At 62.2% G+C, this 55,334-nt stretch carries 53 protein-coding genes, 1 tRNA gene and 6 pseudogenes (3 of these 60 only partly in view); 42 read left to right on the top strand and 18 right to left on the bottom strand.

From position 1 onward, the window contains the following. Positions 1-28, top strand: partial view of a hypothetical protein gene (locus tag ACFQJB_RS03165; protein WP_379723866.1) — the end only. Its footprint begins 464 nt before the window's first position; the window shows 28 of its 492 coding nt (coding positions 465-492); its start codon lies off the left edge, out of view; the stop codon is at positions 26-28. Further along, positions 1-794: the 3' portion of a glycosyltransferase gene (locus ACFQJB_RS03160; RefSeq protein ID WP_379727940.1), read on the top strand. The gene continues 46 nt to the left of window position 1, outside the view; the window shows 794 of its 840 coding nt (coding positions 47-840); the start codon falls outside the window, past its left edge; it ends in the stop codon at positions 792-794. Before ACFQJB_RS03165 ends, ACFQJB_RS03160 begins: the two co-directional genes overlap by 74 nt. 4 nt (positions 795-798) lie before the next feature. Here the strand turns inward: ACFQJB_RS03160 and ACFQJB_RS03155 are convergent, their stop codons facing one another. Next, positions 799-1,062, bottom strand: coding sequence for a YgaP family membrane protein (locus ACFQJB_RS03155; protein ID WP_379723864.1), 264 nt, complete (start codon positions 1,060-1,062; stop codon positions 799-801). Between the two features lie 265 nt (positions 1,063-1,327). Here ACFQJB_RS03155 and ACFQJB_RS03150 point away from each other — a divergent pair, with 265 nt between their 5' ends. From ACFQJB_RS03150 to leuD, 7 genes and pseudogenes are all read left to right on the top strand, one after another. After that, the gene (locus ACFQJB_RS03150; protein ID WP_379723861.1) at positions 1,328-3,628 is read left to right on the top strand and encodes a PAS domain S-box protein; all 2,301 of its coding nucleotides are present in this window, start codon (positions 1,328-1,330) and stop codon (positions 3,626-3,628) included. A gap of 251 nt (positions 3,629-3,879) precedes the next feature. Further along, positions 3,880-5,078, top strand: a pseudogene (locus ACFQJB_RS03145) (LeuA family protein). A gap of 357 nt (positions 5,079-5,435) precedes the next feature. Continuing rightward, positions 5,436-7,225 (top strand): annotated as a pseudogene (ilvB, locus tag ACFQJB_RS03140) (biosynthetic-type acetolactate synthase large subunit). Further along, positions 7,222-7,938, top strand: coding sequence for an acetolactate synthase small subunit (gene ilvN / locus ACFQJB_RS03135; RefSeq protein ID WP_379723858.1), 717 nt, complete (start codon positions 7,222-7,224; stop codon positions 7,936-7,938). Before ilvB ends, ilvN begins: the two are co-directional and overlap by 4 nt. A 24-nt stretch (positions 7,939-7,962) precedes the next feature. Then, complete coding sequence (ilvC, locus tag ACFQJB_RS03130; protein ID WP_379723854.1) at positions 7,963-8,967, top strand: ketol-acid reductoisomerase; 1,005 nt, start codon at positions 7,963-7,965, stop codon at positions 8,965-8,967. 41 nt (positions 8,968-9,008) lie between these two features. Continuing rightward, positions 9,009-10,469: a 3-isopropylmalate dehydratase large subunit gene (gene leuC, locus ACFQJB_RS03125; RefSeq protein ID WP_379723851.1), complete on the top strand. Its 1,461-nt coding sequence runs from the start codon at positions 9,009-9,011 to the stop codon at positions 10,467-10,469. After that, positions 10,469-11,071, top strand: coding sequence for a 3-isopropylmalate dehydratase small subunit (gene leuD, locus ACFQJB_RS03120; protein WP_379723848.1), 603 nt, complete (start codon positions 10,469-10,471; stop codon positions 11,069-11,071). The genes leuC and leuD overlap by 1 nt, the downstream gene beginning before the upstream one ends. Positions 11,072-11,131: 60 nt before the next feature. Here the strand turns inward: leuD and ACFQJB_RS03115 are convergent, their stop codons facing one another. After that, positions 11,132-11,605 (bottom strand): DUF7351 domain-containing protein, encoded by a 474-nt coding sequence (locus tag ACFQJB_RS03115; RefSeq protein ID WP_379723845.1) that lies wholly within the window; start codon positions 11,603-11,605, stop codon positions 11,132-11,134. 562 nt (positions 11,606-12,167) lie between these two features. Between ACFQJB_RS03115 and ACFQJB_RS03110 the strand changes: the two genes are divergently transcribed. Then, a complete protein-coding gene (locus ACFQJB_RS03110) occupies positions 12,168-12,740 on the top strand; it encodes an NADPH-dependent FMN reductase (RefSeq protein ID WP_379723842.1) in 573 nt (190 codons plus the stop codon). Positions 12,741-12,902: 162 nt separating this feature from the next. Here ACFQJB_RS03110 and ACFQJB_RS03105 read toward each other — a convergent pair whose 3' ends face one another. From ACFQJB_RS03105 to ACFQJB_RS03095, 3 genes are all read right to left on the bottom strand, one after another. Next, positions 12,903-13,310: a DoxX family protein gene (locus tag ACFQJB_RS03105; RefSeq protein WP_379723839.1), complete on the bottom strand. Its 408-nt coding sequence runs from the start codon at positions 13,308-13,310 to the stop codon at positions 12,903-12,905. Positions 13,311-13,539: 229 nt separating this feature from the next. Continuing rightward, the gene (locus ACFQJB_RS03100; protein ID WP_379723836.1) at positions 13,540-13,728 is read right to left on the bottom strand and encodes a hypothetical protein; all 189 of its coding nucleotides are present in this window, start codon (positions 13,726-13,728) and stop codon (positions 13,540-13,542) included. Then, positions 13,725-14,090 (bottom strand): MarR family transcriptional regulator, encoded by a 366-nt coding sequence (locus ACFQJB_RS03095; RefSeq protein WP_379723833.1) that lies wholly within the window; start codon positions 14,088-14,090, stop codon positions 13,725-13,727. Before ACFQJB_RS03095 ends, ACFQJB_RS03100 begins: the two co-directional genes overlap by 4 nt. 109 nt (positions 14,091-14,199) lie before the next feature. Here ACFQJB_RS03095 and leuB point away from each other — a divergent pair, with 109 nt between their 5' ends. Continuing rightward, entirely contained in the window at positions 14,200-15,174 is a 975-nt protein-coding gene (leuB, locus tag ACFQJB_RS03090) for a 3-isopropylmalate dehydrogenase (protein WP_379723830.1), read from the top strand. Positions 15,175-15,219: 45 nt separating this feature from the next. Here the strand turns inward: leuB and ACFQJB_RS03085 are convergent, their stop codons facing one another. The 3 genes and pseudogenes from ACFQJB_RS03085 to ACFQJB_RS03075 all read right to left on the bottom strand — a co-directional run bounded on the left by ACFQJB_RS03085 (position 15,220) and on the right by ACFQJB_RS03075 (position 18,274). After that, positions 15,220-15,954 carry a bacteriorhodopsin gene (locus ACFQJB_RS03085; protein ID WP_379723827.1) on the bottom strand — a complete coding sequence of 245 codons (735 nt, stop codon included), beginning with the start codon at positions 15,952-15,954 and terminating at the stop codon, positions 15,220-15,222. Next, positions 15,866-17,641 (bottom strand): methyl-accepting chemotaxis protein, encoded by a 1,776-nt coding sequence (locus ACFQJB_RS03080; RefSeq protein WP_379723824.1) that lies wholly within the window; start codon positions 17,639-17,641, stop codon positions 15,866-15,868. Before ACFQJB_RS03080 ends, ACFQJB_RS03085 begins: the two co-directional genes overlap by 89 nt. A gap of 175 nt (positions 17,642-17,816) precedes the next feature. Then, positions 17,817-18,274 (bottom strand): annotated as a pseudogene (locus ACFQJB_RS03075) (DUF5799 family protein). A gap of 126 nt (positions 18,275-18,400) precedes the next feature. Between ACFQJB_RS03075 and ACFQJB_RS03070 the strand changes: the two are divergent. Then, positions 18,401-18,835, top strand: coding sequence for a halocyanin domain-containing protein (locus ACFQJB_RS03070; RefSeq protein WP_379723821.1), 435 nt, complete (start codon positions 18,401-18,403; stop codon positions 18,833-18,835). A gap of 25 nt (positions 18,836-18,860) precedes the next feature. Here ACFQJB_RS03070 and menC read toward each other — a convergent pair whose 3' ends face one another. After that, positions 18,861-19,904 (bottom strand): o-succinylbenzoate synthase, encoded by a 1,044-nt coding sequence (gene menC / locus ACFQJB_RS03065; RefSeq protein WP_379723818.1) that lies wholly within the window; start codon positions 19,902-19,904, stop codon positions 18,861-18,863. Next, a complete protein-coding gene (locus ACFQJB_RS03060) occupies positions 19,904-20,839 on the bottom strand; it encodes a 1,4-dihydroxy-2-naphthoate polyprenyltransferase (protein ID WP_120100680.1) in 936 nt (311 codons plus the stop codon). Before ACFQJB_RS03060 ends, menC begins: the two co-directional genes overlap by 1 nt. 87 nt (positions 20,840-20,926) lie before the next feature. Between ACFQJB_RS03060 and ACFQJB_RS03055 the strand changes: the two genes are divergently transcribed. The 4 genes from ACFQJB_RS03055 (at position 20,927) to ACFQJB_RS03040 (ending at position 24,180) form a co-directional block, all read left to right on the top strand. Further along, a complete protein-coding gene (locus tag ACFQJB_RS03055; protein WP_379723814.1) occupies positions 20,927-22,156 on the top strand; it encodes a mandelate racemase/muconate lactonizing enzyme family protein in 1,230 nt (409 codons plus the stop codon). A gap of 209 nt (positions 22,157-22,365) precedes the next feature. Beyond that, positions 22,366-22,734, top strand: a complete 369-nt coding sequence (locus ACFQJB_RS03050) for a response regulator (RefSeq protein WP_379723811.1) — start codon at positions 22,366-22,368, stop codon at positions 22,732-22,734. Then, positions 22,686-23,954: a DUF7504 family protein gene (locus ACFQJB_RS03045; RefSeq protein WP_379723808.1), complete on the top strand. Its 1,269-nt coding sequence runs from the start codon at positions 22,686-22,688 to the stop codon at positions 23,952-23,954. The genes ACFQJB_RS03050 and ACFQJB_RS03045 overlap by 49 nt, the downstream gene beginning before the upstream one ends. A 151-nt stretch (positions 23,955-24,105) precedes the next feature. Next, positions 24,106-24,180: transfer RNA gene (locus tag ACFQJB_RS03040), tRNA-Met, on the top strand. 114 nt (positions 24,181-24,294) lie between these two features. Here ACFQJB_RS03040 and ACFQJB_RS03035 read toward each other — a convergent pair. Further along, the gene (locus tag ACFQJB_RS03035) at positions 24,295-24,495 is read right to left on the bottom strand and encodes a hypothetical protein (RefSeq protein WP_379723805.1); all 201 of its coding nucleotides are present in this window, start codon (positions 24,493-24,495) and stop codon (positions 24,295-24,297) included. A gap of 241 nt (positions 24,496-24,736) precedes the next feature. On the opposite strand from ACFQJB_RS03035, the gene ACFQJB_RS03030 reads away from it, so the two are divergent. Next, entirely contained in the window at positions 24,737-25,120 is a 384-nt protein-coding gene (locus ACFQJB_RS03030) for a DoxX family protein (RefSeq protein WP_379723802.1), read from the top strand. 113 nt (positions 25,121-25,233) lie between these two features. Further along, positions 25,234-26,103 carry a CheF family chemotaxis protein gene (locus tag ACFQJB_RS03025; protein WP_379723799.1) on the top strand — a complete coding sequence of 290 codons (870 nt, stop codon included), beginning with the start codon at positions 25,234-25,236 and terminating at the stop codon, positions 26,101-26,103. Positions 26,104-26,127: 24 nt separating this feature from the next. On the opposite strand, the gene ACFQJB_RS03020 is transcribed toward ACFQJB_RS03025, so the two are convergent. The 3 genes from ACFQJB_RS03020 to ACFQJB_RS03010 form a co-directional block, all read right to left on the bottom strand. After that, complete coding sequence (locus ACFQJB_RS03020) at positions 26,128-26,412, bottom strand: DUF357 domain-containing protein (protein WP_379723796.1); 285 nt, start codon at positions 26,410-26,412, stop codon at positions 26,128-26,130. A gap of 51 nt (positions 26,413-26,463) precedes the next feature. After that, positions 26,464-26,634, bottom strand: a complete 171-nt coding sequence (locus ACFQJB_RS03015; RefSeq protein ID WP_379723793.1) for a hypothetical protein — start codon at positions 26,632-26,634, stop codon at positions 26,464-26,466. A 77-nt stretch (positions 26,635-26,711) separates the two neighbouring features. Next, on the bottom strand, positions 26,712-28,823 hold the full coding sequence (locus ACFQJB_RS03010; RefSeq protein ID WP_379723790.1) for a DEAD/DEAH box helicase: 2,112 nt from the start codon (positions 28,821-28,823) through the stop codon (positions 26,712-26,714). Between the two features lie 105 nt (positions 28,824-28,928). Between ACFQJB_RS03010 and ACFQJB_RS03005 the strand changes: the two genes are divergently transcribed. From ACFQJB_RS03005 to ACFQJB_RS02990, 4 genes are read left to right on the top strand one after another with little or no spacing between them, the layout of a single operon-like run. After that, positions 28,929-30,113, top strand: a complete 1,185-nt coding sequence (locus tag ACFQJB_RS03005; RefSeq protein ID WP_379723787.1) for a CBS domain-containing protein — start codon at positions 28,929-28,931, stop codon at positions 30,111-30,113. 54 nt (positions 30,114-30,167) lie between these two features. Next, positions 30,168-30,677 (top strand): metallophosphoesterase, encoded by a 510-nt coding sequence (locus ACFQJB_RS03000; RefSeq protein WP_379723784.1) that lies wholly within the window; start codon positions 30,168-30,170, stop codon positions 30,675-30,677. Between the two features lie 45 nt (positions 30,678-30,722). Further along, positions 30,723-30,869, top strand: a complete 147-nt coding sequence (locus ACFQJB_RS02995) for a hypothetical protein (RefSeq protein WP_379723781.1) — start codon at positions 30,723-30,725, stop codon at positions 30,867-30,869. 33 nt (positions 30,870-30,902) lie between these two features. Next, positions 30,903-32,084 carry an inorganic phosphate transporter gene (locus ACFQJB_RS02990; RefSeq protein WP_379727938.1) on the top strand — a complete coding sequence of 394 codons (1,182 nt, stop codon included), beginning with the start codon at positions 30,903-30,905 and terminating at the stop codon, positions 32,082-32,084. Between the two features lie 43 nt (positions 32,085-32,127). Here the strand turns inward: ACFQJB_RS02990 and ACFQJB_RS02985 are convergent, their stop codons facing one another. After that, positions 32,128-33,489, bottom strand: coding sequence for a hemolysin family protein (locus ACFQJB_RS02985; RefSeq protein ID WP_379723778.1), 1,362 nt, complete (start codon positions 33,487-33,489; stop codon positions 32,128-32,130). A gap of 111 nt (positions 33,490-33,600) precedes the next feature. Between ACFQJB_RS02985 and ACFQJB_RS02980 the strand changes: the two genes are divergently transcribed. Both ACFQJB_RS02980 and ACFQJB_RS02975 read left to right on the top strand, forming a co-directional pair. Then, positions 33,601-33,846, top strand: a complete 246-nt coding sequence (locus ACFQJB_RS02980; protein WP_379723775.1) for a DUF7561 family protein — start codon at positions 33,601-33,603, stop codon at positions 33,844-33,846. Positions 33,847-33,941: 95 nt separating this feature from the next. Continuing rightward, positions 33,942-35,744, top strand: coding sequence for a helicase C-terminal domain-containing protein (locus tag ACFQJB_RS02975; protein ID WP_379723772.1), 1,803 nt, complete (start codon positions 33,942-33,944; stop codon positions 35,742-35,744). On the opposite strand, the gene ACFQJB_RS02970 is transcribed toward ACFQJB_RS02975, so the two are convergent. Next, complete coding sequence (locus ACFQJB_RS02970) at positions 35,741-35,824, bottom strand: surface glycoprotein (protein WP_379727936.1); 84 nt, start codon at positions 35,822-35,824, stop codon at positions 35,741-35,743. The genes ACFQJB_RS02975 and ACFQJB_RS02970 overlap by 4 nt on opposite strands. Before the next feature lie 224 nt (positions 35,825-36,048). Between ACFQJB_RS02970 and ACFQJB_RS02965 the strand changes: the two genes are divergently transcribed. After that, on the top strand, positions 36,049-36,231 hold the full coding sequence (locus ACFQJB_RS02965; RefSeq protein WP_379723769.1) for a hypothetical protein: 183 nt from the start codon (positions 36,049-36,051) through the stop codon (positions 36,229-36,231). A gap of 125 nt (positions 36,232-36,356) precedes the next feature. Further along, the gene (locus ACFQJB_RS02960; protein WP_120084099.1) at positions 36,357-36,674 is read left to right on the top strand and encodes a hypothetical protein; all 318 of its coding nucleotides are present in this window, start codon (positions 36,357-36,359) and stop codon (positions 36,672-36,674) included. 27 nt (positions 36,675-36,701) lie between these two features. Here ACFQJB_RS02960 and ACFQJB_RS02955 read toward each other — a convergent pair whose 3' ends face one another. Then, the gene (locus ACFQJB_RS02955; RefSeq protein WP_379723766.1) at positions 36,702-40,373 is read right to left on the bottom strand and encodes an LAGLIDADG family homing endonuclease; all 3,672 of its coding nucleotides are present in this window, start codon (positions 40,371-40,373) and stop codon (positions 36,702-36,704) included. A gap of 110 nt (positions 40,374-40,483) precedes the next feature. Between ACFQJB_RS02955 and ACFQJB_RS02950 the strand changes: the two genes are divergently transcribed. The 15 genes and pseudogenes from ACFQJB_RS02950 (at position 40,484) to ACFQJB_RS02880 (ending at position 54,048) form a co-directional block, all read left to right on the top strand. Continuing rightward, complete coding sequence (locus tag ACFQJB_RS02950; RefSeq protein ID WP_379723763.1) at positions 40,484-41,335, top strand: NAD(P)/FAD-dependent oxidoreductase; 852 nt, start codon at positions 40,484-40,486, stop codon at positions 41,333-41,335. A 170-nt stretch (positions 41,336-41,505) separates the two neighbouring features. Then, positions 41,506-41,979, top strand: a complete 474-nt coding sequence (locus ACFQJB_RS02945; protein ID WP_379723760.1) for a hypothetical protein — start codon at positions 41,506-41,508, stop codon at positions 41,977-41,979. A 77-nt stretch (positions 41,980-42,056) separates the two neighbouring features. Beyond that, positions 42,057-43,229, top strand: coding sequence for a bifunctional phosphopantothenoylcysteine decarboxylase/phosphopantothenate--cysteine ligase CoaBC (gene coaBC / locus ACFQJB_RS02940; protein WP_379723757.1), 1,173 nt, complete (start codon positions 42,057-42,059; stop codon positions 43,227-43,229). Between the two features lie 211 nt (positions 43,230-43,440). Further along, positions 43,441-44,586, top strand: coding sequence for a monovalent cation/H+ antiporter subunit E (locus tag ACFQJB_RS02935; protein ID WP_379723754.1), 1,146 nt, complete (start codon positions 43,441-43,443; stop codon positions 44,584-44,586). Then, positions 44,583-44,888, top strand: coding sequence for a cation:proton antiporter (locus ACFQJB_RS02930; protein ID WP_379723751.1), 306 nt, complete (start codon positions 44,583-44,585; stop codon positions 44,886-44,888). The genes ACFQJB_RS02935 and ACFQJB_RS02930 overlap by 4 nt, the downstream gene beginning before the upstream one ends. Then, positions 44,885-45,205 (top strand): monovalent cation/H(+) antiporter subunit G, encoded by a 321-nt coding sequence (mnhG, locus tag ACFQJB_RS02925; RefSeq protein WP_379723748.1) that lies wholly within the window; start codon positions 44,885-44,887, stop codon positions 45,203-45,205. The genes ACFQJB_RS02930 and mnhG overlap by 4 nt, the downstream gene beginning before the upstream one ends. Continuing rightward, the gene (locus ACFQJB_RS02920; protein ID WP_379723745.1) at positions 45,202-45,795 is read left to right on the top strand and encodes a DUF4040 domain-containing protein; all 594 of its coding nucleotides are present in this window, start codon (positions 45,202-45,204) and stop codon (positions 45,793-45,795) included. Before mnhG ends, ACFQJB_RS02920 begins: the two co-directional genes overlap by 4 nt. Next, positions 45,792-46,436 carry an MnhB domain-containing protein gene (locus ACFQJB_RS02915; protein ID WP_379723742.1) on the top strand — a complete coding sequence of 215 codons (645 nt, stop codon included), beginning with the start codon at positions 45,792-45,794 and terminating at the stop codon, positions 46,434-46,436. Before ACFQJB_RS02920 ends, ACFQJB_RS02915 begins: the two co-directional genes overlap by 4 nt. Next, entirely contained in the window at positions 46,433-46,801 is a 369-nt protein-coding gene (locus ACFQJB_RS02910) for a cation:proton antiporter subunit C (protein ID WP_379723739.1), read from the top strand. The genes ACFQJB_RS02915 and ACFQJB_RS02910 overlap by 4 nt, the downstream gene beginning before the upstream one ends. Then, positions 46,794-48,356, top strand: coding sequence for a proton-conducting transporter membrane subunit (locus ACFQJB_RS02905; RefSeq protein ID WP_379723736.1), 1,563 nt, complete (start codon positions 46,794-46,796; stop codon positions 48,354-48,356). The genes ACFQJB_RS02910 and ACFQJB_RS02905 overlap by 8 nt, the downstream gene beginning before the upstream one ends. After that, positions 48,353-50,061, top strand: a pseudogene (locus ACFQJB_RS02900) (proton-conducting transporter membrane subunit). The gene ACFQJB_RS02905 and the pseudogene ACFQJB_RS02900 overlap by 4 nt, the downstream one beginning before the upstream one ends. Beyond that, positions 50,061-51,747 (top strand): annotated as a pseudogene (locus ACFQJB_RS02895) (Na(+)/H(+) antiporter subunit D); the annotation flags it as partial. The pseudogenes ACFQJB_RS02900 and ACFQJB_RS02895, both read left to right, overlap by 1 nt. Before the next feature lie 207 nt (positions 51,748-51,954). Continuing rightward, positions 51,955-53,222: pseudogene (gene hisD / locus ACFQJB_RS02890) on the top strand (histidinol dehydrogenase). A 58-nt stretch (positions 53,223-53,280) separates the two neighbouring features. Further along, complete coding sequence (locus tag ACFQJB_RS02885) at positions 53,281-53,646, top strand: HesB/IscA family protein (protein ID WP_120100748.1); 366 nt, start codon at positions 53,281-53,283, stop codon at positions 53,644-53,646. 75 nt (positions 53,647-53,721) lie between these two features. After that, positions 53,722-54,048: a hypothetical protein gene (locus tag ACFQJB_RS02880; RefSeq protein WP_379723732.1), complete on the top strand. Its 327-nt coding sequence runs from the start codon at positions 53,722-53,724 to the stop codon at positions 54,046-54,048. Here ACFQJB_RS02880 and aglJ read toward each other — a convergent pair. After that, positions 54,037-55,047 carry an S-layer glycoprotein N-glycosyltransferase AglJ gene (gene aglJ, locus ACFQJB_RS02875; protein ID WP_379723729.1) on the bottom strand — a complete coding sequence of 337 codons (1,011 nt, stop codon included), beginning with the start codon at positions 55,045-55,047 and terminating at the stop codon, positions 54,037-54,039. The genes ACFQJB_RS02880 and aglJ overlap by 12 nt on opposite strands. Before the next feature lie 146 nt (positions 55,048-55,193). Here aglJ and ACFQJB_RS02870 point away from each other — a divergent pair, with 146 nt between their 5' ends. Beyond that, positions 55,194-55,334, top strand: the 5' portion of a protein-coding gene (locus ACFQJB_RS02870; protein ID WP_120084282.1) for a 50S ribosomal protein L39e. It continues 12 nt past the right edge of the window; the window shows 141 of its 153 coding nt (coding positions 1-141); its start codon is at positions 55,194-55,196; its stop codon lies off the right edge, out of view.

Raw genomic sequence — 55,334 nt, 5'->3', positions numbered from 1 at the left:
CCGGCTCGTGGTGGGTCTACCTCTGTGAGGTGTTCCGGGTCGGCTATCAGCGCGAACAGCGTGCGTTCCACCGGATGGCGTATCCGCTCTATGCATGGGGTGGAGCCGTCGCCGTCCGGCACGAACTCGAAAACGAGGTCACGTGGGACGTGCCGACGATCACCGAGGATACAACCTACATCTGGCGGGCCGCGAAGTACGTCGACCAGCAGGGCGGCAAGTTCGAATACCGCCTGCTCAACAGGCGGTTCCGGAATCAAGCCCCGCCGTCGATCCGAGAGATGTTCAATCAGCGGCGGCGCTGGATGTCGGGGACGCTACGGGATATGTACCGCCTCCCGAAGCGGTATCTCCCCTTGCAGTTCACGCGGATCATCACGTGGACACTATCGCCGGTGATCCCGCTGCTGTCCGTGTTGGCGTTTCTGTACCCGCAGTTCGTTCCCCAACACGGTCTCTACCAGATCGCCTCGATTGCCCTGTTCAGCATGTTGTTCGTCTATATGATCGCTGGCTTGGTCGAATACCGAAAATATCCCGAGGTGTGGCCGGTGTATCTGCTGATGACGCCGTTGGTCGTCACCCTGCATGCAGTCGGTGCGTTCTGGGGCTTGTTGCGACCAGCGACAGATTTCAAGATCACCGAGAAAACGCCGGGGCGTGTGACGGCGGAGCAGCCGGATCGTGCAAGCGCGGCGACACTCGCAGACCTGAATCCAGACCTCGATGCAAAGATTATGGAACCGAACGAACCAGAGGAAGAAGACGAGGCGACCGCCTCAGCGAACGATTAACGCCTTAGCCCCACGTGTTGCCGCTGGCGTATTCGGCTTCGCAACTGCAGGTGTCGATCCCGAGGGCGGCGTAGACGCCGCACGTTCCGGTAAGGGCCCCTGAGCCAAGAATGAGCGCGATGAATCCGAGCGCGCCCATAGCCGCCAGCGTCAGTGATGACTGCGGAACGGAGGTATAGAGCCATACGATGACTGCGAGCGCAACCGGCGTCAGGAGGGCTCGGACGATTCGATCACGGCGACCAACGTTTGTTTTTCGACCGCTCATACCAGCTAGTATGTCGTTTAGATAGATAAAGCAACCGTATAGAGACACTTCTATTATCTCTTTGAGCAGATCTACGAGTGTTATACTTACCAACCTCTACGATCTGCTCACTGCTCAAATTCACTGCTTAGACGGTGCTAGATGATCTGACACTGTGTTGATCTCATAAAAATCATTAAGACGTTTCAACTGATATCAAAGTGTACGTTACCAATACACAGAATGGTTCAGAAACACAGTCGGTTAGATGCGAGGGTTGAGTTCAGTGTCTGAATCAGCCGATGCTCCACGAAAATATCGTGATCGACTTTACGAGGTTGTTCGGGAAGAAATCCCGTTTGAGGAAAAAGCACGGCGAGCCCTTGAGCTTGGCACAGAGTACCTGGGCGCTGACAACGGCTATCTAACACGGATCGATCAAGAGAGCGATCACTGGGAAGCCCTTGTGAGTACGGATTCGGAAGATGGCCCAGTGCCTGCAGGTCTTGAGCTGGATCTTGGTACGACATACTGTGAGCGAACCGTTGAATCAAACTCACAAGTCGTTTTAGACGATGCTGAAAAGCAGGGCTGGAGTGAAGAGATTGCGTATGCGACCTACGGCCTCAGCTGTTATCTCGGTACGACACTGGTGGTTGGCGGTGAGGACTATGGGACAGTCTGTTTTGCGGCGGATGAACCCCGAGAGGAGCCATTCACCGAAGACGAGACCATGTTTGCGGAGCTTATCACACGGCTCCTCGAACGGGAACTCGAACGTGACCAACACGAGGCTGCATTCCGTCGACAAGTAAACCTTTCAACCGTTCTCAATCGAGTGCTTCGACACAACCTCCGGAATGATATGGCCGTTATTCGGGGCCGAACACAACTGATGGCCGAGCAGTTAGAAGATGACACGGACGGCGAAGTCGCGCTCAGAAATATTGATAAGCTGATTGGGTTAGGTGAGAAAGCCCGAGAGTTAGAACAGGTGATTGGCGAAACATCCGAGCGGAAATCAGTTACTCTCGCTACACTGCTCGATAGTGTAACGAAGCAGGTTCAGAAATCCTACCCTGAGGCGTCCATTACCGTCGAATGCGAGGAGACACTATCTGTCTCCGTGTTCGATAGTTTCGAGCACGCGCTGCGGGAATTAATTGAAAATGCTGCCAAACATAGTGGGGAAGCACCGACAGTTCAAGTAACTGCTGTTGAGGATGATGAGGGAATCACAATAGAAGTCGCAGATGATGGCCCTGGTCTCTCTAGTCAGGAGCAGGATGTCCTCCATGATGGCGCCGAAAAACCGCTCGTTCACGGGAGTGGGTTGGGCCTTTGGCTTGTCAACTGGGTGGTCACCGGTCATGAAGGAACCATCGCTGCAACAGTCACTGAGGAAGGGACAACCATGACAGTATCACTTCCACGGGTGCCAAACTCAAACCAAGCCGCCGCGGAACCGGAAGTGACACGATCTATTGATCAGTATCAAGCGGCGTTTGAGAAGGCGAACGATGCGATGGTGATCACGGATGATACTGGGCGGATCTTGGATGCGAATACGGCAGCTGCCGAGATATACGCACTCAACAGAAAAGCGATACTCGGCCGCTCGATACAGGAGTTTTTCCCGGACAATTTCGAGTTTGAGGCGGAGTGGAATGAATTTCAAACAGGAACCAAATTGCGTGATACGGTCACAATCCAGGATGCAGTCGGACACGAACACAGTATTGAATACGCTGGTACACCCGATGTTGTTCCAGGCCAACACCTCTTCATCGCACGCGATATCACGGCCAGAGAAGAACAAGAAGCCGAACTCCGCATGAAAACCGAGGCCATCGATGCCGCCCCAATCGGGATCACGATCACCGATCCAACACAGGAGGACAATCCGATGATCTATGTTAACGACAAATTCTGTGAACTCTCGGGGTATGATCGAGACGAAATTCTGGGTCGGAACTGTCGGTTCATGCAAGCCGGATTGTCTCAGAAAGAATCGATTGATGCGATCCGGAACGCGATTGATGCTAACGAACCGGTCTCGACAACGGTTCGAAATGTGAAAAAAGACGGAACCGAGTTTTGGAATCTAGTCACTATCGCACCGGTGAAAGACAAAACCGGGGACGTGCAAAACTGGATCGGCTTCCAGCAGGATGTCACCGAGCAACGACAGCGGAAAGAGGAACTCAAACAGACCACGGAACGACTCGAATCGATTGTGGCTGCGGCCCCCAATCCAATCCTTGCTGTGGATACCGATGGACGCATCACCCATTGGAACGAGGCAACGGAGGAGGTATTCGGCTACGCCGCTTCCGAAGTCGTCGGGAAATCAGTCAGTGAGTTAGAGTTACACAGTAGTGAGCAACAGAAAGCATTCAAAGAGCATCTCCGACGCGCGCTCAATGGTGAACAGATCGATGATCTGGGAGCCCAAGGACACACAAAAAGTGGGGACATAGTTCATCTCAAACTCGTACCGATTCTGCTTCGAGATAGTACCGGTGCCCCAACTGGACTGCTGGTTGTTGCGACCGAACAGCCCGATTCGGAGCCAGTTAACGCCTAAGACAGATTTTCATTTTATTCCACAGAAGCGGTAAATGATGGTGTTGCCGGTGTCTGCCGATAGCCACCTGAGGACTGCTCAGCCAATAGCCCAAACTCCCACATGCTTGTGACTTGGTAACGTTCAACAATTCTAGGCCCACTCTAATTGGACAGTTGACCGATTCAACCCCACCCAGAGCGATGGGTTTATTATACAGGTAGCCACTTAGTGCAGGTACATGTCTCACCACGACACGGAGGACACGTCGGATTCCCCGGCGGATCGAGTTCTTCGAGGGCACATTGACTAACACTGACGAAATAGAGTCAGTACGAATTTTCGACACGACGCTGCGTGATGGCGAACAGTCACCACGCACCTCGTTTGATTACAACGACAAACGCGCCATCGCCGAGCTGCTGGACGAGATGGGCACCCACGTCATCGAGGCTGGGTTCCCCGTCAACTCCGACCCCGAGTTCGAGGCGGTCTCGGACATCGCGGCGGCGACCGATGCGACGACCTGCGGGCTCGCCCGCGTCGTCGAGAAGGACGTCCAAGCGGCGATCGACGCTGGCGTCGACATGGTGCACATCTTCGTTTCGACGAGCGATGTGCAACTCCAAGACTCGATGCACGCAAGCCGCGAGGAGGCGGTCAACCGCGCGGTCAAAAGCGTCGAGCAGGTCGCGATGCGGGCCTGGAGGTCATGTTCTCGCCGATGGATGCGACTCGCACCAACGAGTCGTTCCTCGTCGAGGTCGTCGAGGCGGTCAGCGAGGCCGGCGTCGACTGGATCAACATCCCCGACACCTGTGGCGTCGCAACCCCCTCACGGTTTGCGAAGCTCATCAGGCTCGTCGGCGAACACACCGACGCCCGAATCGACGTCCACACCCACGACGACTTCGGGCTGGCAACCGCCAACGCGATGTCCGGCTTCGAGGCCGGTGCCCACCAAGCACAGGTTTCGGTCAACGGCATCGGCGAGCGCGCGGGCAACGCGGCCTTCGAGGAGGTCGTGATGTCCGCCGAGAGCCTCTACAACGTTGACACCGGCATCGACACGACCCGGATCACCGAGTTGGCGCGACTCGTCGAGGAGAAATCGACGATCCCGATCCCGGTCAACAAGGCGGTCGTCGGCGACAACGCCTTCGCCCACGAGAGCGGCATTCACGCCGCGGGCGTCATGGAGAACACCGACACCTTCGAGCCCGGCGTGATGACCCCCGAGATGGTCGGGGCCTCCCGGGAGTTCGTCCTCGGGAAACACACCGGCACCCACTCGGTTCGGAAACGCTTGGAGGAGCTCAACTACGAGCCAAGCGATTCCGAGGTGCGGGCGGTCACCAAACTCGTCAAGGAGTTCGGTGCCGAGAAGGAGCAGGTCACCGACAGCGTGATCGCACGCTTCGCCGAGGAGGTCGGTGTCAGCGAGGTCGACTCAGAGGAGGTACGGGTCTGATGCCCGTCCCCTGCTCGTTTGCACCCGCTGAGCGACAGCCCCAGCCAGCCGAGCGGGCAGCGGGGGTTTGGTGGTCAGTCGCACACCGAACACCGGAAACGCGTAACTATTATTATGAACCGTGTCATTTCTTCGGGTACGATGCCACAGCAACTCCCTCTCGGCGCGGCGGTCGACCGAGTCAGTGCTGTCGGCGTACGCGGTATTGTAGGGGTCTAACCCCGACTCCACTTTTATCCCCAACTCCGGCGTTCGATCCACACTCGCAGTAGGTGTCGAACTCACACAAACCCGACAGCAAACCATGCATTCACCATCACACACAGCACGCGACCGACCGACCACAGGAGCAGGCCAATGAGCGAAACAGCGAAATCACATCCCGACGCCGACGAGGAATCGACAGCCGAGGACACACCCGCCGAAGAAGCGACGACCGATGCCGACGACGGCGCGACGCCCGTCACCGACGGCTCGACGGCCATCGTTCGCGCACTCGAAAACGGCGGCGTCGAACACGCCTTCGGCGTCCAGGGCGGGGCGATCATGCCCGTCTACGACGCGCTGTGGGACTCCGATATCGAACACATCACGATGGCCCACGAGCAGGGCGCGGCCCACGCGGCTGACGCCTACGGCGTCGTCGCCAACGAGCCCGGGATCGCGCTGGCCACCTCAGGCCCCGGCGCGACCAACCTCGTCACCGGCATTGCCGACGCCAACATGGATTCTGACGCGATGGTCGCCCTCACCGGCCAAGTCCCCAGCGACATGGTCGGTTCCGACGCTTTTCAGGAGACAGACACCACCGGCGTGACGATGCCGATCACGAAACACAACTGGTTCGCCGCCTCCGCCGACAGCATCGGCGACACCGTCGGCGAGGCCTTCGCCCTCTCTGAATCCGGCCGTCCTGGCCCGACGCTGGTCGACCTCCCGAAGGACGTGAGCTTCGAGGAGACCGACGTTGACCCCGGCGAACCCGAACTTCCACCGGGCCAGGAGCCGCCAACCGAAGCCGATCAGGAGAACGTCGAGGACGCCGCCCGCGCGATCGAACGCGCTGAAAAGCCGCTGCTGCTGCTCGGCGGCGGCGTCATCAAAGCTGAAGCGAGCGAGACTGCCCGCGAGTTCGCGCGCGAACACGGCATCCCGGTCGTGACGACGATGCCCGGCATCGGCAGCTACCCCGAGGACGACGAACTCTGTCTCTCGTGGGCCGGCATGCACGGCACCGGGTACGCCAACATGGCGATCACCCACACCGACTGCCTGATCGGCGTCGGTACGCGCTTCGACGACCGCCTGACCGGCGGCATCGACACCTTTGCGCCGGAAGCTGAAGTCGTCCACGTCGATATCGACCCTGCCGAAATCTCGAAAAATATCCACGCCGACTACCCCTGTATCGGCGACGCGGGGACGGTGCTCGACCAACTCACCGAGGAGATGGAGCACGAACCCGATGCCCGCGAGTGGCGCGAGCAGTGTCAGACGTGGAAAAACGAGTATCCGATGGATTACTCGATCGACAAGGATGCCCCGCTGCGACCGGAGTTCGTCGTCGAGGCCTTCGACGAGGCGACCGACGACAACACCATCGTCACCAGCGGTGTCGGCCAACACCAGATGTGGGCCTCCCAGTACTGGGAGTTCACCGAGCCCCGCACGTGGGTCTCCTCCCACGGCCTCGGCACGATGGGCTACGGGCTGCCGGCGACCATCGGCGCGCGCTTCGCCGCTGACGACGACCAGGACGTGGTCTGTTTCGACGGCGACGGCTCCTTTTTGATGACGATCCAGGAGCTGTCGGTCGCTGTCCGCGAAAACCTCGATATCACGGTCGCCGTCCTCAACAACGAGTACGTCGGGATGGTTCGGCAGTGGCAGGACGCCTTCTTCGAGGGTCGCCACATGGCCTCGGAGTACAACTGGATGCCCGAGTTCGACAAACTCGCCGAAGCCTTCGGCGCGAAGGGCTGGCGCGTCAACGATTACGACGAGGTTGCCGACACCGTCGAAGCCGCCCTCGAATACGACGGTCCTCGGTCATCGACTTCCACATCGATCCCGACGCCAACGTCTACCCAATGGTTGCAAGCGGTGCACCAAATGGCAAATTCGCGCTCTCGGAGGAACAACTATGACGGAGAACCAACAGGGCCTGCAGGGGCCACCGCCGGAGGAACGCCCACACCCGGACGGCCGGCGCAACAGCCAAGGGATTCGGATCGACCCCGAAGTCGAGGCCGAACCCGACAGCCGCACGGCGATGATCTCCGCGCTCGTCGAACACGAGCCCGGCGTGCTGGCGCGGATCGCGGGGCTGTTCTCCCGCCGACAGTTCAACATCGAGAGCCTGACGGTCGGCCCGACGACCGTCGAGGGCAACGCCAGACTCACCCTCATCGTCGAGGAGCCCGAACCCGGCATCGATCAGGCGAAAAAACAACTCGCCAAACTCAAGCCGGTCATCTCGGTCGGCGAACTCGAAGACCGACCGATCCGCTCGGAGCTCGTCCTCCTGAAGGTCAACGGCGACGAGCCTGACAAGGTGCAAGCTGTCACCGAGATGTACGACGGCACAACGCTGGATGCCGGCCCCGAAACGATTACCGTCCAACTGACCGGCGAGTACGACGAGATCGAGGACGCCCTCGACGCCTACCGGCAGTTCGGCATCATCGAGATCGCCCGGACGGGCCCGACCGCCCTCGCCCGCGGGAGTACGCCGACGACACCGGGCGAGAAGCCCGCTGCGGAGGCAACCGCCGTTGGCGTCGAAACCGACGGCGGTAGCGACGCTGGCGGCGAAACAGGTGGCGATCCGGCTGAAAGCCAAGCCGAAACCACCAACTAAGAGGGGCGTCTTTCCGGAGACACAATGGCAGACGAACTCGACGCCACGATCTACTACGACGACGACGCGGACACCAGCTATCTGGACGACGCCACGGTGGCGATCATCGGCTACGGCAGCCAAGGCCACGCCCACGCCCAGAACCTCAACGACAGCGGGATCGACGTGGTCGTCGGCCTCCGCGAGGGCTCGTCCTCGCGGGACGCCGCGAAAAGCGACGGCCTCGACGTGGCGACGCCACCCGAGGCCGCCGCACAAGCCGATGTCGTCTCGATTCTGGTTCCCGATACAGTCCAGCCCGCGGTCTACGACCAGATCAAAGACGAACTGGAAGCCGGCGACACGCTGCAGTTCGCCCACGGGTTCAACATCCACTACAACCAGATCCAGCCCAACGACGACATTGACGTGACGCTCGTCGCCCCGAAATCGCCGGGCCATCTCGTCCGCCGGAACTACGAGGCCGACGAGGGGACGCCCGGACTCGTCGCGGTCTATCAGGACGTGACCGGCGACGCCAAAGAGCAGGCACTGGCCTACGCGAAAGGCATCGGTTGTACGCGGGCGGGCACCATCGAGACGACGTTCCGCGAGGAGACCGAAACCGACCTGTTCGGCGAGCAGGCCGTCCTCTGTGGCGGCGTCACCAGCCTCGTCAAACAGGGCTATGAGACGCTCGTCGAGGCCGGCTACAGCGAGGAGATGGCCTACTTCGAGTGTATGAACGAACTCAAGCTGATTGTCGACCTCATGTACGAGGGCGGCCTCGGCGAGATGTGGGAGTCGGTCTCCGACACCGCCGAATACGGCGGGCTGACCCGCGGCGACCGCGTCGTCGACGACCACGCCCGCGAGCAGATGGAGGAAGTCCTCGAAGAGGTACAGGACGGCACCTTCGCCCGGCAGTGGATCCTGGAGAACCAGGCCGGTCGGCCGAACTACGACCAGCTGAAGACCGCAGAAGAAAACCACGAGATCGAGGGCGTCGGCGAGGAACTGCGCGGCCTCTTCTCGTGGGCCGACGAGTAAATACGGATGGAACACGCAACCTACACTAACGGAGTTATCAAATGAGCAACGGAACGCTGTACGACAAGGTATGGGAGAAGCACAAGGTAGCCGAACTGCCGAGCGGACAGGATCAACTGTTCATCGGCCTGCACCTCGTCCACGAAGTGACGAGCCCGCAAGCGTTCGGCATGCTCCGGGAGCGCGATCTCAACGTCGCCTACCCGAATCAGACCTTCGCCACGACCGACCACATCGCGCCCACTGAGGCCGAAAAGCGGGAGCGACCGCTAACCGACGAGCAAAGCGAGGAGATGCTGAGCGCGTTGGAACGCAACACCAGCGAGAACGGCATCACGTTCTTCGGATTTGAATCCGGCAAGCAGGGCATCACCCACGTGGTCGCCCCCGAACTCGGCCTGTCGCAGCCGGGGATGACCGTCGCCTGCGGTGACAGCCACACGGCGACCCACGGCGCGTTCGGCTCCATCGGTGTCGGCATCGGCACCAGCCAGATCCGCGACGTGCTGGCGACGGGCTGTATCGCGGCCGACAAACAGAAAGTCCGCCGGATCAACGTCGAGGGCGAACTCGGCGAGGGCGTCTACGCCAAGGACATCATCCTGAAGATCATTCAGGACCTCGGCGTCGACGGCGGCGTCGGTCACGTCTACGAGTACGGCGGCCCGGCCATCGAGGCCCTCGATATGGAGGGCCGGCTGGCGGTCTGTAACATGTCCATCGAGGGTGGTGCTCGCGCGGGCTATATCAACCCCGACGAGACCACCTACGAGTACCTGCAGGGCCGCGAGTACGTCCCCGAGGGCGAGGCCTTCGAGGAGCGCAAGGAGTACTGGGAGTCGGTCAAATCGGACGCTGACGCCGAGTACGACGATGTCGTCACCGTCGACGCCGACGACATCGACCCGCTGCTCACGTGGGGGATCAACCCCGGCCAGGTCATCGAGATCACCGACAGCGTCCCGCACCCCGAGGACTTCGAGGCCCGAACGGATCGGGAGGCCGCCGAGCAGGCCCTCGACCACATGGACATCGAGCCGGGCCAGTCGATGCTGGGCTACGATGTCGATGTCGCCTTCCTCGGCACCTGTACGAACGGCCGCGTCTCGGACTTCGAGGAAGCCGCGAAGATCCTGGAGGGCAACACCGTCGACGACGACGTGCGCGCGCTGGCCGTCCCCGGCTCCGAGACCGTCCGCGAGGAGTGTGAGGCTCGCGGCATCGACGAGACGTTCATCAACGCCGGCTTCCAGTGGCGTCGTGCCGGCTGTTCGATGTGTCTGGCGATGAACGACGATTCGCTGGAGGGCGACGAGGTGTGTGCTTCGTCGTCGAACCGGAACTTCATCGGCCGGCAGGGCTCCAAGGAGGGCCGCACCGTCCTGATGAGTCCCGCGATGGTCGCCGCAGCGGCCGTCGAGGGCGAAGTCGCCGACGCACGCGAGTACCTGAGCGACGATCCGGCTGGCAGTGCCAGCGGTGTTGGGGAGGCAGCTGACTAATGGCTCCTGAGAATCATATCACCGAGGTCGGCGGCACCGGCGTCCCGATCCCCGGCGACGACATCGACACCGACCAGATCCTGCCGGCGCGCTTCATGAAGGAGGTCACCTTTGACAACATGGCCGACTACCTCTTCTACGACGCGCGGCGGGACGACGACGGGTTCAACGACCACCCGCTGAACCGCTTCGAGGGCGCATCCATCGCGGTGGTCAACTCCAACTTCGGCTGTGGCTCCTCCCGCGAGCACGCCCCGCAGGCGATGATGCGCTGGGGCGTCGACGGCATCGTCGGCGAGTCGTACGCCGAAATCTTCCGCGACAACTGCAAGTCCCTGGGGATTCCGGCCGTGACGACCGACCACGAGACCGTCACCGAGCTGCAAGAGTGGATCGAGGACAACCCCGACGGCGAGATCGACATCGACGTCGAAAACGAGGCCGTCACCTACGGCGAGACGACGATCGATGTTGAGATCGACGACGCGATGAAGGAAGCCCTCGTCGAGGGGATCTGGGATACGACCGCGCTGATGTACTCGAACCGCAGCAAGGTCGAGGAAACCGTCGCCGGGCTGCCGTACGTCGAAGGCGACGACTAAGCTGGCAGGTAACCGCTATTTTCGAACGAACCGTTGTTGACAGCCAAACAGTGCTGTGGGTTACTCGGAATCGATATCTGTTAGTGTAAGGTTATCGTCAAGACGAACTCGCATCGTATCGTCTTCAGCAGTAAGCTCCACTTCGAATGCCCACGGATTTCGTCCGCGAACAGTGGTCGACAAATCTGTAGCAGCAAACGCGAGATCCCACAGCGGCGTCGTCTGAACAGTTCGGTTCCGCTTGGCAAAGAATTCGACCACAGGTGGCCGAAGACGAAGTATTTCGCCGACAGTGAGATATCGCATATCAGTACAGTGATCGCACGACCGGTGGACAAAAACTGAACGGAGATCGTCACGGGGAAAAAATGTACTCTCAGGATCAAGGAACTGTGTCGTCAGTCCATTGGCACAGGTCGGACAGACACCACGGGCGAAGCCGCGCCGCGCATGACGAACCCATTCGTCAAGTCTTTTTATACAGTTCGTGTCGCTATCGTCGCTGTTGACCGCACCTGGCGGCACAAGTGTCATATCGTAGATTGTATCACAATCAGGACATTCAACTGTACACTTCGAGTCAATGTAGGTCGCTACGATCGGTGTCCCACAGTGGTGACAGTCTGTTCCAATCTTCTCGGAATCAAGCGACTGGTGATCACCGTACTCCCGGGCGCGGATAGTCCGGTATAACAGAGTCCCCATATGCTGGAGGCTGTAGCCATCGTCACGCCGCTCGACGATAGGCCCTAGTAGTTCTTGAAGGTGGTAATTGAATTTGCTACTATCGACCTCGACATCACACTGCGATCGAAGCTGGGCAAACGATAGTACTGCAGGCGGGCCACGACCGTCTCTAGCGTCGCCGAGAGTCCGAACGATTTCGGCCCGTATGTCGTGAGCGATCAGCCCAAAACTCTCCGGCGGAGAGGACGCACTACTGGCATCATGCTCACCCATTGTTAGTTGAAACGAAGGACTTCTTCATGGTTCTTACGCCCTCTTGATGTGGCTTTCCGTCGGTATAATGGTAAAAATACCAACAAAATTTGAGTCCCGGGAACGCTTTTTTAATCAAAGGCAGATGATATTCTCGATGCAATCCGACACATCCGAACATCGGAACGAACCACAACGTGTGCTGGTTGTACCTGGAACAGTCCGAAAGGATCGATGGTCGATTCACGCTGCCCGGGAAGTCGCTGGGCGGTTCCGGGATCGAGGGCATACTGTCGATTTGTTCGATATGCAGGAGCATGACATCCCTCTGATGGCGTCAATGCGCCGTACTGACGATCCAACTCCCGATGCTATCGAGTCGTTCAGCCAGCTGGTGTCAGCAGCTGACCTGCTGGTGATCGTAACGCCGGAGTACAATCACTCGATACCGGGTGCGCTGAAGACGCTCCTCGACTATCTATATAGTGAGTACGATGAGCTGCCGTTCGCGTACGTCACTACCTCATCCGGGGCCTTTGGCGGTGTGCGGGCCCTGGGTCATCTGACCGATATCACGCTCGAACTGGGTGGTCGGCCAGGGCCTAATCTCCCAGTGACACACGTTCGAGAGCTGTTCGATGAGGATGGAAGCCTGATCGAAGACGAGTACGACGACCGATTCGCAGAGTTCATCGATCAGGCAGTCGAACACGCGGCGATAGCTGCATGAACGATGATCCGATGAGGACATCGAGGAAATCTGCGATACGACCGCGCTGATGTACTCCAATTGGAGCAAAGTCGAGGAAACCGTCGATGGGGTGCCGTACGTCGAAGGCGACGACTAAGCTGGCGATTTGCTACTCGTTTTACGGGAGTTGTGCGAGACAGCCTAACCGTCGATAGGCCCGGAATCGGTGTACCAGTAGGCCCACAGAATCAACACGCCTTGGAGCGGCAGCCGCGCCCAGCGGATCAACGGCGACGGGTCGCCACCGCCGATTCCATCGACGACGACCATCGAGGTCGCCATGTAGACGTTCGCCGGAAAAATAGCGATGAGCAGCGCGATCGTCGCCCACGCCGCGTACCGTCGCGTCCGTGGAATCAACACGCCGATCCCGACGGCAATTTCGGCGATACCGGACAAATAAACAAACGCGAGCGGCGCAGGCAGAAATGGTGGGATGATCTGCGCGTACAGTTCGGGAACAACGAAATGTAGGACGCCCGCGACGACGTAGAGCGGCCCCATCACGTAGAGGAGTGGACGTTTGAGCCGCGCCAATCGATCCTTCATTACTACCGATATGGCGACGGCAGGGGAAGCGGTTTGGGATTGCTAACTTCAGCGGGTACGCGGCGAAAAAACGAACCGCTATCTCACTCGGTTGGGTGATTCCCAGCGTACTCCGCCAGTTGTTGTGTCGCTTCGTTAGTGAGTTCGGTCGAAAGCCGTGCCACCGCCCGTTCGATGTGGCTATTTCGGAGTGATACGACTGCCCACGGCGAGACGAACGACTCGCGGTTCAGTTTGCCCTCGACGAACTCGCCAGCAAGCGGAATCGACTCGCTGACTCCTGTGTCGAGATGCCGAGCGCGATATACTGGCGACCGGCAAACGGGTGAGAGTCGTCACTGATGATAACGTAGGGACGGCGTGGCGTATCGCCGAGCGGGTCAGCCGCGACGACGACGTGTCCACGCTCATATCTCATTCAGCGTCACCGTCATCGGCGTCGATGTCTGGAAGCTCCGCATCCCACTCAGGATTTTTGTCGTAGTAGTCGCCGCGAAACGTTTCGGCGACCGCATCGAGCCCGATGGCACTCGCGGTCTGGGCGTCGTAAGCTTCGCCGTTGATCGCCCAGTAGTCGCCCTTGTGACGGATGAAGCCGCGTGATTCGAGCCGACGGAGCGTCGTGCCGACGCTGCCCTGCGGAATGTCGAGTTCGTCGGCGAGTTCCGTCGGGCGAAATCCTAACTCGGGATTGTCAGCGAGGTATTCGAGGATGCGCCGCCCGTGGGTATCCTCGCGCGGGAGATCGCTCGGGTGGTAGTTCTCGAAATCGACAGGCATTGTAACCTACTGTAACTTTACGTCAGCAAGTACAATAATTCTGTGGACGAACAGGATAAGAAAGGCCGAACATCGACATGCTCTTTTCAGTGCTGGCAAGACGACGCGTATGAGCCATCAAATCGCCGTCATCGAAGGCGACGGCATCGGACAGGAAGTAATCCCGGCTGCCGTCGAGGTACTGGAATCGCTCGATCTCGATCTCGAATTCGTCGAAGGCGACGCCGGCGACGCCGTCAAGGAAGCGACCGGCGAGGCACTCCCACAGGCGACCTACGACCTCGCGGCCGACGCCGACGCCACGCTGTTCGGCGCGGCCGGCGAGACCGCCGCCGACGTGATCCTCCCACTGCGGGACGCCGTCGATTCGTTCGTCAACATCCGCCCAGCGAAAGCGTATCCCGGTGTTGACGCCGTCCGCCCCGAAACCGACCTCGTCTTCCTCCGCGAAAACACCGAAGGCGTCTACTCCGGTCACGAGGACGACCTCTCCGAAGATCTCTCGACGCTGACGCGCGTCGTCACCACCTCCGCCTCCGAGAAGCTCGCGGAGTTCGCCTGCGAGTACGTTGACGACGGCGACGGATTCAGCGTCGTCCACAAGGCCAACGTGATGCGGAAGACCGACGGCCGGTTTCGCGACGCGGTCGTTCGCGTCGCCGACGAGCACGGCGTCGACACCGACGAAGTCCTGATGGACGCCTTCGCGACGCGAGTCTGTCTCGACCCCACGCAGTTCGACACCATCGTCTGTCCGAACCTCGCGGGCGACGTGCTCTCGGATCTCGCCGCCGGTCTCGTCGGCGGGCTCGGCCTCCTGCCGTCGGCGAACATCGGCGACGACAACGCGCTGTTCGAGCCGGTGCACGGCACCGCACCCGACATCGCCGGCCAAGGCGTCGCTAACCCGATGGCGACGGTGCTCTCGGCCGCGATGCTACTCAATCATCTCGGCTACAGCGAGGAGTCGGATCGCGTCGAGACCGCCGTCGAAACTGTGCTCGCGGAGGGGCCGCGGACGGCCGATCTTGGCGGCGACGCCGACACCGAGGCTGTGACGCAGGCGATCATCAACGAACTGTAACGCGACAAACGCGAATAGCAAAAATCAGCGAGGATCGCAGCGTCGTTAACTGACGAACTCGGTCGCCGTCGACGACTCTTGTTCTTCGGTGTCGAGTTGGAGTGACTGATCGGTGATGTCGTCGAGTGCGTCTCGGCCCATTATCGCGAGGATGGCAAAGCCAACCTTCGTGATGATATCGAGGTAGACGATCACCATCATCTCGGTGCCGGGCTCCATCAGCCCGAAGCCGACCGGCGCGAGCAGCCAGACGACTGGGTACAGCGTCCACAGCACGACGGTCACGTTCCGGAGTTTGGCGAAGACGATGCCGACCCGCTCGCTGGCGAAGCTTGCTCGATCCGGCAGTTCAGTGACCAGCAGGTAGGCCAACGCGACGTAGGCCGCCCCGCCGAGGCCGAACAGCGTCAGCGACAGCGCGCCCTCTGTAAAGATCGCAACGATGCCGAGGCCGATCAGTGCCACATCGAGGCCGATCAACAGCGCGTAGAGCTGTTTACCCGGCTTACACAGCATGGTGAGATACAGGATCAACAACGGCGTTGTTAACAGCCAGTCGACGTATCGCGGCGTATAGAACGTCGCGTCGCCGACCGGGATCGAACCGATGCCAAGCGATGTCAACGCGTAGGCCACCGTCGCGATCCCGGTGATCGCCGCAAGCACACCGTAGTATTTCCGGTTTTTCTCGTCACGAACTGCGAAGTACGCCGACGGGATCGTGCCGAGTGCCAGTGCGACCGCGCCGACCGCCGCCCATCCTGCTGCTGAAAGCAACATTAGTGATCACCAAAGTTGAAGCCGCCGTTGGTATCCTCGCTGTCCGTCTCGTGGCCGCCGTCGGTCGCGGCCGCATCGGGGTCGCCGTCGCCGTCGGCGACAGATCGCTTCCCGCAGTCGACGACGCCGACGCGCCAAGGTTGCCACCGCCGCCAGTCGACGCGGCATCAACCTCGAAGCGATCAAGGGCATCCCGCAGCTTCGCAGCCTGCGAGCGCAGTTGGGTCGCTGAGGATTCGACGGTCTGGAGCGTCTGCTGTTGGGCGTCGGCCGTCTCAGTGACGTTGTCCGCCGTCTCGGTCGTCGTCTCGCTAATCTCGGCGACCTCGTCGATCATCTCGACAACTGAGTTGGCCGCACGGGCCTGCTCTTCGGTCGTCCGGTTGATCTCGGTCATGCTGCCGTCGATCTCCTCGACGTAGTCGATGACGTCGTTGAGTTGGTCAATGGCCCCCTCAACAGTCTCGACGCCCTGACTGATGCGGACGCTCGTTTCGTCCATCCCAGCAACGGCTTCGCCGGTTTTCTCTTGGACGCGCTGGATGCGGCCCTCGATCTCGCTGGCAGCATCCTTGGTCTCCTCAGCAAGGCTCTTGACCTCCTCGGCGACAACCGCGAAGCCAGAGCCCTCCTGGCCGGCCCGGGCCGCCTCGATCGAGGCGTTGAGCGCGAGCAGGTTCGTCTGCTCGGCGATCTCGCTGATCATATCGACGATATCACCGATCTCGGCCATCTCCTCGTCGAGCACCTCAATGTCCTCCAGCGTCTCGTTGGTTGTCGACTCGACGGCGTCCATCTGTTCGATGGCGTCGGCCGCGGCGGTCTCGCCTTCGGTGCCGGCCTCGGTCGCGTTTTTCGTCGTTTCAGCGACGGTGTCAACCGTGGCAGCAACCTCCTCGGCCCCCGACGAGAGGCCGTCCATCTCGTCGGCCACATCGCGGAGGTTCTCGGTTTGTTGGTGGGCGCCGTCGGAAATGTCTTCGACAGCCGTTGACACACCGCTGCTGTCCTCGTAGAGCTGCTCGGCGTGGCTGTCGACGCCGGCGGCGGCGGTTTCGACCTCATCGGCAAAGGTCATGACCTCCCCGAGGGTTTGTTCCAGTTCATCGATCGTCTCGTTGAACGCGACGCCGACCTGCTGCATCGCCTCATTGTCGGTGTCGGGATTGACGCGCTGGGTGAGGTCGCCGTTGGCGACCGCCTGCATCACGCGTTCGTATTCAGCGGCCTTCTCCTCGACGCGGTTGGCCCGCTGTTCCATCTGTTCGCGGGCGGCCTCCGCGTCGGCCTCCGCCTCCTCGGCCGCCGAGATCTGTTCTCGCAGGGAGCGACGCATCGAATCAAACGCCCGGTGGAGTTGCCCGATCTCGTCGTTGCGGGTGGTATCAAGGTCGACATCAAGATCACCCTCGGCCATCTGGTCAGCTTTCGTTGTCAGCCGTCGCAGGGCGATGATCGTGTTGCTGCCGATCGTCACGCCGATCAACGCGAGGCTGATGACCGTCAGCAGAATCAATCCGAGAATGCTTGAGCCGATGACGGTGGCCTCCGCGCCAAACAGCGAACGGGCTTGGAAGTACACCAAGATCCCGGCTGCCGTGGCGAGGGCAACGACCCCCGCCAACGAGAGTGTGAGCTTCGTGGCATAGCTGTCACGAATGAGGTTACTTGACTGCGTGTCGTCCATACCACAGTGTTGTCGTCTAGCTACCTATATGTGCGGACTAGTTGGATAGGGAGAACATCGAACAATGGGCCCTTTCAATATAGGGTATTCGGAAGCGGGCAAAATCAACAGGCGATGGCATCGACACACGTTGCAGATCGACCCTATGCACACAGGGTGGCAGGCTGGTGATCGTCTACGACTCTGTTTCGTCACTGTAGGCGCGTCGAATGCGCTCGAAATCGTCGTTCGATTCGAGATGGCGTTGAAGCTCCTCGGCGTACGCTTGGGCGAGCGACTCGGCGGCTGCCAGCTTTTCGCGGTCGATGCCGTCATCATCGCCAGCATCGAGGCCCAAAGCCCCTTGATCGAGTCGACGACACCGGCGTCGTCATCGGCGGACGCATCGCCCATAGCCATCGGGCCGCCCTGCGAACGAACCGACTCCAGTTCAGGCATGATCGATTCAATGGCCTCGGTGTCGGCGACGAGTCGAGCCGCCTCGGGGTCGTCGGCGTGCTCGATATCGAATTCGGTCGCGGTCATGATCAGCCCCCACTCCTGGTTGGTGAACTCGGATTCCTGAACCCGATCGGTGAAGGCTTGATCGACAGCCATCCGGTCGCCGACAAGCAGGTCTCGCCACTCGCTCATATCGCCGGCTTGGGCCGGCGGTGGTTTCAGCCTGCCGGCCGACAGCAGGGGTCGTTGGCTGGCCGCCGACGCCGTTAGCGACCAGCAAACCCACCACTAATGACGCCCCGGCGGCCAGTGGGAGACATGGAATCATACAGCCGCAGACGGACGCTTGCGGTCGCCGGCAGCGCGGTCGTCGCCGGACTCGCCGGCTGTGCAGGCGGCAGCGACGACAACAGCCCCTACGACGGCTGGCTTGCGGGTGCCAACAACTTCGAGACGGTCGCCGAGCAGACTGACACAGCGACAGTCACCATCAACGTGGGCGCGCCGAGCCCGTATGCGTTCGACCCAGCGGCCGTTCGGATCAGCCCGGAGACAACGGTCACCTGGGAGTGGACCGGCCGCGGCAGCAGTCACAACGTCGTCGACAACGGCGGGGCCTTCGAGAGCGACTACCATCTCGAAGCCGGCAGCACCTTCGAGTACACCTTCAGCGAGCCGGGCGTCTACAAATACTACTGTACCCCCCACCAGACGCAGGGCATGCTCGGCGTCATCGAGGTCGTCGAGCCATAGTCAGCGAGCCATAGTCGAAGCCTGCTCAGCGACGCAGGGACGCGAACCCATCACCACAGAGCCCGCCACCGGCCGGGACGCTCGCGGTTCCCGCAGCGAGTGTGACCGGATCAGCGGCCAGATCGTCGGCAAGGAGCGACCCTGTCGCCAGCCCACAGGGATCGACAGCGGGGATCGCCGCCGCGACGTGCACCGCGGCCGTCCGGGCGACGACAGCGTCGATCGTCGTCGTCACCACCGGGTCGACACCGGCTTCGCGGGCGGCAGCGGCGGCCTGTGTCGCCTGTAGCGGGCCGCCAAGAGCCATCGGTTTGAGGATCACCACGTCGGCTGCGTCGGCATCGAGAACCGCCGAAACCGACGCCGACGCCAGCGATTCATCGAGCGCGATGTCGACACCGCGGCCGCGAAGCTCGCGGTGACCGTCGAGGTCGTCCGCGGGCAGCGGCTGTTCGATGTAGGCAACATCCAGCGCGGCGAACGCATCGATAGCCTGCTTGGCGGTCGGAACAGCCCACGCGCCGTTGGCGTCGACACGGAGGGAGATCCCATCGCCGACAGCCTCACGGACAGCACGGACGCGTTCGATGTCGGCGTCAAGCGATCGGGCACCGACTTTGAGCTTCAGGCACTCGGAGCCGTTGGTGATCGCCTCATCGGCGGCTGCCACCGTTGCAGCAATCTCCCCATCGCCGATGGTTGCATTCACCGGCACCTGTTGGGGAACCGGATCAGCGTCGACGCCGAAAGCCTCCTGCCGAAGCATCGCCGCCAACGGGGTTGCCTGCCCCCGACCGCGCGCATCAAGTCGCGCGAGTTCAATAGCATGAGCGGCCGCCGGCGTTGTCGCCGGATCAGGAGCAGTCGCAGGCTGAGTCGGCTCGGTCGCTGCGAGTGCGTCTTGGCAGTTGTCGAACGACTCAGTCCAGTCCGGTAGCGGGGTAGCTTCGCCGATGCCAGTGACACCCGCGGCGTCAACACCGACAAGAAATCCGCGTCGCTGGGTTATCTGGCCACGGGCGGTGTCAAGGGGCGACTCAAGGCCGAGACTGAACGGCTCGACCCACATCAGACCGCCAACCCCACACCGAACAGCAGCGCGTAGCCAGCCAGCAGCTTCCCGGTCGTCTCCAGTGCAGGGTTGAGGGCCGCGCCACTCGTTTCGGTTCGGATCGTCTCGGCGACACGGATGGCGACCGGCAGCGTGACCAGCGGCAGCAACACAATCATCGAGAAATCAGTCGCCAGCCACAGCCAGACCGGCACCAGATACGCCACAGCGAGCAGACCAATGTACTCCGCGCGGCTAAAGCCGTAGCCGAACCGGACGGCCAGCGTGCGCTTGCCCGTCGTTTCATCTTCGGCCTTATCGCGGATGTTGTTGACGACGAGGATGTTCGTCGAGATGGCCGCAATCGGGAGACTGGCGACGACCGCTTCAAACGTGATCGTCCCGGGCGGAATCGTCGTTGCCAGCGGCGCGGCGAGGACGGCTGCGGCTTGGACGTAGTAGGTGCCGGTGACGGCGATAACGCCGAAAAAGACGAAGACAAAGAGGTCGCCGAGGCCGTGATACCCCAGCGGATAGGGCCCACCGGTGTAGGCGATCCCGGAGATCACTGACAGCAGGCCGATGACGAGAATCGGAACGCCGCCAACATAGACGAGATAGCTGCCGACGACGACGGCAGCCGCGAAGGTGAGATACATCGCGGCTTTGACCTGCCCCGGCTCGATGAGGCCGGCCTGTGTCACACGGGTGAACCCCTCGCGGTCGTCGGTGTCGGCGCCCTGGATCGCATCGTAGTAGTCGTTGGCGAAGTTGGTGCCGATCTGGATAAGCGCCGCGCCGACGAAGGCGGCGACTGCGGGGACGACGGCAGCAACGCCGTCGTGGACGGCGAGGCCGACGCCGACGATCACGGGGGCGGCCGCCGCGGGCAGTGTCTGCGGGCGGGCGGCGGCAACCCAGGCCTGCCGGCGTGAGAGTTCCGTACCGCTCATGGGGATACTGGGGGCGGCGCGTGCCTGAATGTTGCTATTTGGCCACAGGTGAGGAGACTATTTACGAGTGGACACTAACGGCGACACATGGTCGACTACGATTCCTTACACGACCCGAACGCCGAGTACACGATGCGGGAGCTGTCCGGCGAGACGATGGGTGTCACCGCCAGCCGCGGCGGCGACCGCGATGTCGAGATCACCGACGTGCAGACGACGATGATCGACGGCAACTTCCCGTGGACCTTAGTCCGCATTTACACCGACAGCGGCGTCGTCGGCACCGGCGAGGCCTACTGGGGTGCGGGCGTGCCGGAACTCATCGAGCGGATGAAACCCTTCGTTGTCGGCGAGAATCCCCTCGATATCGACCGCCTCTACGAGCATCTGATTCAGAAGATGTCCGGCGAGGGCACCGTTGAGGGCGTCACCGTCACCGCCATCGCGGGCATCGAAATCGCGCTCCACGATCTCGCTGGCAAGATCCTCGACGTGCCGGCCTACCAACTGCTGGGCGGCAAGTACCGCGACGAGGTGCGGGTCTACTGTGACTGTCACACCGCCGATGAGGCCGACCCACAGGCCTGCGCTGATGAGGCCGAACGCGTCGTCGAGGAACTCGGCTACGACGCCCTCAAATTCGACCTCGACGTGCCATCGGGCCTCGAAAAGGATCGTGCCAACCGCCATCTCCGCCCCGGCGAAATTCGGCATAAAGCTGAGATCGTCGAAGCCGTCACCGAGCGCGTGAAGGATCGCGCTGATGTCTCGTTTGACTGCCACTGGACGTTCTCCGGCGGCAGCGCGAAACGGCTCGCCGATGCCATCGAAGAATACGACGTCTGGTGGCTCGAAGACCCCGTCCCGCCGGAGAACCTGGAGGTACAGGAGGAGGTCACCAAGTCCACGATCACGCCGATCACGGTCGGCGAGAACCGCTACCGCGTCACCGAGGAGCGACGCCTCATCGAGAACCAAGCGGTCGACATTATCGCCCCTGACCTGCCGAAAGTCGGTGGCATGCGTGAGACTCGAAAGATCGCCGACGTGGCGAATCAGTACTACATCCCGGTCGCCATGCACAACGTCTCCTCGCCGGTGGCAACGATGGCGAGTGCGCATGTCGGTGCGGCGATCCCGAACTCCCTGGCCGTCGAGTACCACAGCTACGAACTCGGCTGGTGGGAAGATCTCGTCGAGGAAGACGTGATCGTCGACGGCTACATCGAGATCCCTGAGAAGCCGGGTCTCGGTGTCACACTCGACATGGACGCCGTCGAGGAACACATGGTCGACGGCGAGACGCTCTTTGACTGAGCGAAGCAAATACGGCAGCTCCCCGGCGATTTGTCTTCGTTGATTTGTAGACTAGTCGACATCGGCCGTTCACACCAGCCAAGAGAGGATACCGGGGGAGGACGGCCGGCGACAATCACGTGACTACACCGCCTGATTCGGCCAGCGTGTCAGTAGACTACATAGATCGATCGGTGGTGTTTATACTTCCGGAACCCGTTTTGTACGCTATGGTTGCGGTGCCACAACTGCTGTATGTAGACGATGATGCTGACACGGCAGCGTCCCGTACTGAGACGCTCTCATCGGACTACGACTTTGCAGTGCGTACCGCCAGCGACGTGGCTACCGCACAAGCAGCCCTGGAGACCCACGACATCGATTGTGTCATCAGCGAGTTCCGCCTCGGCGACGACGACGGCCTTGACCTGCTGTCGTACGTGCGCTCGGAACACGGCTCACTGCCAGTGATTCTCCTCATCGACGACGAGCCCGAAGATATCGCCCGCGACGCCTTCAAATCCGGCGCGACCGATCTCTTCCCCGGTCGATGGTCGAACTCTCCTACGAGCCGCTGGTCGATCGGATCCGCGAGCTGACGACCGACCCGACAGAGACGGCCGCCGAGGAGTTGACGGCGAGTACGAACGGCGACAGCGCTAATGCGGCCACATCCAGGTCGACTTCGTCAGCACAACCCGCCGCAGCCGCCACCACGGGTGAGACGACAAGTGCTGATGCTCCCGATTCGGCGGCGAGCGACGACACGACAGCCGGAGAGACAACGAGCGGTGACACAGCAACCGGCAACAGCGCGGCCGACACGGCAGCAAGCGATGACACAGCAACGGCAGCCACCAACGGCGCAAGCGATGATCTCGCCGTCTCCGATCTGGACATCGATCAGCTCCGGGCGCTCCCGAAAGACGAGTTGATCGCGCTGCTCGCGGAGATCATCGGCGACAGCGACGAACCCGCAACCGAGTCGGCTGAGGCGATGGCCGAAACCATCGATCCGACGGGTGATACCGACAGCAACGCGAGCGCACAGTCGGCATCATCCGAGACAGCCGGTGGTTCCGCGTCGACACCAAGCGAGCCAGCGACGACCGACGACGCGACGGCCAGTGAGGAACCGACAACCGACCCGGATACCGCGACGACGACCCCTGAGCCGGACACTGCTGCGGCGACCCCTGAATCAGACCCCACCGACATGGAGTGGGAAACCGATGAGGGCTACCATCGCCCGTCGGGACTTGATCTCTCGCCAGGGACGACAGTGCTCGTGCAGTGTGGCTCACAGGACGCCCGCAAACACGACGCCCGAGAGGATCTCCTCGGCCTGACCGAGACAACCGATCGTAACATCCTCCTGATCCAGTATCGGTCGATGAACACCGACCGGTTGGCCGAGATCGCCAAATCCGCCCAGCGAGTCAAGGTTATCACCGTCGGCTGTTCGCAGTCGGTGCCGAACGCCGTCAGCGACACCGTTGAGGTTGTCAACATCAACAACCCAAACGACGTGACACGGCTTGGCATCCTCTCGACGAAAACACTGGACGACTGGCAGGCCCTCGATGGCGGGATCAGTGTCGCACTCGACCCGCTCGATGTGCTGTTCCGGTACAAATCCGTCGAGGGTACCTTCCGGTTCCTCCACATCTTCCTCGGCAAACTCAGTGCCGGCGGTGCGGTCAGTTCCTTCTTCGTCAATCCCTCGGCCAGTAACCCACAGGATGTGAACACGCTCAAACCGCTGTTCGATCACATTCTGACGGTGGATGACGCGGGTGTTGATCTGGAAGGCGGTTAATTGGGGAACGCGATCGCTGGAAAAAGCGGGGCGCAACCGGGCGGCATGATGGACTGACTGTGGGTATCATGACATCATCCCACATCATCGAAAACTGCCATACTGCGAGTCGATCATAACGCTTAACCGTAACTGTGGCATCGGTTCTGGTAGCGGGATGGGATAGCCAGGAGATTCCGCCGGGCTCATAACCCGGAGATCGGTAGTTCAAATCTACTTCCCGCTACTTCTCACCGAACGTTGCCAACTCAACAGCGCAGTCTGTCCTCTCACTGATCTGCTGATGTGGGTCTTCGGAACCGAGTCAGATCAGCAAAAAATTCGAGGGGTCGGCACCGCACTACCGCAGTTGTTTCACCGGTGCGTAGCCGCGAGCCTCAAGTTTCCGTTCGACGCGTTCCGATTTTGCGTCGACGGCAGCAGCGGCAGGTGTCTGTTGTCGCTGGGCCTGTCGACGGCAGCGTTCTTGGGTCATCCAGCGGGATTTCTCTTCGTCGGTCATGGCCGCCCAGTCGGGCGGGAGGTCGTAATCGTGTCTCATAGCGTCGGTCTGGGCAGTTGTATGGTACAGCGACACATATATACGCCTTTTCGATATTGTTCATACGTTGGGTGTTTGGCGTATTTTAGATTTGTGTCGGCTCATTCAGTGCAATTATACAAAAGAAACAGCGTATTATTCGGCGTTTAACACCGTTGTGATTAACTATTGAGGTTCGGTGCGATCTGAGAGACCTTGGCGTTTATATCCCCGTAGCGTCTACCGCCTGTGAGATACTATCATGGAATCAGATACTACTGACACCCTCTCGACGCTGGGACGGGTGTTGTTCGGCCTTGGCGTCGCCCTCCAAGCGACCGAAGATTTCCGCGAGATGGATGAAACGATCGAGTATGCCGACTCCGCCGACGTGCCGTTACCAGAGATAGCGGCCCCGTTTGCCTCTGGGATGATGGTCGTCGGCGGACTCGGGACAGCCCTCTGGCGGTTCCCACGGCTGGCGACCGGCGCGGTGGCGACGTTTCTGGCGGTGGTGACGCCGACGATGCACGACTTCTGGAACGCCGAGCCCGACGACAAAAGCGGCGAGCGACTGGCCTTTTTCGGGAATCTCGCCATGTTCGGGGCTGCCTTGGCGTTCCTTCGGGCGGCGTACAATCGGTAGCGACGGACGGTCGCAGTGGCGATGTCGTCGCTGCTGACAACGGGCATATCGAGCTAAATACATCGTCGGGTGATCCGAAATATACAATACCATGTTTGAATAATGAGTAAGTCATGAGTGAGGAGGTCGTCGCGGATTTCACCGGAAAGCTCCTCACCGAGGATATCGAGCAACTCAAACCTGTCAAAGGACGTGTACTTCTCAACCGCGAACAGTTGGTGCTCGTAACAGGCGAGGGCAAAGAGACCATCTTTCTCTCGAAGATCGTTAGCACAAATCCCGGGTCGGTCGCCGACAGCGTCTCACAGTTTCTTGAGGAAGCGATCGCCATCGCCTACGAGCGAAACGGAACCCGTCGGCAGGCGATCATCGGCGGCAGCCCGGAGACGATCGCCAAGTTTCGGACGCTGCTGTTCAAACTCCTGATCGGCAAACAGACCGTTATCGCCAAACATCCCGCCAAACGCGGCGGTCGGGTGACCGACGCGCCGGCGAGAAAGATGCTCCTGGATCTCTCGGAGTCCGCAATCGAGCTTACCTTAGACGACAAAACGGCCCGCATCAACGTTGAGGCGGTCATCGGGTTCGAACACGAACAGCGGGAGCTGATGGATCGTGCCCGGCCGACGTTGATCCTCGATCACGCCGCCGGGAGCACAACGCTCACAACCTATATTTCGCTCCTCAGCAAGCGGAAGCTCACCTTCCTGAGTCAGTTTGTGCGGCTCAACTACAGCAAGGTTGTCGACGACGTGCGACAGACCGAGGTCAGCGATACCGAAACCCAAGCGCTCATCTCGCTGTACAGTGCCGGCGGCAACGCGTCGCTGGATGGGATCGTCACCGACGACGACACCGACGCACAGACCGTCGCCGAGCATCTGCTGGAAAAAGAGCTTGTCACCGAAGAGGAGGGCGTCCTCTATCTCACCTCTCGGGGCGAGATCGTCGTCACCGAACAGCTGGAATCGGTCAACGAGTGATCCGGCTCGCGCCGAGTCCCACAGTCACATCGTAAACAGTTCGGTGTCGTCGGGCACCGAAAACAGCCCCATTCGAACGCCACAATCGAGCCAGCCGTAGCCGTAGGAAAACGCTGCTAAGGCGTTAACTGGGTCGTTAGCCGCCCGGAAATGTCGTCCATCGCGTAGATACGACTCAGCCATCTCTCGACAGTCGGCGGCGGCCTCGCCAAACGGCGTCTCGGCCGGCGGTTGTATCGTCGCCGCCGCCAACGCATCGGCCAACATCTGCTCGTAGCGATCCGTCTTTTCGGCAAGGTCAGCAGCCATATCGGCCGTCTCGCCGGCCAGTCGGAAAGCCGTTCGGCCTGTCGGCCGCCGTTACTCCGTCGCGGCCTGTTTCAGGATCAACGGCGTCATGACTGCATCCAGGGCGGCAATCCCGTAGGCGACGAGTTGGACGGTGCCAGTAAGGAAGAAGTACGAGACAGCAGCGACCATGATCGCACCGGAGAGGCCGATTCCCCACCGGAATATCGGATTCTGTAACATACCAGTCTAATCAGACGCGACCACAAAAACGCCCGCTATCGCTTCGAGATTCGTTTTAGTGACAACAGATGGCACACTCACAACTCCTCGTCGGCCAACTCCTGTTCGGCGACGATCTCGTACGGCGACAGCCCGTTTCGGATCGCATCCAGCAGCCGGAACGCGTCATCCGGCGAGAGGAAGTGTCGGGTGACCGCTCGGCCCATCTGGGTCGGTTGCAGTCCGTCGATGAACTCCCACTCCAGTAGCTTCCCAACCGCACGCTGGGTGTCGATCTCGCCGAGCATCCGGTCGTTGAGCCGCTTGGCTGACTCGCCGGCGACAGTGATGTTGGCCAGGGTTTCCTCGACAGCGGCGGCTTGATCGTAGACGTTGCGCACGTCCTCCATCTCGCCTTTTAGGAGTTTGAACGCGACCTCATCTTCGGTCATCTCCATCGAGTTATGATAGGTGCAGTCGGGTTCGATCAGCATGTAGACCGTCCCCTTGTCGTGGTAGTCAGGGCGGCCCGCCCGGCCGAGCATCTGGCTGAACTCCTGGACGGAGAGCCACTCGATACCCATCGCTAACGAATCAAAGATCACCTGCGAGGCGGGGAAGTCGACGCCGGCGGCGAGGGCGGCGGTGGTGACAACCGCTGAGAGTTCCTGATCGAGGAATTTGCCTTCGACCTGTTTGCGCTTTTTGTAGTCGAGGCCGGCATGATATGGCGCGGAGTCATACCCCAGCTTTCGGCTGATCGAATGACAGCGTCGCCGCGAGTTGGTGAAGATGATCGTCTGCCCACGGTACCCTTTCGAGGATTTCTGGTCGAAGGCGCGCTTGACGAGTTTGTCTTCTAACCGGAGTTTCTCGCGTTCGTCGGCGAAGGTGACGTGTCGCTCGATCGGAACGGGTCGCTCTTCGAATTCGATCAGCGTCGCACCGAGTCGCTTGGCCAGCCACTCGGGGTTGCCGACGGTCGCCGAGAGATAGAGCCACTGTGCGCCGCTGTAGGTGCTTCGTGTGTCGGCGCGCTCCTCACAATAGTATTTCAGCCGCGAGATGAGGCCATCGAGGCGGTGGCCACGTTCCGGCTCTTTGAGCGTGTGCACCTCGTCGATGACGACAGTGCCGATGTCGCCGAGATCCTTGCCCGTCCGGAGGGCGTGGTCGATCCCCTCGTAGGTACCAACGATCACGTCCGCGCCGGGATCGAACCGCGTCCCGTCGTCGTTGATCCGACTCGCGCCGACCCGGATCGTTACATCGAGGCCGAGGTCACCGTAGCGATCCCGGAAGTCCTCGTGCTTCTGATTTGCGAGGGCGACAAGCGGGACGAGGAAGAGCATCGTCCCCTCACCGGTCAGCGCGCGATTGATCCCGGCGAGTTCGCCGATCAGTGTTTTCCCGGTCGCCGTCGCGCTGACGACAAGTTGGTCGTCGCCATCCGCTCGCGGGCGTTGCCCGCTCGCGTGGTTCGCGGAACTTCGTTCCGCGCCATCGAACAGCCCGTTGCGTACGGAGAGGCTTTGCACCGGCAGCAACTCGTCAAACCGGGATTCGAGCATCGACTGTAGCTGCGGATGAAGCCCGAGGTCGGCCGTCTGGACGGGATCAACGTCGTCGACGGTCGCGCTGATGGTGTCGAACTTCGTGAGGTCGGGATCAAGTTCCCCCGACAGCAGATCGACGATCCGGTCGAGATCCTGCACCTCAAGCAGTAAGTCCTCCAGTCGTTCCTGGGCTTGGCCGGTAAACTGGCCCTTGTAGGCGAGTTCGCGCTCTAACTCCTCGCGGGCACAATCCGGACAGATATGCTCACGGTCGGTTTTGATCGCGGTTTCCTCGGTGATCGGGGAGTACGCGCCGTCGTTGGCGCAGTACCGACAGGTGCGGACGACCTTCGCCGAGAGTTGGTAGCCATCAAGGAGTTCCTGGAGCTCCTGGCGACCCTCCGTGGAGGTTTGTTGAGAGATCCGGATGCGGGTCGCTGCCCGCGCGATATCAACAAACTCCTGGGGATCGCGGGGCTCCGCGGAGCTTCCGGTTTCCGTGCGAAACTTCCCTGGCCGCGGGCCGGCATGCGTTTCTTTACAGTCGAGGGTGCCGTGAAACACGCGCTCGCCGTCACGAAGGGCGACAACGCGGTAGCTGTCGCCGTCGGCATGCAGGAACAGCGTCTCGACGGCGGCGGCCTGCTGGGACACGATCAGGGGGTACGACAGCGGCCTATTTGAGCGGTTCGCTTGCCAGCCACATTGGATTCGTGTAGCGAAAGCCACGTTAATACCCACGGAGGACAACTACCCGATATGCGTGGCCTTCGTCTCGGACGGGTCTTTGGAATCCCCGTCCAGCTCAATTGGACGTTTCTGTTGATCCTCCCGATCTTTGCGTGGATTATCGGCTCCGACATCGTTCGGCTGACCGAACTCGTCAACGACCTCCTTGGGAGTGCGATCGCCAGCGATCCCCTCACTGTCGGGCTGACGCCGTGGCTGCTCGGCACAGCCGCCGCCGGTGGCCTCTTTGGTGGCGTGTTACTCCATGAGTTCGGCCACTCGCTGATGGCGATGCGGTACGATGTCGAGATCGACTCGATTACCCTCTGGCTGCTTGGCGGCGTCGCCAGCTTCAAAGAGATCCCCGAAGACTGGCGCCAGGAGTTCAACATCGCCATCGCCGGCCCGGTTGTCAGCGTGCTGCTCGGCGGCATCGCCTTTATCGTCTTTCAGACGCTGCCGGCGACCCTCGATCCGGTTCGCTTCGTCGTCGGCTACCTCGCGTTGATGAACGTCGGCCTCGCAGTCTTCAACATGCTGCCGGGATTCCCGATGGACGGCGGCCGGGTGCTACGCGCGCTGTTGGCCCGCAATCGACCCCACGCCCGGGCGACACAGCTTGCCTCCGAGGTCGGCAAGACCTTCGCGTTTGTGCTGGGCCTGTTTGGGCTGTTTGCGTTCAGCCCGCTGATGATCCTGCTGGCCTTCTTCATCTACATGGCCGCTTCCGGCGAGGCCCAACAGTCGATGCTGAAATCGGCGTTCCAGGGTGTCACCGTCGGTGATATCATGACAGCACGCCAGGAACTGCTCGTCGTTGACCCCGACACAACGATCAGCGATCTGTTGACGCGGATGTTGACCGAACGCCACACCGGCTACCCCGTCGTCGACAGCCGCGAGGAGCTGATCGGCATGGTCACATTAGATCACGCCCGCTCGATCAAGGAGGTCGAACGCGACGCCTACACTGTCGGCGATGTGATGGAACGCGATGTCACGGCCATCGCGCCGACCGCCGACGCCTTCACCGCTCTCCAGGCGATGCAGGAACACGGCGTCGGCCGGCTGCCCGTCGTCGACGAGGCGGGGAACCTCATCGGTATCGTCTCGAAAACCGATCTGATGACCGCGTTCAACGTCATTCAGAGCCGCGGTGATGCGACCTCGCTGATCGGTAGCTCGTCGGGCGCTGACATCCCCTCACTCAGGTAGGTGGAACTCGCCGACAGCGGTAGTTTTTCCCCATTGCATAGCTGAATGAGAGGTATGCTTACTGTCGTATCGGACACCCACAGCGTCCACGGCCACGAACTGAAAGGCCGGACGCTGCAGGCTGTTCGGGAGGCTGACCTCGTCATCCACGCCGGCGACTTCATGCGGGCGGCGGTACTCGACGCCTTCGAGGCCGAAGCCCGAAGCTTCCGCGGGGTCTACGGCAACAACGACGACAGCGAGATCCGCGATCGCCTCCCGGAGGCCCGTACCGTCGAATATGAGGGAGTCCGGTTTGCGGTCACCCATCGCGTCAGCGGCGCCCCAACGGAACTGACGCTGTTTGGCCGCGAACGCGACGCCGACGCCGTGATCTACGGCCACAGTCACAACCCCGGGGTCGACACGGGCGGCGAGCTGCCTCTCATCAACCCCGGCAGCCACGCCCAACCCCGCGGCTATCGAAAAGCCCATGCGGAACTGGAACCGACCGACGACGGCCTATCCGGGCGGCTTGTCACCCCCAACGACTACGTGATCGATACGTTCACACTGTCAGGGTAGCCCCCGACCGAAACGTCTTTCGGGCATGCCGGCGGTGGGGGAACCATGACTATCGCCGAGCTCCTCACCGATCCCGTGTTGTTGGGGATCCTCGCGGTGTTGTTAGCGTTCGTCTTTTTCGGCTATCTCCTCATGCGGCGTACCGTCCTCGGACTTCGAGAAGGCTATCGTGATGGCCAACGGCGGGAGTAACGTGGCCGAGACACACCACCGGAGCATCCCATGATCGGCGTTGAAACGCTGGCAACGTTTGGAATCGCCGCGGCGGCCAGTCTGTTTATGGCCTGGGCGATCGGGGCGGGCTCGTCAGGATCGACACCGTTTGCACCCGCGGTGGGAGCCAACGCTATCTCCGTCCTCCGGGCGGGCCTGATCGTCGGCGTCCTCGGGTTTTCTGGGGCGGTGCTGCAGGGAGCCAACGTCACCGAAGCCGTCGGGAGTGAACTGATTATCGGCGAGCCACTGACCGCCGGGGCCGCGATCGTCGGCCTGCTGACCGCAGCCGTTCTCGTCGCCCTCGGCGTCTTCGCCGGCTACCCGATCGCCACCGCCTTTACCGTCACCGGCGCGGTCGTCGGCGTCGGGCTGGCGATGGGTGGCGGGCCCGCCTGGGCGAAGTACGCCGAGATCCTCACGCTGTGGACGCTGACTCCGTTTGTCGGTGGCGGGATCGCGTATGCGATCGCCCGCCTCATCCGCGGGGATCGCTTCGATGAGGATCGCCTCATTGCTGGGTTGGCCGGCGTCGTCGGCGCGCTGATCGCCAACATCGGCTTTACCTTCCTCGGGCCGGCGGGCGAACAGGGCTCGATCGCCGGCACCCTTGGCGCGGCGACCGGGCTTTCGGCGACAGTCGGTGTCGTCGTTGCCACACTCGGCGTCGCGCTCACCGCGATGGCAACGCTGTGGCTCGCACTGAATCGGGATCGGGCGGCCGGCCAGCGACGCTTCCTCCTGTTTTTGGGCGGCCTGGTCGCCTTCTCGGCGGGCGGGAGTCAGGTTGGCCTGGCGATCGGGCCGCTGGTGCCACTGCTCGGGGATGGGATCGATATTCCGCTGTGGGCCGTGCTTGTCGGCGGCGGATTTGGGCTCCTGGTCGGCTCCTGGACGGGCGCGCCACGGATGATCAAGGCCATCTCACAGGACTACTCCTCGCTTGGGCCGCGGCGATCGATCGCGGCGTTGATCCCGTCGTTTGCGATCGCCCAAACCGCGGTCTACTTTGGCATCCCGGTGTCGTTCAACGAGATCATCGTCAGCGCAATCGTCGGCAGCGGGCTGGCCGCCGGCAACGCCGGGGTGAGCCGCGATAAGATGCTGTATACGGTGTTGGCGTGGGTCGGCTCGCTGGTTTCGGCGTTCGTCATCGGCTACGTGGTGTACACTGCCGTCCAGCTGCTCTTCTAACTCGTTGTTCGGCTGTTGCTCCCGGATTCCGTCACAAAAACAGCTACTCCGTCAACTCGGGTTCGTCGTCGCTTTCGGTTTTCGGATACTCGTCGGTGACGGTCAGCCGGGCTTTGAGGATGCGCGTACTGTCGACCTCCTCGATCTCGATGACGACGCCGTCGTACTCGAAGGTCTCGCCCTCCTCGACGAGCCGGCCAGCCCGGTTGAACACAAAGCCGGCCAGTGTTTCGAACTCTTGGCCTTCGGGGAGCTCGATGTCGAGTACCTCGTTGACCTCGTGGATGTTGACCTCGCCGCGGACGACGGTCGTCTGGTCGTCGAGGCGCTCAAAGGGCTCCTGTTCGTCGCCTTCGAGGATGTCGCCGACGATCTCTTCGACCATATCTTCGAGCGTGATGATCCCCTCAGTCGTCCCGAACTCATCGAGGACGACGACCATCTGGAGGCGGTTTTCCTGCATTTCGGCCAGTAGGTCGTCGACGTTTTTCGATTCGGGGACGTGGAGCGTCGGCTGGACGATATCTCTGAGCTCGCTTGTCCCCTCGCTGTACTGGTGTTCCCGCACCAGATCGCGGACGTTGACGACGCCGATGATGTTGTCGAGGTTACCGTCGTAGACGGGGACGCGGACGTGGTCGTGGCCGATACAGGCCTCGATGGCCTCCTCGATGGTGGCGTCCTCAGAGACGGCGGTGATGTCGAGTCGCGGCGTCATCACCTCCTTGGCGATCGTCGAGTTGAACGTGAAGATGCGCTTGAGCATCTCGCGTTCCTCCTCGTCGATGACGCCCTCGCGTTCGCCGGTTTCGATGATATCCTTGATCTCATCGCGGGTGACGTACGGCGATTCGATCGCCGAGGAACTGCCCATCGCCTTGTTGACGATGCGGGTCAGCTTATCGAAGACGATGATCAGCGGGAACAGCACGTACTCCGAGAGCTTGAGCGCGCCGGCGATCCGGAGGGCCCACGACTCGGTGTTTTCGACCGCGTAGGATTTCGGCGCGCTCTCGCCGAACAGCAGGACAACGGCGGTGATCCCGAACGTCGCCGCCACCACAGCCTGTCCCTGCGAGAGGTAGATGCCGAACAGCGCGGTCGCAATCGAGGACATGGCGATGTTGACGATGTTGTTGCCGACGAGGATCGTCACCAACAGCCGGTGTGGGTCGTCCTTGAGGGCTTTGACCGTCTCAGCGTTGGGAATCCCCTCCTCAACCATCGACTCGATGCGGTGTTGGGGCAGCGAGAAGAAGGCGATCTCGGAGGACGAAAAGAACGCCGACAGGCCGATCAACAGGACGATAGCGGCGATCCCGAGGCCGGTGATCGCCGTCGTGCTGAGGGCCGGCAGCTGGAGCAGCCCGCTGGCGAGAGAAATGCCTACAAGCGATAAGCCCATTGTCAGTGATCGTTCCTCCGCCCCGGAATTAAGCGTTGTCCTCGATACATGATGCGCCCATGTCGTCCCGCGAGCGGTGGACTAAAACCGGCGGACGCCCTCCTCTACCCAATGACAACGCGGCGGTGTGACGGCTGCGGCACGAAGGTCAAGATCGCCGGCGGGATCGGCGACATCTGGAGCTTTGACTTCGGGCCGACCGACGGCATGATCCTTGAACTCGCCGACGGCAGCGAGCACTTTCTCTGTCTCGACTGTGTTGACCGGCTGCCCGATGACCACGACCCAACCGCCGAGGACGTGGCTGCGTTGCCGACCGCCGACGATGCGGACGGATCGCCGGCTGACGAGGCGTAGCCTGATCAGCGCTGGCTCGTTTCGATCACGGTGTCGACGATCCGAGCGCCGCCGGGATCCCTACGTTTTTGCGGTCGGCCCTCCGACCGACGGCCGTGAAGCCCGCCCGTATCGTCGAATCCTTCCCAGCCCCCGAGTTTCGGGCTGGGCAAAACCAAGCCCTCAGCGACATCCAGTCGGCCTACGAGGCCGGCAACGACGTGGTGTTGGTGCGCGCGCCAACCGGCAGCGGAAAATCACTGCTGGCGCGGGCGATCATGGGCTGTGCGCGCTCGAAACAGACCGCCGAGCCCGCCCAGGCGACCGGCGCGTACTACACGACGCCGCAGGTCTCCCAACTCGACGATGTCGCCGCCGACTCGCTGCTCGACGATCTCAATATCATCCGCGGGAAGAGCAACTACACCTGCCTGCTGCCTGGCGAACACGACACGCCGGTCGATCAGGCCCCCTGTGCGCGGGAGTCCGGCTTCGACTGCTCGGTCAAACACCGCTGTCCGTACTTCTCCGACCGAGCGATCGCCTCCGCCCAGCCGTACGCGGCGATGACGCTGGCGTACTTCATGCAGACCGCCGGCTCCGACGTGTTCGGGAAACGCGATGTCGTCGTGATCGACGAAGCGCATGGACTGGCCGAGTGGGCCGAGATGTACGCAACGATCGAGATCTCCCCCGAGCGTGTGCCGGTCTGGGACGATGTCGGCGTCCCCGATATCGCCGGTGCCGACGACCCCCTCGATCGCACCGCCCGCTTTGCGGAGACGCTGGCAGGCGTCTGTTCGCAGGCAAAAGACGACCTGACCGCAAAGCCCGAACTCACACCCGAGGAGGTCGCCCGCCGTGACCGCCTGAACGAACTCATTTCTGAGCTCAACTGGTTCGCCGACGACTACCGCGAGCCCGAGAGTCAGACGACCTGGGTCGTCGATCAGTCCGGTGGGGAGGGGACAGCGATCACGATCAAACCGCTCGATCCCGCTCGGTATCTCCACCACACAGTCTGGGATCGCGGCGAGGCCTTCGCGCTATTGTCGGCGACGATTCTCAACAAAGAGGCCTTCTGTCGGCAGGTCGGCCTCGATCCCGACCGCGTCGCCCTGGTCGATGTCGAGCACACGTTCCCGGTCGAAAACCGCCCCCTCTATGATGTGACTCAAGGCAAGATGACCTACGAGCACCGCGAGACGACCCTTCCACAAATCGCTCGCCTGATCGTTCGGCTGATGGCCCACCACCCCGACGAAAACGGGTTGATCCACGCCCACTCCTACGCGATCGCCGAGGAGCTGGCCGACCGCCTTGCGGAGTTTGGCGTCGGCTCGCGGGTACGAACCCACACCAAAGTGAGCCGAGACGACGAACTCACGGCGTGGAAAGCCAGCGACGACCCCGAGGTCTTCATCGCGGTCAAAATGGAGGAAGCCCTCGACCTCAACGGCGACCTCGCCCGCTGGCAGGTGCTCTGTAAGGCCCCGTATCTCAACACGAACGACTCCCGGGTCGCCCGCCGACTCGAAGACGACCAGTGGGCGTGGTATCACCGGACGGCGTTGCGGACGGTGATTCAGGCCTGCGGGCGGGTGGTTCGCGCCCCCGATGACTACGGGGCGACCTATCTCGCCGATTCGAGTCTGTTGGATCTCTTTGATCGGGCCGCCGCCGACATGCCGCCGTGGTTCCGCGAGCAGGTCGATCGGTGTTCGCGGCCGACGCTCCCAGAGTTTGATCCGACGGCCGCCGTCGCCGGGATCGACGACCCAGCTGACACCCGGAGTCGCCAGCGATCTGTGACACAGCATCGCAGCGAGTCGGCATCGTCCAACGGGCAGACACGAACCGACGCTGACGCTGATCAACGGGCTGATCACCCGCTGTCGGATGTGTGGGGCGACGGCTAGATCAGCGTCGCGCCCCAAGCAACCATCGAGCCGACCATCAGCACGGTGAAGAGGACCGCAATGATCTGCTGTCTGTCCATACCCTTTCTACTAGAGCCGAGTAAGTTAGCTCCATTGACTTCGCACGATGCAGCGACGAATCGAACAGCACAACGCACCCAACTCTACTAGAAAATTTGAGATAGACATTCAGAGATTATTTGAGTTCAAATACAAACAAAAAAGTAGTTATTTCTATTTTACTGTCTTACTGCGACACTAATTCTCACAGTAGAATTATATTCTACTATCTTATACAGAGCGTATGGCCACAGATAGCCTACCGATCGCACTCACCCTGTATCGTTGTGGAACACTCAGCTTCACGCAGGCAGCGACGCGTGCCGGGCAGTCGCCGGAGACCTTCGCCCGCGTTCTCGACCGCTTCGGTGTCCCGTATCGCGGCGAGCAAACAGACCAGTCAACGTTCTCAGAACCAACAGCGTAGGCGGTTTGTCGCCCCGTTTCTCGACACCCGCACTCGGGTTCTGATTGTCATTCACTATCAGTACAGATAATTTGAAGCTGAGTATTATGTACGTGGCAACCCCTCTCACGAATGGAGGCACGCGTATGACAGCATCCGTAACCGACCCCTGTGGCCGGCTTGAACTGCCCCACGCCGAGGCATGGGCCGCCCACGCAACCGTCGAGCACTGGCTTCGAGACGCCGTCGACCGAACCACCGTCGACGATGTTCGTATCGAACGCGTCTCTCGAATTCTTGACCGACTCGAAGCCGACGGGGTATTCACAACGGACGAGCTGTCACTGCTCTGTGAGCTGTGTCGTGACCGCCTTGCGGCATCGGCCGTCCCCACGCGGGATCACTCCTCGCTGCGGGCGGTCATCGAGGCAGCTGAAACACAGCGCGAACGCTGTACACAGTAGCAAGGCGAAGAGGCCGACCGACGCTCGTCAGGTCGTCCGCAGGTGATCCTGCTTCGGTTCGTACACCTCGCCTTTTCGTCGCAACTTCTCAATCTCCTGTTCGGCTTTGGAGGCATCCATCCCGATCTCATCGGCCCGATCCAACACTTCCTCGATCGGCGCGCCTTCTTCGAATTCCTCTTCGATATCGCTGATGAGCCCCTTGATATTTTTAATCCGATCACGCTGCGTCTTCGAGGTGCCTGTCTCGACGACATCGGCGTCGAACTGCCCGGTTTCAGGGTCGACACCGATATCCTGTAGACAGGAGCGAACGATATCGACCGACCGATCGGCGTCTTCGGCCTCGACGGTATCAGAGAGGCGCACGCGCGCACTCGCCTCCGCCAGCCGGACGAGGGCTTCGAGTTTTCGGGCGGTGACCGGGATCGGGGCGTCCTCATCGGCCCCCTTCGAGCGGAGGTCGACGTAGAACTCCCGGATCGTCGCCTTCGCCTCGTCGGTCATCGTCGGGAAACAGGAGCGTTTTGCGTGGGCAACGTATTTCCGCAGGAGTTCGGCGTCGATCTCCGGGGCGACCTCCTCGGTCACGTCGTCGACCTGCTGTTGGGTAAACTCCGAGGTGGCGATCCGGTCGCGCTGGGTGTTTAGCTCGCCAGCGTAGTTCGTTTTGAGAATGTGGTCGGCGAGTTTGCCGTCGTGTTCGGGATCGGGTTGGTCAGTAACGGTGAAGATGAGGTCAAACCGCGAGATGAGCGCGGGTTCGAGGTCGATCTGCTCGCCGATCGGCTCATATTGGTCGAACCGGCCGTACTTCGGGTTGGCCGCGCCTAAAAGGGAGCAACGGGATTTCAGGGTGGCGTTGATGCCGGCCTTGGAGATGCTGATCTTCTGTTGTTCGAGCGCCTCGTGCATCGCCGAGCGGTCGTCGCTGGCCATCTTATCGAGTTCGTCGACCGCCGCGATCCCCTTATCGGCTAAGACGAGCGCGCCCGCTTCGAGCGTCCACTGCTGGCCGTCGCCGAAATCATCTTGGACAGCGGCGGCGGTGTTGTGTGTGACGAGACCGTTGCCAACGAAGTTGTGTGTTTCGGGGACGGTCAAATCGAAGACCTCCTTCTCGCCCGTGTTTTCGACGGCAACGACCTCGTCCCACCGCAACTCCGCGTCCACCACTTCACGGACGAGCGGTTCGGCGGGGCCGAGATCGATATCCTGCAGCATCGAGCGCGCCCGCGCCCGTCCGGGGTTGTCGCCGCGGTGGACGTTCATGTAGTATTCCCCGGCTGACCCTTCGGCAGTGGCGAGTGCCGACCCGACCGGCATCGTTTCGCGCTGGCGTCGTTCGGTGCTGATGATCTCCTGCAGTGCCTCCGCTTTCGCCGACGATGCAAAGCCGATGGTGTCGGCATAGCGGTCGATGTCCGCGCCATAGATTTCGATGTGCTGCTGGACGTGCTTGGATTCGATTGTTCCTCCGCTGGCGAGTTCGTACGTACCGCGCCGATCCCGTTCTCTGGTTCGTGCCCGGACGCCGTAGGTCTCCAACATCAACTGCACCTGTTCGGCGAGATCGTCACTGATCGTCGACATGAGAACGCTCGATCCACCGTCGTTGCGTGCCGAGACGGAGCCGTCGGCGTCCATGAGGCCGCGGAGGAACGCATCCGCGTGCGCCGCCGTGGTCAACCGTGGATCGAGTGCCAGCCCGTCCTTCGGCGTCTGCATCCCGGCGTTGGCGAACAGCCGGGCAATCGTCGCACTGTTGACCCGAATGCAGGGCACTTTGTCCGCCTGCCGTTCGATATCGGGGTGTTTGTCGAACTGTGCGTCGAAGATGTCAGCGGCGCGTTCGAGCAGCTGTGTGTCGCTGTTCGAGATCCGAACCATCCCGCGGTTGCCATCGCGGCGGTTCAGCGAGATATCCCCGTCTCCGAAAACGAGTCCGAGCAGGTACATGAGATCCTCGTCGAACGTCTTTGGAATCGTGATGCTGTCGCCGTGTCTGAGCATCGCCCGTTCGATACTGGCATCTTCGCGGGTCGCACCGACAGCCTCCAACATCCGATCGAGTTTGTCCAGCGGAACGTGGCGATTCTTGAGGTGGAGGTAGATGAAGTTCTCCGAGAGGTCGAGTGCTGCCGCGGCGTCCCGCAACGAGCCGAACTCCGCTGTCAGCTCCTCGCGGAGGAATTCGACCGTCTCCTCGGCGAGGCGTACCTTCTCAGTGGTCAACTCCAAGAACTCCCGAACGTCGACCTCCGACCGGTCGAGATCTGCGTACCGCGGTACTGCCACGTACTCACCGGGTTCGACCGCCGATATGTCGGTCCACTCCATCCCGTCGGATCCGCATGTGAGGACGGGCGTACTGAGGGATGCTTCGAGTTCTTTCCCATGGGCCGTCTCAAGCCGTCGACATTCCTTCTCGGGCATTCGCCACGCGTGCGACGACGTATCACTCTTCATTTCACCCGTCTCACGGTCGAAGGTCTGGAGCCCCACCTCCTTCTCGACGGCTGTCTCGTCGCTGACGGGGTCGGGCAACTCGCTTGTGACAAGTTCGTTGATTTGTCGAAAGCCCTCGTCGGTATGCACGAGCGTGTCACCTGTGACACACAGACCGGCCGAACTGCTGCCTTTCCCCGAGGTATACACCGACCGCGGGGCGATGTTTTCGATATATGACAACATCTGACTCTTTCCGGTCCCAGGGTCACCAATAAGAAGCATATGCAGATCGCCACGAATCCGTGATCCGTCGGGAAGATTCTTCGTCACGCCGGAGAACAACTGAAGGATCATCGCCAACTTCTCCTCTTCGTAGCCGTAGATCGCTGGCGCGACTGAGCCGACCATCTGGTCGTAGATATCGTCCTCGTTTGAGAGGGTGATGATCGTCTCGATGTCTGCCTGCTCGATATCCATATCCTCGAACTCCTCGTCCTCGACGGTGATCGAGACACCATCCATGTAGAGATCGAACAGCGAGGACTTCTCGTTGCCCTCCGACATCTGTTCGATGTGGAGCACGCCGACAGCGGTGACGTGATCGCCGGGGGTGACCTTCCCGGTGATGTCGTCCTCAACGTTCATATCGATACTCTGTGGCGTCTCGCCGCCGCGCAGGCCTTCGGGGCTCTCCTGGACGCGGATCTTCTGTGCATCGATAAACTCCGATTGGTCGAAGTTGATGCGGAACGGCCCTTGTCGCTCACAGCCCTGACACTCGTGGGGCTCCTGAAACTCGCCGTCCTGCTGGGGGATGTAGTTCATCGTCCCACAGCGTTGGCACTCGAAGGCGGAGTCGGTGATCTTCGGGCGCACGTCAGTGGCTTTGCGGACGATCCCTTGGACAGCGACGAGCTTGCCAATATGGTTGTCGTGGACGCGGATGCCGCGGATGTCGACGGATTCCGGGAGATTCCGTAGTCGGACGTGGGCGTTGCCGAGTTTGACATCCGCCGGCAGATCGTAGAGTCGGAGGGCTTCCTCGGCGTACTCTTGGAGCTGGTCGGGCTGGGAGCGATAATCCTCAGCAAGATCCGCATCGAACTGGTAAAGATCGTCGTAATCGATGTACAGCGACCGCTTTTCGTTGGGATACTGCTGGGCGAGCTGCCCGATCTCATCGCGGTAATAGTTGCGATAAAACTGGATGAACCGATCGGTGAGTTCTTGATTGGAGGCCTGCGCCATTGAGAGAGGCATAGGTCGGCATCGGTTATGAAAGTCCGGATCCCACAACCACCCTCAGTATTCGAGTCATGTACCATTACTACAAAAATACTTGCGCCGATACGAGCGGTATGGCGTCATCGCAGTCGACGACAGCAGGAACCACGCGTGGGCAACACGAACTGTTAATCATTGGCGGTGGCATCGCCGGACTGACGGCGGCGACGTTCACCGCTCGCGCAGGGATCGAGACAGTCGTCGTCAACGACGGCGAGACGGTGCTGCGGCGCAACGCCCATCTCGAAAACGTGCCGGGCTTTCCGGCCGGCGTCAACCCCCGCCGGTTTGCGGATATGTTGCGCGCACAGGCAACCCGAAACGGCGCGGAGTACCAGACAGGCACTGTCACCGAGCTGACCGGTGAGATCGACAACGGATTCACGGCTACGATTACCGGTGGACAGGCTGGCGAGGACATCGAAACCGATGCTGCTGACAGCGAGGAGGCAGAACCGACACGAGAACTGACGGCTGATCGGGTGTTGGCCGCCTCGTTCCCGGATGCCGACTTTCTCGACGGGTACGATATTGACACACGAACGGCCGACAGCAAACAGTACGCCGAGGCTGGCGAGTTAGGACGCACCGCTGTCGAGGGGCTCTACGTCGCGGGACGGCTGGCCGAGCGGTACCACCAAGCCGTGATCGCCGCCGGCGACGGGGCCGAAGCGGCGATCACGCTGATCCACGACAGCGATATCCCCTTCTACAACGACTGGGTCGCCCCCGAGGGCTACTGGACAGATCGCGGCCGGGAGGTGCCGCCGGGCTGTGAGGAGATCGATCCGACCGAACAGCGCGCCAGACAGGAGGCCGCGATGGCGGCGATGCAGGAGTACTTTGCCGCGCCCCACGACCAACAGCAGCGAACCTTTCCCTCACTCGTCGACGACGAGCGCAACCGACTCGATTGGGAACAGTAACACCCGGAGACACGTCTGACAGGCCACGCGCGGCGGCAGGAGACCCATGACGGTGTGAAAAATCGCTGGCTCGTAGGCGGATACTTAGGAAATCAAATTAGAATACTATATGCCATTTCTAACCCACATACATCTAATTTATATACTTATAAAACAATATATGTCTTGTAATGAAGTTCGCACGAAGTCTACAAGTGCTGATCGTCGTCGGATTGCTCGTGAGTGCGGCGACCGGGAGTGCCGTCGCACAGTCAGCCAGCGGTGACGCTGATCTCTACGAATCTTTAGAGGACATGGTACCGCTGTACAATGAGAACGCTGATAGCGTCAATCTCGGGCCCGTCTCTATCGCTGGAACCAATAATATCTACATCGAAGATGGTGATTCGGTCGTCACCTACTCGATGGTGATCAACGATCAAAAGCGCATTACGGCACTGAACGACAGTCCCAGCGAGGACGCAAAACGGAAGATCACCACGGATCGAGCGACGATTGAGGAACTCACCTCCGCGAGCAACCCCGCACTGGCCTTCCGGGATGCGGTTGCGAACGACGATATCGTGATCACCGGTGAAGACGGCCAAGTCGTCGAGCGGGTCAAGTGGGCGGTCATCAACGCGTTCAAGGGCTTTTTCATCTGAGCGGAGCCTCACTGTCGCCGAAGGGTAGTCGAGCGAACCCCGAACGCCTATCTACCTACCGACACCACATTTCGAGTATGCTTGACGGCGTCAACGTCGCCTTGGGCGTCACCGGCAGCATCGCCGCGGTGAAAACCGTCGAACTCGCCCACGAACTCCGCCGGCAGGGTGCCGACGTCCGTGCGCTGATGAGCGACAGCGCACGCGGGATCATCCACCCATGGGCCCTCGAATTTGCGACCGAGCGCGACGTTGTCACGGAGATCACCGGCCGCGTCGAACACGTCGATCTCTGCGGCCGCGACGGCTGGGCCGACGTGTTGCTGATCGCGCCAGCCACTGCCAACACCGTCGGCAAGATCGCTGGTGCGGTCGACGACACCCCGGTGACAACCGCCGCGACCACCGCGCTCGGTGCGGACGTGCCGGTCGTCGTCGCTCCCGCGATGCACGAACCCATGTACGACCACCCCGGCGTCCTCGATGCCATCGACCGCGTCGAATCGTGGGGCGTCGAGTTCGTCGATCCCCGCATCGAGGAGGGCAAGGCCAAGATCGCCACCGCCGAAGCCATGGTCACCGCGCTCGCCCGCGCGACGACGCCGCAGGATCTCGCCGACCGCCATCTCGTCGTCACCGGCGGTGCGACCAGCGAGGCGATCGACCCGATCCGCGTGCTGACCAACCGGGCGTCGGGCCGCACCGGTCGCGCGGTCGCTCGCGCCTGTGCGATCCGGGGCGCCGACGTGACGCTGATCCACGACGGCCCCGACGTGCATTACGCTGATGTGGTCGAAATCGAGAGCGCCGCGGAGATGCTGGCCGCGGCCGATGCCGCCTGCGAGGATGCCGACGCGATGGTCTCAGCGGCGGCGATCGGTGACTACACCGTCCAGGAGGCCTCCGCAAAACTCCGCTCCGGGGAGGCCCGCACACTGGAGTTAGAGCCGACGCCGAAAGTGCTGGATTCGATTCGACAGGGCCACCCTGACCTCCCCTTGGTCGGCTTCAAGGCTGAAACGACCGGCGACGACGACGCCCTGCTCGAACAGGCGGTCGCGCTCCGCGATCGGATCGATCTTAGCTTCGTCGTCGCCAACGACGCGACGGTGATGGGCGAGGCCGACACCCGCGCGCTGTTGGTCGACCGTGGGGCCGAGTCAGTCGCCGACTGTGAGGTCGTCGAGGGGCCGAAACCCCTACTCGGTGATCGGATCGCCCGCCGGCTTGCGGGACTGCTCGACGAGTAACTGATCAGACACCGCTCGGCGGGTTATTGAACAGACAGGTAGTATCTCGACAGATCACTCACAAACTAACAGTTGACACACCCGCTTTTCGAAACTCCGACTCATCCGACAGCCGAGATAAGAATAGTTTTGAGGCGTCCCCGACTTCCCCGACTAAGACCAGTATGACGTTCGGACAACCCTCGGACGCGCCGGACGGAGTGACCGGGCGATGACGGCCCCCGAGTCGGGGATCATCGTCCCCGTCAAACGCTCGGCGACCCTCCGGCAGACTGTCGGCTACGTGATCGGAGACGCACTCGACCGGGCCGCCGACGGCGACGTGGCCGTCGTCCACTTCGTCTCGGTGGCCTCGTGGCGTGCCGAAGACCCCGGCTCCGACCGCGAGCGACAGCGCGCGGCCGACCTCCTTGAGCAGGTCGAAACGTGGGCCGGCTTCGAACTCGACGAAGCCGACGCCGATCCCGACGCCGTCACCATCGAAACCGCGGTGATCGGCGACACCGACTACCTGTTCAGCCCGGAGGACTACGCCGACCTGCTCACCGAGTACGCCGGGCAACACGGCCTCGGACGCGTCGTCGTCGACCCCGAATACTCGCTTGTCGGCCACACGACGCTCGTAGAGCCCCTGGAGTTCGAACTCGCCCAGCGTGATCTCGCTATCGAGGAGGCTCCGGTCGACCGCCCGACACGCCGCGGCCGATTGGTCAGCCGCACCACGCCGGCCCGCTTTCTCACGCTGTTCGGCACCTCGATGCTGTTCTATCAGGTGCTCGGCGGGTTTAGCGGGCTGTTCGATCTCGTGACGGGCGTCGCGACCGCGCTGATCGTCGCCACAACGTTGTCGAGTGTGAGTTTTTACCGTGACCCGACACTCCGGGAGTCGCCAAAACGCGTCCTCCGCGGCGTCATCTACGTGCCGTATCTCCTCTATGAGATCGTCGTCTCGAATCTCGTCGTCGCCCGCGTGATCCTCGATCCGCGCCTGGATATCGATCCACGGCTCACGAAAGTTCGGGTGTTCGTCGGTTCGGGGTTCCCGCTGACGACGCTGGCAAACAGCATCACGCTGACACCGGGGACGCTGACGGTGAAAGCCGACGATCAGGAACTCTACGTCCACTCACTGGTGCCGTTCGCTCGCGAGGGGCTGTTCGACGGCGCGTTAGAACGCTGGGTTCGGTTCGTGTTCTACGGCCGGGAAGCAGCTCGCTTCCCGTCGCCGCGGGATCGTGGCGACACCGACGTGCTACAGGATCCGGATGCAGACGAGCCGGCGAACGGCGAACCCGAAGCCGTCGCCGACGGCGGCGTCGATTGTAGTGGTGACGATACACAGGAGGGCGACCAATGAGTGTCGCCGACGCCGCGCTGATCGCCGGCTACACCGTCGGCGACGGCCTGTTGATCGCGGCGACGCTGTTCGTCACGCTGGCTATCGCCATGCTGTATCGGGCGATTCTGGGCCCGACCAATCAGGATCGCGTCCTCGCGGTCAATGTCCTCGGCACCAACACGGTCGTCATTCTTGCGTTGCTGGGGGCGGCCCTTGGCGAGCCGTGGTTCCTCGATATCGCGCTCGTCTACGCCTTACTGAACTTCCTGATGTCGATTGCCATCTCGAAGTTCACTGTCGAGCGGGGTGGAGTCATATGATCACCACCGTTCGGATCGGGCTCATCGCGGTCTTCGTCGCGCTGGGCCTGTTTTTCACGTTCGTCTCGGCGACCGGCGTGATCCGGCTGCCGGATGTGTTCTCGCGGGCCCACACCGCCTCACAAGCCGACACGCTGGGCGCTGGCTTCGCGCTCGCAGCCGTCGCGCTGACGATTGGCTGGGGGCCAACAGCGGTCAAAACGGTGCTGCTGCTGTTTTTCATCTTTGTCACCAATCCGACCGCTGCCCACGCCATCGCGCGGGCCGCCTACGAGGAAGGCGTCGAGCCGTGGACAACGGGGGATGAGCGACGATGAGCGTCGCTGCTCCGCCGCTCGCCGGCCTGGTACCGCTCCAGAGCGTCGGCATCACGCCCATCGAGGCGTCACTGTTCGTGTTCGTCCTGCTCACAGCCGTCCTGACCGCGCTGTTCCGTGACGTCCTCGCCTCGATTGTGGTCTTTGCGGCCTACAGCCTTGGGCTGGCGGTCATCTACACGTTCTACCGCGCGCCGGATGTGGGGCTGACCGAGGCCGCAATCGGGGCCGGCGTCACCACCGTCTTCCTCCTGTTGACGATAGCGAAGACGACGCGGCCGGCGACTGACGCGCGCTTCGAGGCGATCAACTGGCCCGCCGTCGGCGTCTGTGGGCTGTTCGTCCTCGTCGTCGGCGTAACGCTGCCGGCGTTCCCGGCGGTTGGCGATCCCGCGTCGCCGATCCTCGCCAACGCCGATGTGACCGGCTACTACCTCGCCAACGCCTACGACGAAACCGGTGCGGAAAACGCCGTCACCGCTGTTTTGGCGGCCTACCGCGGGTTCGACACCTTCGGCGAGGCAATCGTCGTCTTCGCCGCCGGGATCGCCAGTCTGCTGGTGCTCGGGCGGGAGGTGTTCACCGCATGAGCAGCGACCGACTCAACGGCGAGACGCCGTCGGACACCCGCGTCGCCCGCCAACGGCCGCTCTACAGCGAGAGCCAAGTCATCATGACGACCGTCAAGGCGGTCATCCCGTTCGTGTTGACCTACGGGCTGTTCATCACGTTCCACGGGACGAGTTCGCCCGGCGGCGGGTTCCAGGGCGGCGCGCTCATCGCCTCGGTTGTGTTGATGATCGCCTTCGCCTTCGGGATCGAGTCGACGCGAACGTGGCTTTCGAACACGCTCGTTGTCCTCCTCGCAACGCTCGGGGTGGCGATCTTCGCCGGCATCGCCCTCGTCCCGATGGCCCTCGGGGCAAACTTCCTCGACTACACTGCCTACTACCCCGTCCTCGGGGACACGCTCGGCCTCAAAGAGTACGAGTTCGTCAAATACGGGATGGAGGCCGTCGAGATCGGCGGGATCGCCTTCATCGTTTCCGGCGTCTTGATGGGGCTGTTCTTCGCGCTGGCGGCCGGTATGACGCCACCCAGCGGCACCGACGATACCGACACAGCGGCAGATACCGGTGCCGACACGGCGTCGGATCCGTCCGGCGATACCGCTGGTGACGATTCTGAAACCGCTGGCGACACCACCACCGAGGCGGGTGAGAACGAATGACTGACCTTCTCGGCGTGGTGACGACGCGACACGCCTACGCGCTGTTCGTCCTGCTGTCTGCTATCGGGCTCTACATGATGATCGCAAACGAGAACCTCGTCAAGAAGGTGATCGGCCTCAATATGTTCCAGACCGGCGTCTTCCTGTTTTTCGTCACCTCGGCCTACCGGATCGGCGGCGCGGCCCCGGTCGTCACCAACGGCGGCGGCCCCTACGTCAGCCCGCTGCCGCAGGTGATCGTCCTGACAGCGATTGTCGTCGGTATCAGTCTCACTGCGGTCGGCCTCGCGCTCATCATTCGGCTCTACAGCGAGTACGGCACCCTCCGTGCCGACGCGCTCCGGGAGGTGATCGTCGATGAGTGACGCGCTCCTCCCGCTGCTGATCGCCATTCCGCTGTTGGCGGCGATCTTCCCACTGTTGCTGGGCCTCCGCTTCGACCACGCTGGCTGGCCGGTAGCGATGGCAACGTCGCTGCTCGTCGCCGCGCTCGCCGCGCGGTTCACGTGGGCGGTCTCGCCGGCCGGCAGCGGCCCCCAGCGACTCGTCCACGACCTCGCTGGCTACCCAGCCCCGTACGGGATCGAACTCGTCGGCGACGGCCTGTCGGCGATCCTCGTGGCTCTCATCGCGCTCGTCGCCGTCGCCGTCCTCGTCTACGCGCGGACGACCGGCCCCGACAGCAACGCATTCTACAGCGGTTTCCTGCTGTTGACCGGCGGGCTGCTCGGGATGGCACTGACCGGCGACCTGTTCAACCTCTTCGTCTTCCTCGAAATCGTCGGCCTCGTCAGTTATGCGCTGATCGCCAGCAGCGACGACGGCCGGGCGGCCTACGGCGCGCTCAAATACCTCTTCCTCGGGACGACCGGTGCGTCGCTGTATCTGATCGGCGTCGGCTACGCCTTCGTCGCCACCGGGACGCTCAACATGCGCGATATGGCGGCTGAACTCGCCGCCCTCGGCTACGGTGATCCGCTCGTGCAAGCCGCCTTCGGCTTCATCCTCATCGGCTTCATGCTCAAGATCGCCATCTTCCCGCTGCATACGTGGCAGCCGGATGCCTACACTTACGCGCCGGATACCGTCTCGGCGTTCATTTCCGCGCTCGTCTCGACGACGGCGGCCTACGCGCTCATCCGGATCGCCTACGACGTGTTTACCGTCGAATTCTTCGCGGCGAACCCGCTGATCACCGATGCCGTCCTGCTCGTCGCTTCGATCAGCATCGTCGTTGGCAGCCTGCTGGCCTTGCTGCAAACTGAACTCAAACGCGTCTTCGCGTACTCCTCGGTCGCCCAGTTCGGCATGATCCTTGCAGCAATCGGTCTCCAGAGCGAAACCGCGCTGTTCGGCGCGGTCATCCACCTCGTCGGCCACGGACTGATGAAGGCCACGCTGTTCATGGGCGCGGGCGTCCTCTCCTCGGCCTACGGAGCCCAGACCGTCGCCGACTACGCCGGTCTCGCCAAGCGCGCGCCGATCACCTCGGGGATGATGGCGGTCGCCGGCCTCGCGCTCGTCGGGATTCCGCCGTCGGTCGGCACCCTCGGCAAGTGGTTTATCGCTCTCGGCGCGGTTGAGGTGGGCTCGTGGAGCGTCGCTGCCGTCATCTTCATCAGTACGCTGTTGACGCTGACGTACATCGGTCGGCTGCTCGAAGCCCTGTACTTCACCCAGCCCGCGACTGACGACGACACCGGCGTCGCTGGCGATACTGGCGACGCCGATGACGGTTCGATCGTTGCCGATGGCGGTGCCGATTCGTCGACTACCGCCGGCCTCGACGACGTTGCACCCGTCGCCACCGAACGCATCGTTGTCATCGTCGTCCTCGCGGTCTCGACGGTCGCGCTGTTCGGCGCGGCCGGGCTGTTTGCGGAGCTGCTTGACCCTGTCTTCGGGAGGTTCTTCCAATGACTGAAATCGCCGCCGTTCGACCACTGGCTGCCGTCCTCGTATCGTTCGTCGCCGCCGGGCTGATCCTCGTCTCCGGCCGCCGGCCGAACCTCCGCGAGGCGTGGACGATCCTCGCCTCAGTGTCGATGTTCGGCCTCGTTGCCAGCATGGTACCGGCCGCCCTCGACGGCAAGATCCTCGTCACCAACCTCGGCACTATCGTCCCCGGCATCGACTTCGTCCTGCGGGCCGACCCGCTCGGCGTCCTATTCGCCTCACTCGCGAGCCTGCTGTGGATCGTCACCAGTTTCTACAGCATCGGCTACATGCGCGGGCTCGACGAGGACAATCAGACCCGGTATTTCGCCTCCTTCGCCGTCTCGGTCGCCGCCGCGGTCGGGATCGCCTTCTCTGGCAATCTCCTGACGATCTTCGTCTTCTACGAGGTGCTGTCGGTCGCAACGTACCCGCTCGTCGCTCACGACGAGACGCCGGAAGCGCGGGCCGCGGGTCGCAAGTATCTCGCCTACACCTTCTTCGGCGGCGGGGTGCTGGTGCTGGCCGGCACGACGCTGGTCTACTGGCTCACGGGCACCGTCGACTTCACGCCCGGGGGATCGCCGCCCTCGCCAACGCCGACCCGACGGCGGCAACGCTGGCGTTCATTGTCCTCGCGGTCGGTTTCGGCGTCAAAGCCGGGTTGATGCCGCTGCACCAGTGGCTGCCGGAGGCGATGGTCGCGCCGACGCCCGTCTCGGGCCTCCTACACGCCGTCGCCGTCGTCAAAAGCGGCGTCTTCGGAATCGCCCGCGTCGTTCTTGATGTGTTCGGCCCCGAGACGCTGGCCGCCCTCGGCCCTGACCGCTTCGGCGACCTCGGGATCGCGCTGCCGCTGGCCGCGCTGGCAGCGATCACGCTCACCGTCGCCAGCATCATCGCTCTGCGGAAGGATCACCTCAAACGCCGCCTGGCGTACTCGACGATCAGCCAACTGTCCTACATCGTGCTCGGCCTCGCACTGCTGGAGGGCGATGCCCTGATCGGCGGGCTGCTCCACATCCCCGCCCACGCGTTCATGAAGCTCACACTGTTCTTCTGTGCGGGGATCATCCACGTCGAAACCCACACCGACTACATCAGCGAGATGGCCGGCATCGGTAAGCGGATGCCGCTCACGATGCTGGCGTTCGGCGTCGCCGCTGCGGGGATGGCCGGGATTCCACTGGTCGCCGGCTTCGTCAGCAAGTGGTACATCGTGATCGGCGCTTTCGAGGGCGGCAACGGGATATTTGCGGGCGTGCTGTTGCTCTCGGGGATCCTCAACATCGCGTACTTCTGGCCCATCGTCTATCAGGCGTTCTTCGAGACGCCCGACGACCACGACGAGAAACCCATCGCCGAAGGCCGTTACGGCGGCCGGGATCAGGTCGTCGCCGACGGTGGCGACGCTGCTGGCGATGACACCACCACCGACCACGCCGGCGACGATCACCACGCTGCCGACCATGCTGACAGCGATCACGACGACGGCCACCACCACGGCGGCCCACCGGCGGGCGGCTGGGACGAGCGCGACTGGCGCGGCGGCGAGAGCACGTGGTTCATGCTCGGGCCGATCCTGACGGCGGCCGCGCTATCGCTACTGCTGGGCGTTATTCCGCATACGGTGGTCTTCCTGCGGATCGTCGAGACCATCGTCGGCAACCTACCGGGGGTGATGGGCTGATGAGTGCGAGCCTGCTCACAACGGCACCGAGCACGCTCACGGCCGTCCCGCCGGGCGTCGTCCTGCTGGCGGTCGCCGTCCTCGTCGCACTCTTGCCGCGCCGCGCCGGTCACGCGCTCGGCATCGCTGCCTCGGCGGCGACGCTGGCGTGGGTGGGGACGGTTCCGGCCGGCGCGTACCTCCAGACGGAGTTCCTCGGTTTTGAGGCTGTATTGTTCAATGTCGACCAGTTCTCCCGACTGATGGGGATCATCTTCGCGCTCATCGGCGTCGTCGCCGTGCTGTACTCCTACGCCAGCGAGGCCGAGAGCCTACAAACGGCGTTCGCGCTCTCATACGTCGCCACCAGCTTCGGAGCCGTCTTCGCCGGCGACTGGCTCACGCTCATCTTCTTCTGGGAGTTGATGGCCGTCACCAGCACGTTGCTCGTCTGGCACTATCGCGGCAAAGCAGTGCGGGCGGGCTACCGCTACGCCATCTTCCATGGTATCGGCGGCACGCTGCTGATGGCCGCCATTCTCCAGACCTACGTGGCGAAAGGCACCTTCCTCTTCGCGTCGGTGCCTGGCGGCCCCGAGGTAGCGGGCATCGCCGCCGGCCTGCCAGCCGCGCTTGCGGCAATCGGCATCGGCGTCAACGTCGGCTTCATCGGCCTGCACACGTGGCTCCCCGACACCTACCCCCGACCACACATCGCCGCCAGCGTCTTCCTCTGTGTGTTCACGACGAAGACCGGCGTCTACGGGATGTACCGCGCGTTCCCGGAGGGCCACCTCGCGATCGCCTACATGGGCGGCGGGATGGCCGTCTTCGGGGCGACGTTCGCGCTGTTCCAAAACGACATGCGACGGCTGCTCTCGTACCACATTCAGTCGCAGGTCGGCTACATGATCGCTGGCGTCGGCATCGGCGGCGCGCTGGCGCAGTCCGGCGCGTTCGCCCACGTCTTTAACCACATTCTCTACAAGGGCCTGCTGTTCATGACCGCCGGCGTCGTCATCTACCGGACGGGCGAGGAGAACCTGAAGAAACTCGGCGGGCTGGCACGGGAGATGCCGATCACCGCCGGCGCGTTCACGGTTGCCGCGCTGTCGATCGCCGGCTTCCCCGGGTTCAACGGCTTCGTCAGCAAGGGGATCATCATCTCGGCGAGTCACTACGCCTTCGGTGCGGGGCCACTACCCATCGGTGAGTACCACACGCTCGAATGGCTCCTGTTGCTCGGCGGGATTGGTACCTTCATGTCGTTCATCAAGTTCGGCTACTACGCCTTCTTCCATGGCACTCACGACGGCAGTGTCGCCGACGCGAATCCCGGCCAAAGCGTTGCCATGCTGGCGGTGGCAGGACTCTGTGTCTTCTACGGGATTGCCGTCCCCACATCCCCACTTGCGTCGATCCTGCCGGCCAACGTCGGGCTGTTCGGTCTCCTGCCGTTCGACGTGACAAGCGACGCTGTCGTCGCACATGTGTACAAGACCTATACGGTCGGTCACATCGTCGAGGGGGTCGTCCTTGCGGCCGCAGGGCTGATCGGCTTCCGACTCACGAAGCAACCGCTCTCGAAACTCGGTCGCGTGCCCGATATCGACGCGATCTACAATCGAGTCGTCTTCTACGGTGGCCGCAGTGTGATCGTCGGCGTCACCGAGTTCTACGCCGCCGTTGATCGCGCTGTGATGGGTACCATCTCCCGCGCGAAAGTCGTCGGGGGCGACCCGCAGGCGACCGTCCAGCGGCTCGGCCTCGGCAGCGACGAGCAGCCGCCGATACTCCGCTCGGGGATCGGGCGGAGCGTCTTCGTGTTGCTCGCCGTGGTGAGTCTCGCCGTGGCGATCCTGTTGCTCGGCTGGGGATGGAAACGGTTTTTCGCCGGCCACCCGAAGCCGCCGTATGAGCTACCGAGTCATCGCGGATCTCTCGCCGGCCGAACGGACGGCCTTCTTCGAGCGCGACGCCGGCATCGACGCGGTTCGGAGCGACGCCGCCGATATCATCGACCGCGTCAGTACGGAGGGCGATGTCGCGCTGCGTGACCTTGCCTCGAAGCACGACGACGTCGAGGTCGGCAATCTCGATGTGACCGATCTCGCCGAGCGCGCCCACGAAGACGTCGACGACGAGATTCTCGATGCCATCGAGACCGCCGCCGCCAACATCCGCGAGTTCCACGAGCGACAGGTGCCCGACGACTGGCGCGAGAGCTTCGACGGCCGCGAGTTGGGGCGTCGCTTTCGGCCGCTTTCCGAGGTCGGCGTCTACGCGCCCGGCGGCACCGCCGCTTACCCTCCAGCGTGCTGATGGGCGTCATCCCCGCGAAGATCGCCGGCGTCGACCACGTTGCCGTCGCTACGCCGCCGGCCGACCCCATGAACCCGGTTACGCTCGCAGCAGCCCACGAGGCCGGTGCGGATGCGATCTATGCCGCCGGCGGCGCGCAAGCGATCGCGGCCCTCGCCTACGGCACCGAAACGGTCACCCCAGTACAGAAGATCGTTGGCCCGGGCAACAAGTGGGTGACCGCCGCGAAGGCCGAGGTTCGCGGCGACGTGGAGATCGACTTTCTCGCCGGGCCCAGCGAGATCCTTGTCGTCTGCGACGAGACAGCTGACCCAGAGCTTGTCGCCAGCGACCTGATCGCCCAAGCCGAACACGACCCCAACGCCTCCGCGGTCGCTGTTACCGCCGACGAGGCCACCGCTGAGGCGATCGACGATGCGCTCGATGAGCAGGTTGAGGGACGCGACCGGAGTGAGATCATCAGCGACGCCCTCGACAACGACGCCAGCGGCGTCCTCTTGGCGCGATCGATGTCGGAAGCCGTGTTGTTCGCCGAGGAGTACGCTGCCGAACACCTCTCGATTCAGGCCGACGACGACGAGGCGATCCTCGACCGCATCGACTCGGCGGGCAGCGTTTTCCTCGGCCCGAACACGCCGGTGGCTGCCGGTGACTACGCCTCCGGCACGAACCACGTCCTCCCAACTAACGGCGGCGCAAAACGGTTTGGTGGCCTCTCAGTCGACGCCTTCCTGCGGTCGACGACAGTCCAGCGACTCGATTCGGAGGCCCTCGACGAACTCTCGAAGTCGATTACGACGCTCGCGGAGGCCGAAGGGCTGGAAGCCCACGCCGAAAGCGTTCGCCGCCGCTTCGAGTAACGGCTCCTGATTACGTTTCGCCGTCACTGTTAACAGGCTCGGCTGACGATAGCTGGGTATGAGCACGAGCACCGCCGACGGCAGCCCCGAGGAGGCCGTCGAAGTCACGGAGCAGGCTGCCGAAAAGGCCCTCGCGTTGATGCAAGGTGAAGGGATGGACACCGATGTCGGCGGCCTCCGGCTGTTCGTCCAACAGGGCGGCTGTGCCGGCCTCTCCTATGGGATGCGCTTCGACGACGAGCCAGAGGACGACGACACGATCACCGTTCACCATGGCCTGCGTGTCTTTGTCGATCCCTCAAGCCTGAACTACATCGGCGGCAGCAGTCTCCAGTACGAGGACGGGCTGCAGGCCGAAGGGTTCCACGTCGAAAATCCCAATGTTGTCTCCGAGTGCGGCTGCGGTGAAAGTTTCAGAACCTGAGGCGATTGGTTCCGTTTCAGCCACGACGCGGCTGGTGTGGCTGGGTTTTTACCACCTGAGCCCAAGAGGTAGCTAATGGCAGCGAGGCCGCCCCAAAACGAGACGTCGGAGCCCGAAGTTATCGCGTTCGGCATCGCCGCGCTCGCCGCCCGGCTTGAGACGGCCGATATCAGCTATCCGGCGACGAGCCGCGAGATCTGTGCGGCCGTTTCCAACACCGAGATTCCGGTTGACAGCACCGGCAACACCGTTGAGTTGGCGACCGCACTCGATCGACTGCCCCAAGATGAGTTCGCCAAGCAATCGGAGCTGCTTGATATGTTACATCCGGTGTTCGAGGAACAGCGCAAACAGGCCGCCACAAGCGTTGTCGGTCGTCTCCGGGCCCTGTTACCGATCTGAGCGGGCGACCTGCTGGTCAGCCTCACCGTCGGTCGGCGTCGGCTCCCGTCGATCTGTCGTTGTTGCTGATCGATCGTCGGTGAGACTGCTGTCGAGGCGGTCGATCCGGTCACGCTGTTCGCGGTGCAGCGACTGGATCATATCCGCAAGGAAGCCGAAGATCAGGAGTTGCACACCGAGTAACAGCATCGCAACCCCACCGATGGCGATAAGCTGGTGGCTGATGTCGACGGTGAGCCACCGCCAGATGACAAACACCAACAGGACGACACCGACGGTCGTCGAGCCGAGGCCGACGCTGCCGAAATAAAACAGCGGGTTGTTGGTTTTCGCGTTTCGGTACAGTTCAAGCAGGATGATGCTGCCGTCCTTGATCGGGTGGAGGTTCGTCGCCGAGCCATCGGGCCGTGGGCGATAGGTGATCGGGACGACCGTGGTATCGATCTCGTGTTTCGCACACTGGATCGCCATCTCGGTCTCGATCCCAAAGCCGTCGGCCGTCAGGGTCAGTCGCTCAAAGGAGTCGGTTGTGAAGGCACGATACCCGGAGAGGATGTCGACGTAGTTTGCGCCGTAGATCGCCCGAAAGACGCCGTTGAAAAACCGGTTGCCGATCTTGTTGAGCGTCGTCATCGCGCCGGCCTCCATGTCGGCAAACCGGTTGCCGATGACGTGGTCAGCCTCGCCGTCGAGCAGCGGCTCCAACATCGCCTCGGCGTCGGCGGCGCGGTAGGTCATATCGGCGTCGACCATGAGGACGTACGGCGCGTCGATATAGCCGACCGCCTGCCGGACTGCTTGGCCCTTCCCGCTGCCGGTCTGGGTGATGACCGTCGCGCCGGCCTCCTCGGCGAGCTCCCGTGTCCCGTCGCTGGAGCCGCCGTCGATGACGAGGATCTCGGTGAAGCCGGCGGCCTGATAGCTGGTGATCACGTCGGTGATCGTCGCGGCCTCGTTGAGCGCCGGCAGCAGGATACAGACATCCGCACTCGAAGCCATTGTCGTGGTGTCGGCACCCGAGCCCTAAAACCCTGTGTGGTTGCAAGCGGGTGGGCCGCGTTGGTGCCGCCCCATGCGTTGTGTGGCCACGTCGATCCGTCGGGATGGACAGGATTTTAAGCGGTGCTGTCCGAGAGGCTGGTACTATGGGAAAGAAATCGAAAGCGCAGAAAAAGCGGCTGGCGAAGCTTGACCGCCAGAACCGACGGGTACCGACGTGGGTCATGATGAAAACCGATATGGAAGTTTCGCGCAACGCGAAACGCCGCAACTGGCGGCGAGGCGAC

The organism is Halonotius sp. GCM10025705, from assembly GCF_042662885.1.
Taxonomy (GTDB): Archaea; Halobacteriota; Halobacteria; order Halobacteriales; family Haloferacaceae; genus Halonotius; species Halonotius aquaticus.
Note: the sequence above shows the minus strand (reverse complement) of the source record. Positions and strands in the feature narration are given on the sequence as shown.

Bases quoted from the DNA above. Each gene is read 5' to 3' on its own strand.
- ACFQJB_RS03155 (WP_379723864.1), bottom strand. From the start codon at position 1,062: ATGAGCGGTCGAAAAACAAACGTTGGTCGCCGTGATCGAATCGTCCGA.
- ilvN (WP_379723858.1), top strand. From the start codon at position 7,222: ATGACGGAGAACCAACAGGGCCTGCAGGGGCCACCGCCGGAGGAACGC.
- ilvC (WP_379723854.1), top strand. From the start codon at position 7,963: ATGGCAGACGAACTCGACGCCACGATCTACTACGACGACGACGCGGAC.
- leuC (WP_379723851.1), top strand. From the start codon at position 9,009: ATGAGCAACGGAACGCTGTACGACAAGGTATGGGAGAAGCACAAGGTA.
- leuD (WP_379723848.1), top strand. From the start codon at position 10,469: ATGGCTCCTGAGAATCATATCACCGAGGTCGGCGGCACCGGCGTCCCG.
- ACFQJB_RS03115 (WP_379723845.1), bottom strand. From the start codon at position 11,605: ATGACACTTGTGCCGCCAGGTGCGGTCAACAGCGACGATAGCGACACG.
- ACFQJB_RS03110 (WP_379723842.1), top strand. From the start codon at position 12,168: ATGCAATCCGACACATCCGAACATCGGAACGAACCACAACGTGTGCTG.
- ACFQJB_RS03105 (WP_379723839.1), bottom strand. From the start codon at position 13,310: ATGAAGGATCGATTGGCGCGGCTCAAACGTCCACTCCTCTACGTGATG.
- ACFQJB_RS03100 (WP_379723836.1), bottom strand. From the start codon at position 13,728: ATGAGATATGAGCGTGGACACGTCGTCGTCGCGGCTGACCCGCTCGGC.
- ACFQJB_RS03095 (WP_379723833.1), bottom strand. From the start codon at position 14,090: ATGCCTGTCGATTTCGAGAACTACCACCCGAGCGATCTCCCGCGCGAG.
- leuB (WP_379723830.1), top strand. From the start codon at position 14,200: ATGAGCCATCAAATCGCCGTCATCGAAGGCGACGGCATCGGACAGGAA.
- ACFQJB_RS03085 (WP_379723827.1), bottom strand. From the start codon at position 15,954: ATGTTGCTTTCAGCAGCAGGATGGGCGGCGGTCGGCGCGGTCGCACTG.
- ACFQJB_RS03080 (WP_379723824.1), bottom strand. From the start codon at position 17,641: ATGGACGACACGCAGTCAAGTAACCTCATTCGTGACAGCTATGCCACG.
- ACFQJB_RS03070 (WP_379723821.1), top strand. From the start codon at position 18,401: ATGGAATCATACAGCCGCAGACGGACGCTTGCGGTCGCCGGCAGCGCG.
- menC (WP_379723818.1), bottom strand. From the start codon at position 19,904: ATGTGGGTCGAGCCGTTCAGTCTCGGCCTTGAGTCGCCCCTTGACACC.
- ACFQJB_RS03060 (WP_120100680.1), bottom strand. From the start codon at position 20,839: ATGAGCGGTACGGAACTCTCACGCCGGCAGGCCTGGGTTGCCGCCGCC.
- ACFQJB_RS03055 (WP_379723814.1), top strand. From the start codon at position 20,927: ATGGTCGACTACGATTCCTTACACGACCCGAACGCCGAGTACACGATG.
- ACFQJB_RS03050 (WP_379723811.1), top strand. From the start codon at position 22,366: ATGGTTGCGGTGCCACAACTGCTGTATGTAGACGATGATGCTGACACG.
- ACFQJB_RS03045 (WP_379723808.1), top strand. From the start codon at position 22,686: ATGGTCGAACTCTCCTACGAGCCGCTGGTCGATCGGATCCGCGAGCTG.
- ACFQJB_RS03035 (WP_379723805.1), bottom strand. From the start codon at position 24,495: ATGAGACACGATTACGACCTCCCGCCCGACTGGGCGGCCATGACCGAC.
- ACFQJB_RS03030 (WP_379723802.1), top strand. From the start codon at position 24,737: ATGGAATCAGATACTACTGACACCCTCTCGACGCTGGGACGGGTGTTG.
- ACFQJB_RS03025 (WP_379723799.1), top strand. From the start codon at position 25,234: ATGAGTGAGGAGGTCGTCGCGGATTTCACCGGAAAGCTCCTCACCGAG.
- ACFQJB_RS03020 (WP_379723796.1), bottom strand. From the start codon at position 26,412: ATGGCTGCTGACCTTGCCGAAAAGACGGATCGCTACGAGCAGATGTTG.
- ACFQJB_RS03015 (WP_379723793.1), bottom strand. From the start codon at position 26,634: ATGTTACAGAATCCGATATTCCGGTGGGGAATCGGCCTCTCCGGTGCG.
- ACFQJB_RS03005 (WP_379723787.1), top strand. From the start codon at position 28,929: ATGCGTGGCCTTCGTCTCGGACGGGTCTTTGGAATCCCCGTCCAGCTC.
- ACFQJB_RS03000 (WP_379723784.1), top strand. From the start codon at position 30,168: ATGCTTACTGTCGTATCGGACACCCACAGCGTCCACGGCCACGAACTG.
- ACFQJB_RS02995 (WP_379723781.1), top strand. From the start codon at position 30,723: ATGACTATCGCCGAGCTCCTCACCGATCCCGTGTTGTTGGGGATCCTC.
- ACFQJB_RS02985 (WP_379723778.1), bottom strand. From the start codon at position 33,489: ATGGGCTTATCGCTTGTAGGCATTTCTCTCGCCAGCGGGCTGCTCCAG.
- ACFQJB_RS02980 (WP_379723775.1), top strand. From the start codon at position 33,601: ATGACAACGCGGCGGTGTGACGGCTGCGGCACGAAGGTCAAGATCGCC.
- ACFQJB_RS02970 (WP_379727936.1), bottom strand. From the start codon at position 35,824: ATGGACAGACAGCAGATCATTGCGGTCCTCTTCACCGTGCTGATGGTC.
- ACFQJB_RS02965 (WP_379723769.1), top strand. From the start codon at position 36,049: ATGGCCACAGATAGCCTACCGATCGCACTCACCCTGTATCGTTGTGGA.
- ACFQJB_RS02960 (WP_120084099.1), top strand. From the start codon at position 36,357: ATGACAGCATCCGTAACCGACCCCTGTGGCCGGCTTGAACTGCCCCAC.
- ACFQJB_RS02955 (WP_379723766.1), bottom strand. From the start codon at position 40,373: ATGGCGCAGGCCTCCAATCAAGAACTCACCGATCGGTTCATCCAGTTT.
- ACFQJB_RS02950 (WP_379723763.1), top strand. From the start codon at position 40,484: ATGGCGTCATCGCAGTCGACGACAGCAGGAACCACGCGTGGGCAACAC.
- ACFQJB_RS02945 (WP_379723760.1), top strand. From the start codon at position 41,506: ATGAAGTTCGCACGAAGTCTACAAGTGCTGATCGTCGTCGGATTGCTC.
- coaBC (WP_379723757.1), top strand. From the start codon at position 42,057: ATGCTTGACGGCGTCAACGTCGCCTTGGGCGTCACCGGCAGCATCGCC.
- ACFQJB_RS02935 (WP_379723754.1), top strand. From the start codon at position 43,441: ATGACGGCCCCCGAGTCGGGGATCATCGTCCCCGTCAAACGCTCGGCG.
- ACFQJB_RS02930 (WP_379723751.1), top strand. From the start codon at position 44,583: ATGAGTGTCGCCGACGCCGCGCTGATCGCCGGCTACACCGTCGGCGAC.
- mnhG (WP_379723748.1), top strand. From the start codon at position 44,885: ATGATCACCACCGTTCGGATCGGGCTCATCGCGGTCTTCGTCGCGCTG.
- ACFQJB_RS02920 (WP_379723745.1), top strand. From the start codon at position 45,202: ATGAGCGTCGCTGCTCCGCCGCTCGCCGGCCTGGTACCGCTCCAGAGC.
- ACFQJB_RS02915 (WP_379723742.1), top strand. From the start codon at position 45,792: ATGAGCAGCGACCGACTCAACGGCGAGACGCCGTCGGACACCCGCGTC.
- ACFQJB_RS02910 (WP_379723739.1), top strand. From the start codon at position 46,433: ATGACTGACCTTCTCGGCGTGGTGACGACGCGACACGCCTACGCGCTG.
- ACFQJB_RS02905 (WP_379723736.1), top strand. From the start codon at position 46,794: ATGAGTGACGCGCTCCTCCCGCTGCTGATCGCCATTCCGCTGTTGGCG.
- ACFQJB_RS02885 (WP_120100748.1), top strand. From the start codon at position 53,281: ATGAGCACGAGCACCGCCGACGGCAGCCCCGAGGAGGCCGTCGAAGTC.
- ACFQJB_RS02880 (WP_379723732.1), top strand. From the start codon at position 53,722: ATGGCAGCGAGGCCGCCCCAAAACGAGACGTCGGAGCCCGAAGTTATC.
- aglJ (WP_379723729.1), bottom strand. From the start codon at position 55,047: ATGGCTTCGAGTGCGGATGTCTGTATCCTGCTGCCGGCGCTCAACGAG.